The organism is Streptomyces sp. NPDC001480 (genome assembly GCF_042894725.1).
Lineage (GTDB): Bacteria > Actinomycetota > Actinomycetes > Streptomycetales > Streptomycetaceae > Streptomyces.
This window is the reverse complement of sequence record NZ_JBIAVX010000007.1, coordinates 114,918-172,588: the sequence shown is the minus strand read 5'-3', so window position 1 is coordinate 172,588 and position 57,671 is coordinate 114,918. Positions and strand designations below refer to the sequence as shown.

The following is a 57,671-nucleotide window of genomic DNA, read 5'->3' as shown; positions in this document are numbered from 1 at the left end:
TTCCAGACTTCCCGCACGGAAAGGACAGTCCGACTCTCATGTCTCCCATCCCCCGCAGATCCCTCCTCAAGGCCGCCGCGGCCGCCGGAGCCGCCGCCCAGTTCAGCTGGGCGCTGGGCGCGAACGACGCGCAGGCCGCGCCCGCAGCGGCAGCCGACGGCGCGGACCCGGTGACCCTCGACTGGCTGGAGGACGGCGGCCTCGGGGCCGCACCGGGCTCCACGGTCGGTGTGCCCTGGCCGATGGGTGCCTACCAGGAGGACCAGACCTTCGCGATCACGGACGCCGACGGCAAGGACGTCCCCGTACAGTCCTGGCCGCTCGCCCACTGGCCCGACGGCTCCCTCAAGTGGACCGCGCACGCGGTGAGTTCCGGCTCAGGCAAGCTGACCCTCAAGGCCGGTACGCCCGAGGCCCCCGCCAAGAGGATCACCGTGGACAAGAGCGGCGGCACCATCGACGTGTCGACCGGCGTCATCACCGCGAAGATCGGCAAGAACGGCTCCACGATCGTCAAGTCCGTCACCCGGGGTTCGACGGAGATCGCGAGGAACGGGCGGCTGGTGCTCATCCGCCAGCCCGAGATCGAGGACGAGGACCAGGGCAGCGTCAGGACCGAGCGCTTCGACGGCGCCATCTCGTCGGTCACCGTCGAGCAGGAGGGCCCGGTCCGCGCCGTCGTCCGCATCGACGGCAAGCACCGCAAGGGCGACCGCGGCTGGCTGCCCTTCTCCCTCCGCCTCTACTTCTACGCGGGCGCCGACTCCTTCCGCATGGTGCACACCATCACCTACGACGGCACCCTGGAGCCCGGCAAGGCGAGCGGCGACTTCATCCGCGGCCTCGGCGTCCGCTTCTCCGTGCCCATGCGGGACGCCGCCTACGACCGGCACATCCGCATCGGCGGCGAGGACACCGGCCTGCTGCGCGAGGCCGTCCAGGGCATCACCGGACTGCGCCGCGACCCGGGCGCCGCCGTGCAGGCCGCCCAGTACGAGGGGAAGAAGCTTCCCGACCCCTCCACCTGGGACCAGCGGGTCACCACCCGCCTGAAGTACATCCCGCACTGGGGCGACTACACCCTCTCCCAGCTGTCCGCCGACGGCTTCACCCTGCGCAAGCGCACCAAGAAGGGCTACGGCTGGATCGGCGCCGGCGGTGGCAAGCGGGCCTCCGGCTTCGGCTACGTCGGCGGCGCGAGCGGCGGACTCTCCTTCGGGCTGCGCGACTTCTGGGAGAAGTTCCCCGCCCAGCTCGACATCCGCGACGCCCACACCGACGAGGCCACCGTCACCCTCTGGCTCTGGTCACCCGAGGCCCAGCCCATGGACCTGCGCTTCTACCACGACGGCATGGGCCAGGACACCTACGCCGAACAGCTCGAAGGCCTCAACATCACCTACGAGGACTACGAGCCGAAGTTCGGCACCCCGTACGGCATCGCCCGCACCTCCGAGCTCCTCTTCTGGGCCAACGACTCCACCCCGAGCGCCGACACCCTCGCCGAGCAGGTGAACGCCGTACGCGTGCTGCCGCAGCTGGCCGCCCCGCCCAAGCAGCTCATCAAGGCCAAGGTCTTCGGCCCCGGCCTGTACTCCGAGCCCGACCGCTCCACCGCCGCCAAGGCGAAGATCGAGGACCACCTCGACTTCCTCTTCACCTACTACAAGGACCAGGTGGAGCAGCGCCGCTGGTACGGCTTCTGGGACTACGGCGACTTCATGCACACCTACGACGCCGCGCGGCACGTGTGGCGCTACGACATCGGCGGCTACGCCTGGGACAACTCCGAGCTCTCACCGGACCTGTGGCTCTGGTACGCGTACATCAGAAGCGGGCGCTCCGACCTCTTCCGATTCGCCGAGGCGCTCACCCGGCACACCGGCGAGGTCGACGTCTACCACCTCGGCGAATGGGCGGGCCTCGGCACCCGGCACGGTGTGCAGCACTTCGCCGACAGCGCCAAGCAGCAGCGCATCGCCAACACCACCTACCGCCGCTTCTACTACTTCCTCACCGCGGACGAACGCGTCGGCGACCTCATGCACGCCAACGTCGACTCCGACGAGACCTTCCTCGTCCTCGACCCGCAGCGCAAGGTGCGCACCGACCCCTACACGCCCGACCGGCACGCCCTGTCGATCGGCTTCGGCACCGACTGGAGCGGTCTGGTGTCGGCCTGGCTGACGGAGTGGGAGCGCAAGGGCCCCAAGTGGGAGAAGGCCAAGGCGCGCGTACTGTCCACGATGGAGGGCATCGCCGCCCAGCCCAACGGCTTCGTGCAGGGCAGCGGCCTGTACGACCTCGACACCGGCAAGTTCGCCGTGGCCGGCACACCGGTGGTCTCCGTCTCCCACCTGTCGGCCGTCTTCGGCCTGAACGAACTGTGCGCCGAGCTGATCCACCTGGTCGACATGCCGAAGTTCAAGGAGGTCTACCTCGACTACTGCCGCTACTTCAACGCCACCAAGGCCGAGCAGAAGGCCCGCTACGGCTCCGACTTCGGCTCCCTGCTGCTGTTCCAGGGCCACTCGCGCCTCGACGCGTACGCCGCCGTCCAGACCGGCGACGCGACACTCGCCCAGCGCGCCTGGACGAAGTTCTACGGCTCCGACGGCTACACCGAGTCCTCACCGTGGAAGACGGAGAAGCTGAGCGGCCCCGCCACCCTGGTGCCCGGCAGCGAGGCGAGCTGGGTGTCCAGCAACGACACCGCGCTCTACGGGCTCGCGGCCATCGAGAACCTGGCCCTGCTCGGCGACAGGATGCCGTCCTAGGGTGCGAGGGGGGAGCGCCGTCGCACGGGCGGCGGCGCTCGTTCCCCGAGTGTGGTCCGCGTCACGGTGGGCCGCATGAGTACGCGTACTCAGTTCGGCGCGCCCACCAGGGCAGACTCTGCCCATGGACTGGTCCCACTACCGCTTCCGCAGCCTGTGGCCCCTGCCCGCGCCGCCCTCCGCCGTGTACGAGGCACTGGAGCGGGCCGAGGAATACCCCCGCTGGTGGCCCCAGGTGCGGGCGGTGACCCGGCTCGACGACACCACCGGCGTCATCACCGTCCGCTCCGTCCTGCCGTACGACATGACCTTCACCGCGCGCGAGACGCGCCGCGACCCGGCGTCCGGGATCCTCGAGGTCACCCTTACCGGCGACATCGAGGGCCGGGCGTGCTGGACCGTCACCCCGCACGGCCCCGGATCCCTGGCCCGCTACGACCAGGTCGTCGACGTGCGCAAGCCGCTCCTCAGACGGCTGGCCGTGCCGGGACGGCCGCTCTTCCGCGCCAACCACCGGCTGATGATGCGGGCCGGACGGCGCGGACTGCTGCGGTACCTGGAAGCGGTTTGAAGGAAGCCCGTCCGGGCCTGTATTGTTCAGTGCGTTCCCGGGCGATTAGCTCAGTGGGAGAGCGCTTCGTTCACACCGAAGAGGTCACTGGTTCGAACCCAGTATCGCCCACCGGGAGAGGGCCGGTCCGCAACCGCGGACCGGCCTTCGTCATGCCGCCGTCGGCAGCTCCGGACGCAGCGGCCACGACGGGTCCACCACCTCCAAAGAGCCGCTGCGCACGAACCACGCCTGTAGCCCGCGCGCCTGTGCCGCGTGCCAGCCCACCTGGAGGGCGTGCAGCTCGGTCGGCGTCAGCCGCTCCAGCCGGGCCGCGAAACGGCGCCCCACGGCGCGTACGACCTCCAGCGCCGCCAGTGCGTCCGCCCCCGCGTCGTGCGCGCCGTCCAGCGCCACGCCGTAGTGCGCGCACAGGTCGGTCAGCGTGCGACGGCCCTTGCGGTAGCGGTCCAGGTGCTTGTCCAGCACCCGGGGATCCAGCACCCGCAGTGGCGGCGACGCCTCGAACCAGCGCTCCAGCGAGGACGCGCGATGGCGGCGCAACTCCCGGTCCAGCAGCGTGAGATCGAACGGCGCGTTCATCACCACCAGCGGACGGCCCAGCGACGCGTGCTCCGCCAGCTCCTCGGCTATCTCGTACATCACCGGCGCCGGCCAGCGGCCGTTGCGCTGAAGATGCTCGTCCGTCAGCCCGTGCACCGCCGTCGCCCCCTCGGGCACCGGGACACCCGGGTTCACCATCCAGCGCCGCACCCGGGGCCGGGTGCCCGGCGCGTCCTGGACGACGACGGCGGCCGACACGATCCGGTCGGTCTCGACGTCCACGCCCGTCGTCTCCGTGTCGAAGGCGGCCAGCGGCCCCTCGTACCAGCACGTCATACGACCACAACTCCTCGTTCACCCAGAGCAGCTGACGTACCGTCTTCTGCCTGTTTGGTGATACCCGGGCTGTTTGCGCCGTACGCCGGAAGGACACAACAGGAGTACGGGTCTTTGCAGTTCAGCGGCCCGGAACGGGGAAATCCTTGGCGTGGAAGGCTGTTCGTCATGGCGATAGCGCAGCCCGAGCGGGGCGGGCTGCTGCCCGAACGCACGGGCCCTCTTCGCGGCACACTCGCCACCACCGCCTGCATGGAGACACTGCAGGTCGGTTATCTGCACGCGGTCGCCGCGGCGGCGGGCTGCTCGCTGTCCCAGCCGTTCCCGGACAACGGCATCGACTGGCACGTCAGCCACAGCGCACCCGGGCACACCGTCGACGACGAGGTGACCATCAAGGTCCAGCTGAAGTGCACCTACCAGATCGCCCCCAACCCTCCGGGCCGCTTCTTCTCCTTCACGCTCGACAACGACCACCTGCGCAAACTCGCCCGCACACCCGTCTCGGTGCACAAGATCCTCGTGGTGATGCTCGTGCCGAGGTCCCAGGACGACTGGCTGCGCGCCAGCCACGACCGCCTCGACCTCAGGCACTGCTGCTACTGGATCAACCTCGCCGGCCACCCCGTCACCGGACGGCACCGGACCACCGTGCGGATACCGACCTCACGCATCTTCGACGACCGGGCGCTGTGCGAGATCATGACGCGGGTCGGGACGGGAGGCAGACCGTGACGCACCGCCCCCTCGACGAGCCCCCGCGGCAGCTCAGGCCGCACCCCGACGGCCCCGCCGCCGCCCCCTGGGACCGTCCCCCCGACCCGGCCGACGTCGACCCGGCCGTACTGAGCGCCCTGCTGCGCCGGCACGGCTGGCAGCGGCGCGGCGGAGCCGCCGGACGCTACGGCCGCTGGACCCCGCCGGGCCCGGGCGCGGGCGGCACCAGCCTGCTCGTGCCCGAGAGCCGCGCCTTCCCCGACAGCGACGACCTGCTCGGCGAGGCGCTCCTCGCCCTCACCCGCAGCGGCACGCCCTCCGCCCGCGAGGTGCTCGTCTCCCTCACCGTCCCCAGCGACGAGATCCGCTGGTGGCGGGACACGCCGAGCGGCCCCGTGGGCGCCGCCCCCTGGACCGTCGAGGAGCAGCTGCGCACCGCGGCCCGCCAGACCCTCCTCGCCGCCGCGCTCGCCACGCGCGCGCGTGCCGGCTACCACGGCGCCCGGCACCGCCGGCCGGCCGCCGCGCTGCTGGAGCACGTCCTCGTCGGCCCGGCCGCCTCGGGCCGCCCCCTCACCGCCTTCGTCCCCGTGGGCGCCGCACGCCCCCTCGCCGTACGCCTCCACCAGGCCCTGTACGCCGTCCGTGAGGCGATCGACTACCAGCGGGCCACCGGCGGCATGGACGCCTTCGACGGCGCCGTCGAGGCGGGCGTCAGCCGCGAGCTGACCGACGCCCTCATCGCCCTCGTGCGCGGGACGGAGGGCGCCCGGATCGCCGTCGAGTGGGCGCCGGCCGCCGGAGTTCCCGAGGGCTGCGCGGCCTCGGCGGAACCCGTCGAGTTCTCGCCCGGCGACCTGCCCGCCCTGCGCGAGGCCGGGGCCCGCTATCTGCGCGAGGAACCCGCGGTACCGGTGCGGATCACCGGCACGGTGGTGCGGATGCGCAGGCCGGGACCGCGCGGCGAGGGCACCGTACGGCTGCGGGTGATCGCCGGCGTCGAGGTGCCGCACGTCCGCGTCACCCTGGGTGAGGAGGACTACCGGATCGCCGGCCACGCCCACCTCGTCGGACTCCCGGTGCGGGTGCGGGGACGGCTGGAGAGCCGGGGCGGCTTCCGCAGGCTCACCGGCGCCTGCGAGGTCGTACCGGTACAGGTGGACGACGCCGAGCGGGACCAGCTGCTCAAGTCACTGCACGAGAACCTCGACTTCTTCGGGGAGGCGGGCGGGGCGGAGGACCGAGGGTGACCGTTTCGCGGTCGGCGGCCCGGGGTCGGTACGATCGCAGTCATGCGCGCGCCCCTGGTATGGCGCCGCATCCCACCTTCAGTCAGGAGAGACCGGTGTCAGACGTCCGTGTGATCATCCAACGCGATTCCGAGCGGGAAGAACGCGTGGTGACGACGGGCACTACGGCCGCCGAGCTCTTCGCCGGCGAGCGCTCGATCATCGCCGCGCGTGTCGGGACCGAGCTGCGGGACCTCGCCTACGTGGTCCGGGACGGCGAGACCGTCGAGGGCGTCGAGATCTCCTCCGAGGACGGCCTGAACATCCTGCGCCACTCCACCGCGCACGTCATGGCGCAGGCCGTGCAGGAGCTGTTCCCCGAGGCCAAGCTGGGCATCGGCCCGCCCGTCAAGGACGGCTTCTACTACGACTTCGACGTCGAGAAGCCGTTCACGCCCGAGGATCTCAAGGCCATCGAGAAGAAGATGCAGGAGATCCAGAAGCGCGGGCAGCGCTTCTCCCGCCGTGTCGTCACCGACGACGCCGCCCGCGAGGAGCTGGCGGACGAGCCGTACAAGCTGGAGCTGATCGGCCTGAAGGGCTCCGCCTCCGCCGACGACGGCGCGGACGTCGAGGTCGGCGCCGGCGAGCTGACGATCTACGACAACCTGGACGCCAAGACCGGCGACCTGTGCTGGAAGGACCTCTGCCGCGGTCCCCACCTGCCCACCACCCGGAACATCCCGGCGTTCAAGCTGATGCGCAACGCGGCCGCCTACTGGCGCGGCAGCGAGAAGAACCCCATGCTCCAGCGCATCTACGGCACCGCCTGGCCGTCCAAGGACGAGCTCAAGGCCCACCTCGACTTCCTCGCCGAGGCCGAGAAGCGCGACCACCGCAAGCTCGGCAGCGAGCTCGACCTCTTCTCGGTCCCCGAGCAGATCGGCTCCGGCCTCGCCGTCTTCCACCCCAAGGGCGGCATCGTCCGCCGCGTGATGGAGGACTACTCGCGCCGCCGTCACGAGGAGGAGGGCTACGAGTTCGTCTACACCCCGCACGCGACGAAGGGGAAGCTCTTCGAGACGTCCGGGCACCTGGACTGGTACGCCGACGGCATGTACCCGCCCATGCAGCTCGACGAGGGCGTGGACTACTACCTCAAGCCCATGAACTGCCCGATGCACAACCTGATCTTCGACGCGCGCGGCCGCTCCTACCGCGAACTGCCGCTGCGCCTCTTCGAGTTCGGCACCGTGTACCGGTACGAGAAGTCGGGCGTCGTGCACGGCCTCACCCGCGCCCGGGGCTTCACGCAGGACGACGCGCACATCTACTGCACCCGTGAGCAGATGTCCGACGAGCTCGACAAGACGCTCACCTTCGTCCTCGGCCTGCTGCGCGACTACGGCCTGACCGACTTCTACCTCGAACTGTCCACCAAGGACCCGGAGAAGTTCGTCGGCTCCGACGAGGTCTGGGAGGAGGCCACGGAGACCCTCCGCCAGGTCGCCGAGAAGCAGGGCCTGCCCCTGGTCCCGGACCCGGGTGGCGCCGCCTTCTACGGTCCGAAGATCTCCGTCCAGACCAAGGACGCCATCGGCCGCACCTGGCAGATGTCGACGATCCAGCTCGACTTCAACCTGCCGGAGCGCTTCGACCTGGAGTACACGGGCCCCGACGGCTCCAAGCAGCGCCCGGTCATGATCCACCGCGCGCTGTTCGGCTCCATCGAGCGATTCTTCGCGGTGCTCCTGGAGCACTACGCGGGCGCCTTCCCGGCGTGGCTCGCCCCGGTCCAGGCGGTCGGCATCCCGATCGGGGACGCGCACGTCGAGTACCTGGAGAAGTTCGCCGCCGAGGCCAAGAAGAAGGGGCTGCGGGTCGAGGTGGACTCCTCCTCCGACCGTATGCAGAAGAAGATCAGGACGGCCCAGAAGCAGAAGGTGCCGTTCATGATCATCGTCGGTGACGAGGACATGAACGCGGGCACGGTGTCGTTCCGCTACCGTGACGGCTCGCAGGAGAACGGCATCCCGAGTGACCAGGCGCTGGCGAAGCTCGTTGACGTGGTCGAGCGTCGCGTGCAGGTGTGATCGCTCCCCGCCGACGCGGGGGTGTTCCGATTCGCAGCGCGCAGATGCACAAGGTGTCCTGCTGCCCGCTCATGCGGGGTTTTGAAGGCCCCCGGGTTTCCCGGGGGCCTTGTCCTGCTCCCCGGCGGGACGCCATATGCTGCGTTGCATGACGAGTGAGCCGGAGCAGCAGATCGGAGTGGGGACGCAGGACGCGTTCCAGCGCCTGTGGACGCCCCACCGGATGGCCTACATCCAGGGCGAGAACAAGCCGAGCGGCCCGGGCGCCGGCGACGGCTGCCCCTTCTGCTCGATCCCGGCCAAGTCCGACGAGGACGGGCTGGTCGTCCGGCGCGGTGAGCACGTGTACGCGGTGCTCAACCTCTACCCGTACAACGGCGGTCACCTGATGACCGTGCCCTACCGGCACGTCGCGGACTACACCGAACTCACCGGTCCGGAGACCGCCGAACTGGCCGAGCTGACCAAGCAGGCGATGACGGCCCTGCGCACCGCCTCCGGCGCGCACGGGTTCAACATCGGCATGAACCAGGGCACCGTGGCGGGCGCCGGTATCGCCGCCCACCTCCACCAGCACATCGTGCCCCGCTGGGGCGGCGACACGAACTTCATGCCGGTGGTCGGCCACACGCGCGTGCTGCCGCAGCTGCTGGCCGACACCCGCAAGATGCTGGCGGAGGCCTGGCCGACGGTGTGAATGGCTGAGGGGGATCAGCCCGTCCGGCGCTTGAGGACGAGGCCGTTCAGGCCGAAGCGGGGGCCTGGGGGCGGCAGCCCCCGGAAGCCGTCACTCCCACCCACCCGCACCCGTAGGCCGCCGAACCGCCGGAGGCCTACGCCTCGTAGAGATCGGCCTTCTTGGGGGTCGGGTCCTGCACCTGTCCGCTGAGGAACGCCGACCGCGCGCCGAACTTCTCCACGTCCACGCCGTTCTCCCGCAGCACCTTGATCGCCGACGAGTGCACCACCCGCAGCACCGGCGTGGCGGCGCGCAGCGCGTCGTCGGCCATGAACCGGTGCCGCCACGGCTTGTCCGCCCAGACGTGCCGGAGTCCGAACGGCTCGGGCAGCGCGAGCGTGCCGCCGAGCCAGTTCAGCAGCGGCGGGTACCAGGTCAGCGGTGCCCGCGCGGCCAGTCGTACCACCTCGTCGGCGTCGACCAGCGGCAGCTTGATCGTGCGGGACTCCCAGGGCTTGAAGGACTTGGCGACCGATTTCGTCGGCGCCTCGGGCTTCGAGGTGAACAGCGAGTGCACCGGTCCCAGCGCGTGCCCGGTCACCTCGATGCGCAGCGTCTCGTGCAGCACGGTCACGGTGATCAGCATGGTGATGATCAACTGCCCGTCCCACAGCGTCCACTGCACCCCGAGGTAGTGCCGGTCGCCGCTGCCGAACTGCTGCTTGTTGCAGATGTCCTGTATGGCGTGCGACTTGACCTGGTACGCCTCGACGTCGGTGCCCTCCGGCCGGGAGACCGCCTTGGCGTTCTCCCCGGTCGGCGTCACGATCCAGTGCCGGATCGAGGGCTTGGGGAAGCCGCCGGTGTTCAGGGGGCCGCGCTCCAGCATGCGCAGCTGGTCGTGGATCGCGCGGATGACGTCCCAGCTGCGGAAGGGGTGGATCTCCCGGGCGGCATCGGCCGGGACCAGGTCCTCGGCGAGCTGCCAGGCACCCCAGCGGGTGCCCATGCCGAGTATGCCCTTGGGCCCGGCGTAGAAGACGGAGTTGGACTGCTGCTCGGCGCTGAGCTTGGCCAGGGACTGGCGCAGCTGCTCGGCGGCGGTCTGGGCGGGGCTGCTGGGCACCGACTCGGGGATCTTGGCGCCGACGCTGCTGCCGGCGAGCAGACCGTCCCAGCGCCCGCGCAGGTCGTGCGCGGTGCGTTCGCAGATGCGCTTGGCCCAGAACCAGCCCAGCACCGGAGCGACCACGGCCGCGCGCGCGTACCAGGCCCAGAACCCGTGGAACGGCATGCGCACCAGGAACAGCGCGGCGAGCGCGCCGAAGGCGACGAGCAGGGTGGTGCCGAGGGCGCCGGCCCGCCTGTTGGTGAGTTTGGCGATGGTGGAGCGGATCTGGAAGACGAGCAGCCACACCAGGAGCCCGGGCAGGAAGATCAGGCCGCACACCACCATGACGGCGGACAGCCGGTTGTCGCGGTCCCGGCGGATGGCGTTGGCCGCGAGGCAGTGCTCGACGACGACCTGGGGCTCGGTCCCGAAGGACTGGATGAGCGCGCCTCGGCCTGGGGCGAGCATGCGGTCGACCACGGCCCGCGAGAAGGCCTCGCCCAGATTCGGCCTGAACAGGGAGAACCTGCCGTCGTTGACGGTCGACTCGTGCCATTCGTTGTTGGCCTTGAGGATCTCCGTGACGCCGCTGTCCCGGTAGGCCGCCGAGGCCAGGGCGAAGGTCGCCGCCTGGCTCTCGTCCCCCGAGATGGGCACCTGCGGCCCGTCCCATTCCGTTCCCACCGACATTCCCGCCCCCGATCGCCGCGGCCCCGCTCCTGCGGCCTTCCCGACTTCCTTGCTCCGCACACCTCTTGATCAGGACACCTGGTGATCAGGCGCATCCGTGTTGATCACGTCATCAGCGTATCCGCAGGCACCGACATTCGTCGGCGGACGGCCGAAGCCGCCCGCCGACGGGGGAACGGCACCCGCCTACGAGCCGTCCTTGGCCTCCTGACGGATGCGTTCGGCGATCTGCGGCGGCATCGGTTCGTGCCGGGCGTACGCCCGGCTGAAGCGGGCGGTGCCGTGCGACAGGGACCGCAGGTCGACCGCGTACCGGCCGATCTCGATCTCCGGCACCTCGGCCCGTACGAGGGTGCGTCCGGTGCCCACCTGTTCGGTGCCGACCACCCGGCCGCGCCGCCCGGACAGGTCGCTCATCACGGCGCCCACGTAGTCGTCGCCGACCAGCACGGTGACCTCGGCGACCGGCTCCAGCAGGTGGATCTTCGCGTCGGCGGCGGCCTCACGCAGGGCGAGCGCGCCCGCCGTCTGGAAGGCGGCGTCGGAGGAGTCCACCGAGTGCGCCTTGCCGTCCAGCAGCGTGACCCGCACGTCGATCAGCGGATACCCGGCGGCCACCCCCTTGGCGGCCTGCGCCCGTACGCCCTTCTCGACCGACGGGATGAACTGCCGGGGCACGGCACCACCGACCACCTTGTCCACGAACTCGATGCCCGAGCCACCGGGCAGCGGCTCCACCTCGATCTCGCAGATGGCGAACTGCCCGTGCCCGCCGGACTGCTTCACGTGCCGTCCGCGTCCGGCGGCCCTGGTGCCGAAGGTCTCACGCAGGGACACCTTGTGCGGTACGACGTCGACCTGGACGCCGTACCTGCTGCGCAGCCGCTCCAGGGCCACGTCCGCGTGGGCCTCGCCCAGGCACCACAGCACCACCTGGTGGGTGTTCTGGTTCTGTTCGAGCCGCATGGTCGGGTCCTCGGCGACCAGCCGGGACAGGCCCTGGCTGAGCTTGTCCTCGTCCGGTTTGCTGTGCGCCTGGATGGCCAGCGGAAGCAGCGGGTCCGGCATCTCCCACGGCTCCATCAGCAGCGGGTCGTCCTTGGCGGACAGGGTGTCCCCGGTCTCGGCGCGGTTCAGCTTGGCCACGCACGCGAGATCGCCCGCGACGGCGTGGCTGACCGGGCGCTGCTGTTTGCCGAACGGCGTGGACAGGGCGCCGATGCGCTCGTCGACGTCGTGGTCCTCGTGGCCGCGGTCGGCCAGCCCGTGCCCGGAGACGTGCACCGTCTCGTCGGGGCGCAGGGTGCCGGAGAAGACGCGGACCAGGGAGATGCGGCCGACGTAGGGGTCGGAGGACGTCTTGACGACCTCGGCGACCAGCGGTCCACCGGGATCGCACGGCTTGAGTTCGCGCGGTGTGCCGTCGGGCGTGGTGACCCGGGGCTGCTCGCGCTCCAGCGGGGTCGGGAAGCCGCCCGTGATCAGCTCGAGCAGTTCGACCGTGCCGAGACCCTGCCGGGCGCCGTCGGCCGCGGGGGCGGCGGCCAGGACGGGGAAGAACACGCCGCGCGCGACGGCCCGCTCCAGGTCCTGGATCAGCGTCTTGACGTCGACCTGCTCACCGCCGAGGTAGCGGTCCATGAGGGTCTCGTCCTCGCTCTCGGAGATGATCCCCTCGATGAGCCGGTTGCGGGCCTCGTCGATCCGCGGCAACTGGTCCTCGCCCGGCTCGGACTCCTTGCGCGCCCCGGTGGAGTAGTCGAACAGCTTCTGCGACAGCAGTCCGGTAAGGCCGGTCACGGGCGCGTGCCCGTCGGGGCCCTCCGGGCCGTGCAGCGGCAGGTACAGCGGGAGCACGGCGTCCGGGTCGTCGGCGCCGAACGCCTCCGCGCAGACCCGGGTCATCTCCGAGAAATCCGCGCGCGCCGCCTCCAGGTGGGTGATGACGATGGCGCGCGGCATGCCGACGGCCGCGCACTCCTCCCACACCATCCGGGTCGAGCCGTCCACCCCGTCCGAGGCCGAGACGACGAAGAGGGCCGCGTCCGCCGCGCGCAGACCGGCCCTGAGCTCCCCGACGAAGTCGGCGTATCCGGGGGTGTCGAGAAGGTTGATCTTGAACCCGTCCCATTCGACGGGCACCAGGGAGAGCTGTACCGAGCGTTGCTGCCGGTGCTCGATGTCGTCGTAGTCGGAGACGGAGCCGCCGTCCTCCACGCGGCCCGCCCGGTTCACCGCTCCCGCGGTCAGCGCGAGAGCCTCCACCAGAGTCGTCTTGCCCGAACCGGAGTGGCCGACCAACACCACATTCCGTACGGACGCGGGGTGGTCGGCCGCCGTAGCCCTGCCGGCGGCCCCGGGGTGTGTGTGCGCCTTGTCGCCCATGGTCCTGCCTCCCGTGCACGGTGAGGTCACTGTGGGCGCGGACACGCGGCACCGCGTGCACTGGCGGCTCCGGCGACGCCCGCGGTCCTTCGAGCTTTCCACTCCCGTCACGTCGCGTCCATACGAGGAACTCGCGAGGTGTACCGATCGCGTCACCGGACAGCGGTTGCGAGCCATGCGCACGATCCGGTCGGCGGGTGCGGGTGCCCGGCCGTCGCCCACGCGCGCGCGTGGCTACGATGGGCCAGCCGGAGGCCAGCAGGGGCCGCGGCGCCACCGACCGTCGGGAAGGCCATGCTGAACAAGTACGCGCGTGCATTCTTCACGCGTGTCCTCACACCGTTCGCCGCGTTTCTCATCCGGCGGGGGGTCAGCCCCGACACGGTCACCCTGATCGGCACCGCCGGAGTGGTCGCGGGCGCGCTGGTCTTCTACCCCCGGGGCGAGTTCTTCTGGGGCACGGTCGTGATCACACTGTTCGTCTTCTCGGACCTGGTCGACGGCAACATGGCCCGCCAGCTGGGCCGCTCCAGCCGCTGGGGCGCCTTCCTGGACTCCACCCTCGACCGGGTCGCCGACGGCGCCATCTTCGGCGGCTTCGCCCTGTGGTACGCGGGCCAGGGCAACGACAACGTGCTGTGCGCGGTGTCGATCTTCTGCCTGGCCAGCGGCCAGGTGGTGTCGTACACCAAGGCCCGCGGCGAGTCGATCGGGCTGCCGGTCGCCGTCAACGGGCTCGTGGAGCGCGCCGAGCGGCTGGTGGTCTCGCTGGTGGCGGCCGGTTTCGCGGGCCTGCACAAGTTCGGCGTCCCGGGCATCCAGTACCTGCTGCCCGTGGCCCTGTGGATCGTCGCCGTCGGCAGCCTCGTCACGCTGATCCAGCGGGTCGTCACGGTCCGCCGGGAGTCCGCCGAGGCGGAAGCGGCGGCCGGGCCGGACAGCGCGAGCGCCTCCCAGGGGAGCGGGGCGACGCAGTGACCGCCGCGGACCGGCTGACCGACACGCTGTACGGACTCGGCTGGAGCACCGTCAAGAAGCTCCCCGAGCCGGCCGCGGTACGCCTCGGCCGCACCATCGCCGACCTCGCCTGGAAACAGCGCGGCAAGGGCGTGCGGCGGCTGGAGAGCAACTACGCGCGCGTGCTGCCGGGCGCGTCCCCGGAGCGCCTGGCCGAGCTGTCCCGGGCGGGCATGCGCTCGTACCTGCGCTACTGGATGGAGTCCTTCCGGCTGCCCGCCTGGAGCGCCGAGCGGGTCAAGGCGGGCTTCGACCCCAAGGACCTGCACTTCCTGACCGACGGCCTCGCCGCCGGGCGGGGTGTCGTCCTCGCGCTGCCCCACCTGGCGAACTGGGACCTGGCCGGGGCCTGGGTCACCACCAAGCTGGAGACCCCGTTCACCACGGTCGCCGAGCGCCTCAAGCCGGAGAGCCTGTACGACCGGTTCGTCGCCTACCGCGAGGGCCTCGGCATGGAGGTGCTGCCGCACAGCGGCGGCTCCGCGTTCGGCACGCTGGCCCGGCGGCTGCGGGACGGCGGCCTGGTGTGCCTGGTCGCCGACCGTGACCTGTCCGCGTCCGGTGTGGAGGTGACGTTCTTCGGCGAGACCGCGCGGATGCCCGCCGGTCCATCCCTCCTCGCCCAGCAGACCGGGGCGCTGCTGCTGCCGGTCACGCTCTGGTACGACGATTCGCCCGTGATGCGGGGCCGTGTCCATGCCCCCATCGAGGTACCCGCGTCAGGTACGCGGGTTGAGAAGACGTCTGTCATGACACAGGCGCTGGCCGACGCCTTCGCCACGGGGATCGCCGACCATCCGGAGGACTGGCACATGCTGCAACGGCTGTGGCTCAAGGACCTCGATCCCGCGCGTCCTCCCGCCGGGGGGACCGCGTGAGGATCGGCATCGTCTGCCCGTACTCCTGGGACGTGCCGGGCGGCGTCCAGTTCCACATCCGTGATCTGGCCGAGTACTTCATCCGGCTCGGCCACGAGGTCTCCGTGCTCGCCCCCGCCGACGACGACACCCCGCTCCCGCCGTACGTCGTCTCGGCCGGCCGCGCGGTGCCGGTGCCGTACAACGGTTCGGTGGCCCGGCTGAACTTCGGCTTCCTCTCCGCGGCCCGGGTACGGCGCTGGCTGCACGAGGGCGCCTTCGACGTGATCCACATCCACGAGCCGACGTCACCGTCGCTGGGCCTGCTGACCTGCTGGGCGGCGTCCGGCCCGATCGTGGCCACCTTCCACACCTCCAACCCCCGCTCGCGCGCGATGATCGCCGCGTACGCGATCCTCCAGGCCGCACTGGAGAAGATCAGCGCGCGGATCGCGGTCAGCGAGTACGCCCGCCGCACGCTGGTCGAGCACCTCGGCGGGGACGCGGTGGTCATCCCCAACGGCGTCGACGTCGACTTCTTCGCCCGGGCCGAGCCCAGACCCGAGTGGCAGGGCGACACGATCGGCTTCATCGGGCGCATCGACGAGCCCCGCAAGGGCCTGCCGGTGCTGATGAGGGCCCTGCCGAAGATCCTCGCCGCCCGGCCGCAGACCCGGCTGCTGGTGGCCGGCCGCGGGGACGAGGAGGAAGCCGTGGAGTCGCTGCCGGCCCAGCTGCGCGAGCGCGTGGAGTTCCTCGGCATGGTCAGCGACGAGGACAAGGCCCGCTTCCTGCGCAGCATCGACCTGTACATCGCGCCCAACACCGGAGGCGAGAGCTTCGGCATCATCCTCGTCGAGGCCATGTCGGCGGGCGCGCCCGTCCTCGCCTCCGACCTGGACGCCTTCGCCCAGGTCCTCGACCAGGGCGCGGCCGGCGAACTGTTCGCCAACGAGGACGCCGACGCCCTCGCCGAGGCGGCCGTGCGGCTGCTGAAGGACCCGAAGCGCCTGGCGGAGCTGCGCGAGCGCGGGAGCGCCCACGTGCGGCGCTTCGACTGGTCCACGGTCGGCGCGGACATCCTCTCGGTGTACGAGACGGTGACGACCGGCGCGGCGGCGGTGGCCGCGGACGAACGCACTTCGGGCCTACGGGCACGGCTGGGACTGGCGCGGGACTGATCGGCCGAAGCGGGTTAGCCTTGCCGCCCGTGACCGCAACATTGATCTGGATCCTCGTAGCGCTCGTCGCGATCGGCCTGTACCTGAGCTGGACCGCGGGCCGGCTGGACCGGCTGCACGCGCGCATCGACGCCGCGCGCGCCGCGCTCGACGCCCAGTTGCTCCGGCGGGCCTCCGTGACCCAGGAACTGGCCACCTCCGGGGTGCTGGACCCCGCCGCCTCGATAGTGCTGTACGAGGCCGCGCACGCCGCCCGGCAGGCCGAGGAGGAGCAGCGGGAGGTCGCCGAGAGCGAGCTGAGCCAGGCGCTGCGGGCGGTGTTCGCGGATCCGCAGCAGGTCGAGGCCGTCCGGGAGGCGCCTGGCGGAGAAGAGGCGGCACGCGAGCTCGCCGAGGCCGTGCGCCGGGTGCCGATGGCCCGCCGCTTCCACAACGACGCGGTCGGCGGGGCCCGCAGACTGCGGGAGCACCGCAAGGTCCGCTGGTTCCGGCTGGCCGGGCACGCCCCTTTCCCGATGGCCTTCGAGATGGACGACGAGCCGCCGGCGGCACTGGTGGAACGGGTCTCCTGAAGCTCAGGGGACCAAAAGGATCCACCGGCTTGCCATTGGCCCTTGCTGTGGCCTGGTCCACTCCCGTTTCCTCTGGGAAGCAGTAATCCTCTTCCCATCAGTGAGGTCACCCGTGTCCATCATCGAGAACCAGGCTCCCGAGACCGGCACCGCCCGTGTGAAGCGCGGCATGGCCGAGCAGCTCAAGGGCGGCGTGATCATGGACGTCGTCACGCCGGAGCAGGCGAAGATCGCGGAAGACGCGGGCGCCGTCGCCGTCATGGCACTGGAGCGGGTCCCGGCCGACATCCGCAAGGACGGCGGCGTGGCCCGCATGTCCGACCCGGACATGATCGAGGGCATCATCGAAGCGGTCTCGATCCCGGTCATGGCCAAGTCCCGCATCGGCCACTTCGTCGAGGCCCAGGTGCTCCAGTCGCTCGGTGTGGACTACATCGACGAGTCCGAGGTCCTCACCCCGGCCGACGAGGTCAACCACTCCGACAAGTGGGCCTTCACCACCCCCTTCGTCTGTGGCGCCACCAACCTGGGCGAGGCCCTGCGCCGCATCGCCGAGGGCGCCGCGATGATCCGCTCCAAGGGCGAGGCCGGCACCGGCAACGTCGTCGAGGCGGTCCGCCACCTGCGCCAGATCAAGAACGAGATCGCCAAGCTGCGCGGCTTCGACAACCACGAGCTGTACGCCGCCGCCAAGGAGCTGCGCGCCCCGTACGAGCTGGTCAAGGAGGTCGCCGAACTCGGCAAGCTCCCCGTGGTGCTGTTCTCCGCCGGTGGCGTGGCCACCCCGGCCGACGCCGCCCTGATGCGCCAGCTCGGCGCCGAGGGCGTCTTCGTCGGCTCCGGCATCTTCAAGTCCGGCGACCCGGCCAAGCGCGCCGCCGCCATCGTCAAGGCCACCACCTTCTACGACGACCCGAAGATCATCGCGGACGCTTCCCGCAACCTCGGCGAGGCCATGGTCGGCATCAACTGCGACACCCTCCCCGAGACCGAGCGCTACGCCAACCGCGGCTGGTAAGCCACCTCCCTAGGACTGCACGTACATGACTGACGCACCCGTCATAGGCGTCCTGGCCCTCCAGGGCGACGTACGGGAGCACCTCATCGCCCTGGCCGCGGCCGACGCCGTGGCCAGGCCGGTGCGGCGCCCCGAAGAACTCGCCGAGGTGGACGGCCTGGTCCTCCCCGGCGGCGAGTCCACGACCATCTCCAAGCTGGCCATCCTCTTCGGGGTGATGGACCCCCTCCGCGCGCGCGTGCGGGACGGCATGCCCGTCTACGGCACCTGCGCGGGCATGATCATGCTCGCCGACAAGATCCTCGACCCGCGCTCGGGCCAGGAGACCGTCGGCGGCATCGACATGATCGTGCGCCGTAACGCCTTCGGACGGCAGAACGAGTCCTTCGAGGCGGCGGTCGGCGTCAAGGGCGTCGAGGGCGATCCCGTGGAGGGCGTCTTCATCCGCGCCCCCTGGGTCGAGTCCGTCGGCGCCGGGGCCGAGGTGCTCGCCGAGCACGAGGGCCACATCGTCGCGGTCCGCCAGGGCAACGCGCTGGCCACGTCGTTCCACCCGGAACTGACGGGCGACCACCGCGTGCACGCGCTCTTCGTCGACATGGTGCGCGCGAACCGGACGCCGGAGTCCTAGTAGGATCTCTGGGGTTCGTAGGTAGACGGGTTACGCGAAGGAGACAGGCAGATGTCCGGCCACTCTAAATGGGCCACGACGAAGCACAAGAAGGCCGTGATCGACGCCAAGCGCGGCAAGCTCTTCGCGAAGCTCATCAAGAACATCGAGGTCGCGGCGCGGATGGGCGGCGTCGACCTCGAGGGCAACCCGACGCTCTACGACGCCGTCCAGAAGGCCAAGAAGCAGTCGGTGCCCAACAAGAACATCGACTCCGCCATCAAGCGCGGCGGCGGTCTCGAGGCCGGCGGCGCCGAGTACGAGACGATCATGTACGAGGGTTACGGCCCGAACGGCGTCGCCGTGCTCATCGAGTGCCTCACGGACAACCGCAACCGCGCCGCCTCCGAGGTCCGCGTCGCCATGACCCGCAACGGCGGCTCCATGGCCGACCCGGGCTCGGTGTCGTACCTGTTCAACCGCAAGGGCGTCGTCATCGTCCCCAAGGGCGAGCTGTCCGAGGACGACGTGCTCGGCGCCGTCCTGGACGCGGGCGCCGAGGAGGTCAACGACCTCGGTGAGAACTTCGAGGTGATCAGCGAGGCCACCGACCTGGTCGCGGTCCGCACCGCGCTCCAGGACGCCGGCATCGACTACGACTCCGCCGAGGCCAACTTCGTCCCGACCATGCAGGTCGAGCTGGACGAGGAGGGCGCCAAGAAGATCTTCAAGCTGATCGACGCCCTCGAGGACAGCGACGACGTGCAGAACGTCTTCGCCAACTTCGACGTCAGCGACGAGGTCATGGAGAAGGTCGACGCGTAACGCTGCCGCGAGCTGAGCGCTTCTCGGCGGGCCGGGGGACACATCCCACCGGCCCGCCGCTGTTGTCAGTGGCAGCGACTAACCTGGCGCCATCCGTAGATCACCGTCCGCGGACCGCAACCATCAATTGAGGCACCACGACGGTGCTCAGCCAGGTCCGCGAGAGCGGCGGCGGCTCAGCCGCGAAGAGGGGAGGGGGCGCGGTGCGCGTACTCGGGGTGGACCCCGGGCTGACCCGCTGCGGTGTCGGCGTCGTCGAGGGGGTCGCGGGGCGCCCGCTCACCATGCTCGGCGTGGGTGTCGTACGGACGCCCGCGGACGCCGAGCTGGGGCACCGCCTCGTCGCCGTCGAGCAGGGCATCGAGCAGTGGCTGGACGAGCACCGGCCCGAATACATGGCCGTGGAGCGGGTGTTCAGCCAGCACAACGTCCGGACCGTGATGGGCACCGCCCAGGCCAGCGCCGTCGCCATGCTGTGCGCCGCCCGCCGGGGCATCCCCGTCGCCCTGCACACCCCCAGCGAGGTCAAGGCCGCCGTCACCGGCAGCGGGCGCGCCGACAAGGCGCAGGTCGGTGCCATGGTCACCCGCCTGCTCCGGCTCGACGCGCCGCCCAAGCCGGCCGACGCCGCCGACGCCCTCGCACTCGCCATCTGCCACATCTGGCGCGCCCCCGCGCAGAACCGGCTCCAGCAGGCGGTCGCCCTGCACGCGGCCAAAGCACCGACACTGAAAGGCCGTACGGGATGATCGCCTTCGTGAGCGGACCGGTCGCCGCCCTCGCCCCGGACTCCGCGGTGGTCGAGGTGGGCGGCATCGGCATCGCCGTCCAGTGCACCCCGAACACCCTCTCGGGACTGCGGACGGGCCAGCAGGCCAGACTGGCCACCTCCCTGGTCGTCCGCGAGGACTCCCTGACGCTGTACGGCTTCGCCGACGACGACGAGCGCCAGGTCTTCGAGCTGCTCCAGACCGCCAGCGGAGTGGGTCCGAGACTCGCCCAGGCGATGCTCGCCGTGCACACGCCGGACGCGCTGCGCCGGGCCGTCGCCACCGCTGACGAGAAGGCCCTCGTCGCCGTCCCCGGCATCGGCAAGAAGGGCGCCCAGAAACTGCTGCTGGAGCTGAAGGACCGGCTCGGGGAGCCGATCGGCGCCGCCGCGGTGGGCACGCCCGTCACCCAGGGCTGGCGCGACCAGCTGCACGCGGCCCTCATCGGCCTCGGGTACGCCACCCGCGAGGCCGACGAGGCGGTGGCCGCCGTGGCCCCGCAGGCCGAGGCCGCGGACGGCACGCCCCAGGTGGGCCAGCTGCTGAAGGCCGCCCTCCAGACCCTCAACCGCGCCCGCTGACCGACCCCCACCACCCCGAGGCACACCACATGAACTGGGACGACACGACCGACCCCGCCGCCCCCGAGCGGCTGGTGGGCTCTGTCGCCGACCGTGAGGACCAGGCCGTCGAGGCGGCCCTGCGTCCCAAGGACCTCGGCGAGTTCATCGGTCAGGAGAAGGTCCGCGAGCAGCTCGACCTCGTGCTGCGCGCCGCACGCGCGCGCGGGGCGACCGCCGACCACGTGCTGCTCTCCGGCGCCCCCGGCCTCGGCAAGACCACCCTCTCGATGATCATCGCCGCCGAGATGGGCGCTCCGATCCGCATCACGTCCGGACCCGCCATCCAGCACGCCGGCGATCTCGCGGCGATCCTCTCCTCCCTCCAGGAGGGCGAGGTCCTCTTCCTCGACGAGATCCACCGCATGTCCCGGCCCGCCGAGGAGATGCTCTACATGGCCATGGAGGACTTCCGGGTCGACGTCATCGTCGGCAAGGGGCCCGGTGCCACCGCCATCCCGCTCGAACTGCCCCCCTTCACGCTGGTCGGCGCCACCACCCGCGCGGGCCTGCTGCCGCCCCCGCTGCGCGACCGCTTCGGCTTCACCGCGCACATGGAGTTCTACGAACCGGCCGAACTCGAGCGCGTGGTGCACCGTTCCGCGAGCCTTCTCGACGTCGAGATCGACGCCGACGGAGCGGCCGAGATCGCCGGCCGCTCCCGCGGCACCCCCCGCATCGCCAACCGCCTGCTGCGCCGGGTGCGGGACTACGCGCAGGTCAAGGCCGACGGGCGGATCGTCCGCGAGATCGCCGCGGCGGCCCTCGCCGTGTACGAGGTCGACGCGCGCGGCCTGGACCGGCTCGACCGTGCGGTCCTCCAGGCCCTCCTCAAGCTGTTCGGCGGCGGCCCGGTCGGCCTGTCCACGCTCGCCGTCGCGGTGGGGGAGGAGCGGGAGACCGTGGAAGAGGTCGCCGAGCCCTTCCTCGTACGCGAGGGTCTGCTCGCCCGCACCCCGCGCGGGCGGGTCGCCACGCCCGCCGCATGGGCGCATCTCGGCCTCACCCCGCCCGGCTCGGCAGCGGGTGGCACATCTGGTGGAACCGGACAACAGGACCTGTTCGGGGCGTGACCGCGCGGTCATCGGCGGGGGCATTGGCCGGGGGAGGAACCCAGGTGCCATGCTGAACGTTGTTGCATGTGCGCGGACTCGCTTAGACTCCGCCGATGCCGCCCTCACAGGCGGCGCCAACCACACCCCCAAAGACCAGGCCGCTCTCCGTCGCGGTCGCGCGAAGGAAATCCCGTCCCGTGAATACCTTGACCCTTCTCCCGTTCATCGTGCTCATCGCGGCCATGTTCCTGATGACGCGCTCGGCCAAGAAGAAGCAGCAGCAGGCCGCCAGCATGCGGAACGAGATGCAGCCCGGCTCCGGCGTCCGCACGATCGGGGGCATGTACGCGACGGTCAAGGAGGTCAACGACGACACGGTCCTCCTCGACGCCGGCCCGGGTGTTGAGCTCCTCTTCGCCAAGAACGCGATCGGCGCCGTCCTGACCGACGACGAGTACAACCGCATCGTCCACGGCATCGAGCACGACCTGAAGTCCGACACCGACGTCGTCCCGGACGACGCCTCCTCCCTCACCGACACCGAGACCGACGACGCCGCCGACGCTGCCGCCGCCTCCGACGACAAGGCCGTCGACCTCGGCAAGAAGGACGTGTCCGAGGAGAAGGCCGACGGGGCCGAGGCCGCCGAGGCCCGGACCGCCGAGGCACGGGACGCCGAGGCGAAGGCGGACGAAGAGCCGAAGAAGACCGACGGCGACTCCGACGCGAAGTAGTCACGTCCCGGGGAGCCCGGCGCGATAGGTTCGCGGCCGGCGCACCCCGGGCGCGTCTGTTTTCCGCACGGAATCCCGACACCATGTCATGGCCGACCGCGTCCCGAGCGGGCGCGGGGCGGCCCGAGAGGGAGTACGAGAAGGTGGCAGCACCTAAGAGGGGCCGGAGCGCGAGTGCCCAGAGCAAGCCAGGGCGCTCGCTGGCCCTCATCCTGATCGCCATCGTGGCGCTCACCGGAGGCATGTTCGCCTCCGGAAACACCACTCCGCGTCTCGGCATCGACCTCGCCGGCGGCACGAGCATCACGCTCAAGGCGAAGGCCGACCAGGGATCCGCGATCAACCAGGCCAACATGAACACCGCGGTCGACATCATGAACCGCCGTGTCAACGGTCTGGGCGTCTCCGAGGCGGAGGTGCAGACCCAGGGGAAAGACCACATCATCGTCAACATCCCCAAGGGCACCAACTCCAAGGAGGCACAGCAGCAGGTAGGCACCACCGCCAAGCTGTACTTCCGTCCGGTCCTGGCCACCGAGCCCAGCGGCGCCGCCGCCTCGCAGAGCCCGTCGCCGAGCGCGTCCCCCAGCGGCAGCGGTTCGCCGAGCCCCTCGAGCAGCGCCTCCGCCAAGGCGACGGCGTCCTCGTCCTCCTCCGCGTCCCCGACCGCCACCGCCACCTCGCAGGGCCGCGCGGTCAGCGACGCCCTGAAGGCCGACGCCACGCCGTCGTCCTCGGCCTCCGCGAAGTCCGCGGCCTCCCCGAGCCCCTCCGCCTCGTCGAGCTCCACGGGCAGCGCCACCGACAAGACGGCCGCCAAGCTCCAGGCCCAGTACACCGCCCTGGACTGCACCAAGCCCGCCGACCGGGCCAAGGCCGGCACGAGCGCCAAGCCCGGTGAGTCGACCGTGGCCTGCGGCAAGATCGACAAGGTCTGGTACAAGTACCTGCTCGGCCCGGCCGCCGTGGACGGCACCGACGTGAAGAAGGCCCAGGCGGTCTTCGACACCCAGAACGGCTCCGGCTGGCAGGTCCAGATGACGTTCACCGGCGGCGGCTCGAAGAAGTTCGCGGACGTCACCTCCCAGCTGGCCAAGAACCAGGACGTGCAGAAGGAGTTCGCCATCGTCCTCGACGGCGATGTCGTCTCCAGCCCGCGTGTGGATCAGGCCATCACCGGCGGCCAGGCGGAGATCACCGGCAGCTTCACCCAGCAGGAGGCGCAGAGCCTCGGGAACATGCTGTCGTACGGCGCCCTGCCGCTCTCCTTCAAGGAGGACACCGTCACCACGGTGACCGCCGCGCTCGGCGGTCAGCAGCTGCACGCCGGTCTGCTCGCGGGCGCCATCGGCCTCGCCCTGGTCGTGATCTACCTGGTCGCCTACTACCGCGGGCTGTCGCTCGTGGCCATGGCCTCGCTGCTGGTCTCCGCGGCCCTCACCTACGTGATCATGTCGCTGCTCGGCCCGGCCATCAACTTCGCGCTGAACCTGCCCGCCGTCTGCGGTGCCATCGTCGCCATCGGTATCACCGCGGACTCGTTCATCGTGTACTTCGAACGCATCCGCGACGAGATCCGGGAGGGCCGCAGCCTGCGTCCCGCCGTCGAGCGGGCCTGGCCGCGCGCCCGGCGCACCATCCTGGTCTCCGACTTCGTGTCGTTCCTCGCCGCCGCGGTGCTGTTCATCGTCACCGTCGGCAAGGTCCAGGGCTTCGCGTTCACACTCGGCCTGACCACCGTGCTCGACGTCGTCGTCGTCTTCTTCTTCACCAAGCCGCTGATGACACTGCTCGCCCGCCGCAAGTTCTTCGCGAACGGCCACAAGTGGTCCGGCCTCGACCCGAAGAGCCTGGGTGCCAAGCCGCCGCTGCGCCGCACCCGCCGTCCCGCCGGTCCCGCCGCCGGCTCCGTCGACCCGAAGGAGGCGTGAGCGATGTCGAAACTCGGCACCATCGGCGCGCGACTGCACCGCGGCGAGATCAGCTACGACTTCGTCGGCAAGCGCAAGATCTGGTACGGCATCTCCATCCTGATCACCATCACGGCCATCGTCGGCCTGGCGGTGCGCGGCCTGAACATGGGCATCGAGTTCAAGGGCGGCGCGGTCTTCACGACCCCGACGCACATGAGCACCTCGGTGGCCAAGACGGAGGAGTACGCGCAGAACGCCGCCGGCCACGAGGCGGTCGTGCAGAAGCTCGGCAACGGCAGCCTGCGCATCCAGATCGCCGGTATCGACACCGACAAGTCCAACCAGATCAAGCAGACGCTGGCCAAGGACCTGGGCCTCAGTCCCGACAAGCTCGCCGCCGACCTGGTCGGGCCGAGCTGGGGTGAGCAGATCGCCAACAAGGCCTGGGAAGGCCTGGGGATCTTCATGGTCCTCGTGGTGATCTACCTGGCGATCGCCTTCGAGTGGCGGATGGCGATCGCGGCCCTGGTCGCGCTGATCCACGACATCACCATCACGACCGGTATCTACGCCCTGGTCGGCTTCGAGGTCACGCCCGGTACGGTCATCGGTCTGCTGACGATCCTCGGTTACTCGCTCTACGACACGGTCGTCGTCTTCGACAGCCTCAAGGAGCAGACGAAGGACATCACCAAGCAGACCCGCTTCACCTACAGCGACATCGCCAACCAGTCGATCAACGGCACCCTGGTGCGTTCTATCAACACCACGGTGGTCGCGCTGCTGCCGGTCGCGGGCCTGCTGTTCATCGGCGGCGGCTTCCTCGGCGCGGGCACGCTCAACGACATCTCGCTGTCGCTGTTCGTGGGTCTCGCCGCCGGTGCCTACTCGTCGATCTTCATCGCCACGCCGCTCGTCGCCGACCTCAAGGAGGCGGAGCCGCAGATGAAGGCCCTCAAGAAGCGCGTCCTCGCCAAGCGGGCACAGGCCGCCACCGACGAGGAGCTCGCCGGGAACCGGGCCGCCGACGTCGACGAGCCCGACGACGACGCCGCCGCGGCCGTCGTGGGCCCGCGCAACCAGCCCGCGTCCCGCAGCCGGGGCCGGGGCCGACCCTCGGGGAAGCGCCGATGACCGACATCGAGGAACTGCTGCTCAGCCGCATCCGGGACGTCGAGGACTACCCGGAGCAGGGGGTGATGTTCAAGGACATCACCCCGCTCCTGGCGGACCCGGCGGCGTTCACCGCGCTCACCGACGCGCTGGCGGAGACCGCCGAGCGCACCGGCGCCACCAAGATCGTCGGGCTGGAGGCCCGCGGCTTCATCCTGGGCGCCCCGGTGGCCGTCCGGGCGGGGCTCGGCTTCATCCCCGTACGCAAGGCGGGAAAGCTGCCCGGGGCCACGCTCCGGCAGTCGTACGACCTCGAGTACGGGTCGGCCGAGATCGAGGTGCACGCGGAGGACCTGGTCTCCGGTGACCGCGTCCTCATCGTGGACGACGTCCTCGCCACGGGCGGTACCGCCGAGGCCGCCATCCAGCTCATCCACCGCGCGGGCGCCGAGGTCGTGGGCGTGGCGGTGCTGATGGAGCTGTGCTTCCTCGAGGGGCGTCCGCGGCTGGAGGCGGCGCTGCGGGGGGCTCCGCTGGAGGCGCTGCTGCGGGTCTGAGTCACGCCCGTCACCGAGGCCGCCCCGGAGGTTCCGGGGCGGCCTCGGCTGCGCCTTCGGCCGGTTCCGTTTCCACCCGCACCACCCGGGCGGGTAGTGGGCGGGTGCGGGTGGCCCTCGTGGTCCGTTCTCGCCGTCGGCGGCTTGCGGGTGGGCATTACGTGGCGCCCGTGGTACATCCTCGCCGTTGGCTGCTGCCGGCGGGCGGGCGGCTGGGGGACGGGGGACACTTGTGAGACACCCTGGGGCCCGAGGGACACTCCTGTGACACCCGGCCGCCGTCCAGGCGGAATCCCGTGGGGGCGGTCCGTGTTTCATCGGTAGACCGTCCTCACATCGGTCTGAAGGCGAAGCCGGAGCGCAGGATCGCTACCATGGGGGCTCCGGAGCCTGACCGGGGGACCCGGATCGCGCACGAGGAGCCCTCTTGCCAGACGAGGCCCAGCCACTGACCGCCGCCAAGCCCGAGTCCGCCTCGGCGTCCGCGGCCAAGCCCGCGCCGAACGCGCCCCACGCGAAGAACGACACCCGCGGGCCGGTCGAGCACGCCCAGTCCGCGCCCGTGGAGAAGTCGGCCGACACCGTGCGTCCCAAGCCGGCCCCGCCCGAGCGTGCCGCGCACTCCCCGGCGGCCCGTCAGCCCACCGGCCAGCCCGCGCGCTCCGGCTCCTCCAACCGCGTCCGCGCCCGCCTCGCCCGGCTGGGCGTCCAGCGCGCCAACCCCTACAACCCGGTCCTGGAACCCTTGCTGCGCATAGTCCGCAGCAACGACCCCAAGATCGAGAACGCCACCCTGCGCCAGATCGAGCGCGCCTACCAGGTCGCCGAGCGCTGGCACCGCGGCCAGAAGCGCAAGAGCGGCGACCCGTACATCACGCACCCGCTGGCGGTCACCACCATCCTGGCCGAGCTGGGCATGGACCCGGCCACCCTGATGGCCGGCCTGCTGCACGACACCGTCGAGGACACCGAGTACGGCCTCGACCAGCTGCGCCGCGACTTCGGCGACACCGTCGCGCTCCTCGTCGACGGCGTCACCAAGCTGGACAAGGTCAAGTTCGGCGAGGCCGCGCAGGCCGAGACCGTGCGCAAGATGGTCGTCGCCATGGCCAAGGACCCGCGCGTCCTGGTCATCAAGCTCGCCGACCGCCTGCACAACATGCGCACCATGCGCTACCTCAAGCGCGAGAAGCAGGAGAAGAAGGCGCGCGAGACGCTGGAGATCTACGCGCCGCTCGCCCACCGGCTGGGCATGAACACCATCAAGTGGGAGCTGGAGGACCTCGCGTTCGCGATCCTCTACCCCAAGATGTACGACGAGATCGTGCGGCTGGTGGCCGAGCGGGCGCCCAAGCGCGACGAGTACCTGGCGATAGTGACCGACGAGGTCCAGGCGGACCTGCGCGCCGCCCGGATCAAGGCGACCGTCACCGGCCGCCCGAAGCACTACTACAGCGTCTACCAGAAGATGATCGTGCGAGGCCGCGACTTCGCCGAGATCTACGACCTGGTGGGCATCCGTGTCCTCGTCGACACCGTGCGCGACTGCTACGCGGCCCTGGGCACGGTGCACGCGCGGTGGAACCCGGTCCCCGGCCGGTTCAAGGACTACATCGCGATGCCCAAGTTCAACATGTACCAGTCGCTGCACACGACGGTCATCGGGCCCAACGGCAAGCCGGTCGAACTCCAGATCCGGACGTTCGACATGCACCGCCGCGCCGAGTACGGCATCGCCGCGCACTGGAAGTACAAGCAGGAGGCCGTCGCCGGTGCCTCCAAGGTCCGCACCGACGTGCCCAAGGCCGGCAAGAAGGACGACCACCTCAACGACATGGCGTGGCTGCGCCAGCTGCTGGACTGGCAGAAGGAGACGGAGGACCCGGGCGAGTTCCTGGAGTCGCTGCGCTTCGACCTGTCCCGCAACGAGGTCTTCGTCTTCACCCCCAAGGGCGACGTCATCGCGCTCCCGGCCGGGGCCACCCCGGTCGACTTCGCGTACGCGGTGCACACCGAGGTCGGCCACCGCACCATAGGGGCGCGGGTCAACGGCCGCCTCGTACCGCTGGAGTCCACCCTGGACAACGGCGACCTGGTCGAGGTCTTCACCTCCAAGGCACCCGGCGCGGGCCCCTCCCGCGACTGGCTCGGCTTCGTGAAGTCGCCGCGCGCCCGCAACAAGATCCGGGCCTGGTTCTCCAAGGAGCGGCGCGACGAGGCGATCGAGCAGGGCAAGGACGCCATCGTCCGCGCCATGCGCAAGCAGAACCTGCCGATCCAGCGCATCCTCACCGGTGACTCGCTGGTCACCCTCGCGCACGAGATGCGTTACCCGGACATCTCCGCGCTGTACGCGGCGATCGGCGAGGGCCATGTCTCCGCGCAGAACGTGGTGCAGAAGCTCGTCTCCGCCCTCGGCGGCGAGGAGGCGGCCACCGAGGAGATCGACGAGGCGGTCCCGCCGTCCCGCGGACGCGGCCGCAAGCGGCGCTCCAGTGCCGACCCGGGCGTCGTCGTCAAGGGCGTCGAGGACGTGTGGGTCAAGCTGGCCCGCTGTTGTACGCCGGTCCCCGGCGACCCGATCATCGGCTTCGTGACGCGCGGTAGCGGCGTATCGGTTCACCGCAGCGACTGCGTCAACGTGGAGTCACTGTCCCGGGAGCCGGAGCGCATCCTCGACGTCGAGTGGGCGCCCACCCAGTCCTCGGTGTTCCTGGTCGCCATCCAGGTCGAGGCCCTGGACCGCTCCCGCCTGCTGTCGGACGTCACCCGCGTCCTGTCCGACCAGCACGTCAACATCCTCTCCGCGGCCGTCCAGACCTCCCGCGACCGTGTGGCCACCTCCCGCTTCACCTTCGAGATGGGCGACCCCAAGCACCTCGGGCACGTGCTGAAGGCGGTACGGGGCGTGGAGGGCGTGTACGACGTGTACCGCGTGACCTCGGCACGCAACCGGTCCTGACGCGCGGACAGCCTCCGGGCAGGACGAGAGGGCCCCGTACATCGTCGTACGGGGCCCTCACACGCGCGTGGGAGGCTCGTCAGCCGCCGAACTCCTGAAGACCCTTCAGCGCCTGGTCCAGGAGCGCCTGGCGGCCCTCCAGCTCCTTCTCGAGCTTGTCCGCCTTGGCGGTGTTGCCCTGGGCGCGGGCCTGCTCGATCTGGCCCCTCAGCTTGTCCACGGCGGCCTGGAGCTGGCCGGTGAGACCCTCGGCACGCGCGCGTGCCTCCGGGTTCGTCCGGCGCCACTCGGCCTCCTCGGCCTCCTGGATCGCCCGGTCGACGGCGTGCATCCGGCCCTCGACCTTGGGCCGCGCGTCGCGCGGCACATGGCCGATGGCCTCCCAGCGCTCGTTGACCGAGCGGAAGGCGGCCCGGGCGGCCTTGAGGTCCGTGATCGGCAGGAGCTTCTCGGCCTCCTCGGCCAGCTCCTCCTTCAGCTTCAGGTTCTCCGACTGCTCCGCGTCCCGCTCGGCGAACACCGAGCTGCGGGCGGCGAAGAACACGTCCTGGGCACCGCGGAAGCGGTTCCACAGGTCGTCCTCGTGCTCGCGCTGGGCGCGGCCCGCGGCCTTCCAGTCCGCCATCAGCTCGCGGTAGCGGGCCGCCGTCGGCCCCCAGTCCGTCGAACCGGACAGCGCCTCGGCCTCGGCGACCAGCTTCTCCTTGGTCTTGCGGGCCTCCTCGCGCTGCGCGTCCAGCTGCGCGAAGTGCGCCTTGCGCCGCTTGGAGAACGCCGAGCGGGCGTGCGAGAAGCGGTGCCACAGGTCGTCGTCCGACTTGCGGTCCAGACGCGGCAGACCCTTCCAGGTGTCCACCAGGGCACGCAGCCGCTCGCCGGCCGCCCGCCACTGGTCGGACTGCGCGAGCTGCTCCGCCTCGGCGACCAGGTCCTCCTTGGCCTTGCGGGCCTCGTCGGACTGCTTGGCCCGCTGCGCCTTGCGCTCCTCGCGCCGCGCCTCGACCGTCTCCACGAGCTTGTCGAGGCGGCCCCGCAGAGCATCCAGGTCGCCGACCGCGTGGTGTGCCTCGACCTGCTCCCGGAGGTGGTCGATGGCGGTCTGCGCGTCCTTCGCCGACAGGTCGGTGGTCTGCACTCGCTTCTCGAGGAGGCCGATCTCGACAACCAGGCCCTCGTACTTGCGCTCGAAGTAGGCAAGCGCCTCCTCGGGGGAGCCGGCCGCCCAGGAACCGACGACCTGCTCGCCGTCGGCCGTACGCACGTACACGGTCCCCGTCTCGTCGACGCGGCCCCACGGGTCGCTGCTCACAGCGCCTCCTCCACATGATGCCTGCGGGGGGCCTCAGCTCCCCCGGGCATCGTCCACAGTTTCGTCACGGCCAACATAGGCGACCAGCGGGTGGCCTGTCCGCATCCAGCGCGACCGAAATTCCGCTGGCCGCCGCCCTGGCCGTCAGGACTTCGTGACCGTCGCCTTGTTGATCACGACCGTCGCGTTCGGAGCGCCGTCGCCCTGGCCCGTGCTCTCACCCGCGGCGGCGATCTTCTTCAGCACCTTCATGCCCGCGGCGTCGACGGTACCGAACGGTGTGTAGCTGGGCGGCAACTGGCTGTCCTGGTAGACCAGGAAGAACTGGCTGCCACCGGTGTGCTTCTGCCCGGTGTTCGCCATCGCGATCGTGCCCGCCGGGTACACGTTGCCCTTCAGGCTTTTGTCCTTGAGGTTCTCGTCGGGAATCGTGTACCCGGGACCGCCGCTGCCCGTGCCCGTCGGGTCGCCGCACTGGAGCACGTAGATGCCGTTGGTGGTGAGCCGGTGGCACTTGGTGTGGTCGAAGTAGCCCTTGCCCGCGAGGAAGTCGAACGAGTTCACGGTGTGCGGGGCCGCCGACGTCTTGAGCGCGACGTCGATGTCGCCGCACGTCGTCGCCAGCTTCATCGTGTACTTGGCCGACGTGTCGATGGTCATCGCCGGCTCCTTCTTCCAGCTCAGCTTCTGCACGGAACCCTTGGCGGCCTTCTCGCACGGGTCCGGAGCCTTGCTGGGGGCGGCCGAGGCACTGGGCGTGACGTCCGAACTGGCGTTGCTCGCCTTGTCGTCGTCGCCCTTCATCACCCCGGTCGTGTACAGCGCGACACTGCCGATCACGATCACGCCGAGCACCGACGCGATCACGGAGTTGCGCATGCGTGCCTTGCGCCGCGCGCTGGTGCGCCGCTGCTGCTGCCGCAAGAACTTCTCCCGGGCGAGCTGACGCCGCCGCTGCTCCTGGCTGACCACCGGGTTCTCTCCTCATGCGTGTCGTGTTGTCGACCGGTACGCGTGCGTCCTGCGAGCCGACGGGTGCGTGTAGCCCCGTACCGTATATGGGTTCGCTGAGGAAACGGCAGCGCCGGTAGGCTTCGACAGCAGCTGTAGCCGCCTGTAGCCGACACAACGAAGGACGATCGTGCTCATTGCCGGGTTCCCCGCCGGGGCCTGGGGGACGAACTGTTATCTCGTCGCCCCCGCCGCCGGTGAGGAGTGCGTGATCATCGACCCGGGCCACCAGGCCGCCGCCGGAGTCGAGGAAGCGCTGAAGAAGCATCGACTCAAGCCCGTCGCCGTCGTCCTCACCCACGGCCACATCGACCACGTGGCCTCGGTGGTCCCCGTGTGCGGCGCGCACGACGTACCGGCATGGATCCACCCCGAGGACCGGTTCATGATGAGCGACCCGGAGAAGGCGCTCGGCCGTACCATCGGCATGCCGCTCATGGGCGAGCTGACGGTGGGGGAGCCGGACGACGTCAAGGAGCTGGCCGACGGCGTGAAGCTGGAACTGGCGGGTCTGGAGCTCTCCGTGGCGCACGCGCCGGGCCATACCAAGGGGTCGGTGACCTTCGGCCTGCCCGAGGCGGCGGACATCCCGCCCATCTTCTTCTCGGGCGACCTGCTGTTCGCCGGCTCCATCGGACGCACCGACTTCCCCGGTGGCTCCATGGACGACATGCTCGAGTCCCTGGCCCGCGTGGTCCTGCCGCTCGACGACTCCACCGTGGTGCTCCCCGGTCACAACGACTACACGACCATCGGCCAGGAGCGCGCCACCAATCCGTATCTGCGGCAGGTGGCCGCCGGCCCGGGAGCGGTCCAAGGACCCTCCGCTCCCCGACGAGGAATGTGACGAGAGACTTCCCGTGAGCACCTTCAAGGCCCCCAAGGGCACGTACGACCTCATTCCGCCGGACTCCGCGAAGTACCTGGCGGTCCGCGAGGCCATCGCCGCGCCGCTGCGCAACTCCGGCTACGGCTACATCGAGACGCCCGGCTTCGAGAACGTCGAACTCTTCGCGCGCGGTGTCGGTGAGTCGACCGACATCGTGACCAAGGAGATGTACGCCTTCGAGACCAAGGGCGGCGACCGGCTGGCCCTGCGTCCCGAGGGCACGGCCTCCGTACTGCGGGCGGCGCTGGAAGCCAACCTGCACAAGGCGGGCAACCTGCCGGTCAAGCTGTGGTACTCCGGCTCCTACTACCGCTACGAGCGCCCGCAGAAGGGCCGCTACAGGCACTTCTCGCAGGTCGGCGCGGAGGCCATCGGGGCCGAGGACCCGGCCCTGGACGCCGAACTGATCATCCTGGCCGACCAGGCGTACCGCTCGCTGGGGCTCAGGAACTTCCGGATCCTGCTGAACTCGCTCGGCGACAAGGAGTGCCGGCCGGTGTACCGGGCCGCGCTCCAGGAGTTCCTGCGCGGCCTGGACCTCGACGAGGACACCCTGCGCCGCTCCGAGATCAACCCGCTGCGCGTCCTGGACGACAAGCGGGAGTCGGTCCAGAAGCAGCTCGGGGACGCGCCGCTGCTGCGTGACTACCTGTGCGACGCGTGCAAGGCGTACCACGAGGAGGTGCGCGAGCTGATCAGCGCGGCGGGCGTCGCCTTCGAGGACGACCCGAAGCTGGTGCGCGGCCTGGACTACTACACCCGCACCACCTTCGAGTTCGTGCACGACGGTCTGGGCTCCCAGTCCGCGGTGGGCGGCGGCGGCCGCTACGACGGGCTGTCCGAGATGATCGGCGGGCCCGCGCTGCCGTCGGTGGGCTGGGCCCTCGGCGTCGACCGTACGGTGCTGGCCCTCGAGGCGGAGGGCGTCGAGCTCGACCTTCCCTCGGCGACCAGCGTCTTCGCGGTGCCGCTCGGGGAGGAGGCCCGGCGGGTGCTGTTCGCCAAGGTCACCGAGCTGCGCAAGGTCGGTATCGCGGCGGACTTCTCCTACGGCGCGAAGGGGCTGAAGGGGGCCATGAAGAACGCCAACCGCAGCGGGGCGCGGTACACGATCGTGGCCGGTGAGCGTGACCTCGCCGACGGTGTCGTCCAGCTCAAGGACATGGAGTCCGGCGAGCAGACGGCGATCGGCGTCAACGAGATCGTGGCCGAACTGGAGTCACGGCTGAGCTGAGCCCACGGGGGCGGCGGGGACTTTTCCTCGCCCCCGCCGCCCCTACCCTTCCCGTCCCCAGGGGCTCCGCCCCTTCAACCCCACCGGGGCTCCGCCCCCTGGGCCCCTGCCTCAACCCGCTTGGCGCTCGGCGGTGTTGTTCCTGCGGGAGTTCCGGCCCTCGGGTTTCCTGGCTTGCGCCGTCTTGGGACTCCGCCCTGTTGATCCTGCCGAGGCATTGGCCCGGGTGTTCTGGTCGTTCGCCTGCCTTGGGGCTCCGCCGTGTTGTTCCTGCAGAGGTGTTGGCCCCGGGTTTTCTGGTGTTCGCCTGCCTTGGAGCTCCGCCGTGTTGTTCCCGCTGAGGCTCTGCCCCCGGGACTCCTGACGTTCGTTCATGCCGGGGCTCCGCCCTCGCAACTCCGCCGGGGGCTCTGCCTCTTGGGCCCGGCGTTCGTCGGCCCTGGGGCTCCGGCCTTTCGGCCCCGCCCGGGGTCTCCTGGCTTTCGCTGTCTTGGGGCTCGGTCCTGTTGATCCTGCTGGGGTCTGCCCCCTGAACCTCTGACGTTCGTGCACCCTGGGGCTCCCCCCCGCAACTCTGCCGAGGCCTCTGCCGCTTGGGCACCGGCACTCGTTCGCCTCGGGATCCGTCGTTTCGGCCCTGCCTGGGCCCCCGGCCATTGCACACGACCCTGGGGGGCGGGTCGGTGGGGCTCAGGCCCCCTTGCCTGTCGTGCGGGGCCGCCACCGTGGGTCCCGGGCGCTTTGCCGGCCTGGGCGTTGGCCGGCCCCCAGCGTTGTGTCGCCTCGGCAGTGGCAGTGGCGGAGCCACCGGTGGGGTCACTCGAGCAGGCCGTGGCGCATGGCCGAGGTGACCGCTGCGGTTCGGTCGTCCACGCCCAGCTTGCCGAAGACGCGCAGCAGGTGGGTCTTGACCGTGGACTCGCCGATGAACAGCCGGCGGCCTATCTCGGCGTTGGTGCAGCCCTCGGCCACCAGGCGCAGTACCGCCGTCTCCCGGGAGGACAGGTGCGGGCGCTCCGGCTTGGCGCGGAGCTGGTCCACGAGGCGGGCCGCCACCGATGGGGCCAGCACCGTTTCGCCGCGGGCGGCGGCCCGTACCGCGTCGGCCAGTTGTCCCCGGGGCAGGTCCTTGAGGAGATAGCCCGCGGCCCCGGCCTCGACCGCGCGCAGGATGTCGCGGTCCGTCTCGTACGTCGTCAGGACGATCACCCGGCAGGGCAGCCCGGCCGCGCTCATCCGCTCGATCGAGTCGACCCCGTCGCCGCCCGGCATCCGCAGGTCCATCAGCACGATGTCGGGCCGCAGCTCGGCCGCCAGCGCCTCCGCCTGCGGCCCGCTGGTGGCGTCGGCGACGACCTCCAGGTCGGGCTCGGCACTGAGCATCGCGCGCAGGCCCTCCCGGACGACGGGGTGGTCGTCGGCCAGAACGATCCGGATCACGGGGTGTCACTCCTCACGGGGGCGGGGGCGGGGGCGGGGGCGGGGGCGGGGACGGGCAGGCGTACGGTCACCGTCGTGCCTTCACCGGGCGCGCTGTGGACCGAGGCGGTCCCGCCCGCCTCGGCGGCCCGGGCCCGCAGCCCCGCCAGCCCGTATCCGGCGCGGACGGCGGCCGGATCGAAGCCGAGTCCGTCGTCGTGGACGCAGACGGTGAGCGCCACGTCCGCGTATGTCAGTGCGATGGTGACCGCCGCCGACGCTCCCGCATGCCGGCGGGCGTTCGTCAGGGCCTCCTGGCAGGAGCGCAGGGCGACCACCTCGGGGCCGGCGGGGAGCGGTCGTACCGGACCGGTCACCTCCACCCCCGCCCCGTGCCGGGCCGCCAGCCGGCGCAGCGCGTCGGGCAGCGAGGCGCCGTCCAGGTCGGCCGGTGCGCCCCCGGCCACGAGGGCCCGGGCCTCGGCGAGGTTCTGGCGGGCGGTGGCGTCCATCAGGGCCAGATGGCGCCGCGCCTGCGGGAGGTCGTCGTCCAGCTCGGCCTCGACCGCCTGGACGAGCATCAGCAGGCTGGTGAAGCCCTGCGCGAGGGTGTCGTGGATCTCCCGTGCCATCCGCTCCCGCTCGGCCAGCGCGCCGTGCGCCGCCGACAGCCGGGCGATCTCGTGCCGGCTGGCGTCCAGCTCGGCGATCAGCTCGGCCCGCTCCCCGCTCTGCTCGATGATCCGGATGATCCAGCCGCCGATCACCACGGAGAACACGAGGGTGACCCCGGCGAACACCGCGTTGGCGAACAGGTCCTGGCCGTCCGGCCGCCACAGCAGCGCCCAGCCCGCCACCGGCACCAGGTTGATGACGGTCACCGCCACCAGCGCCCGCCGCGTCCTGAGCGTCATGAAGCACTGGGGGACGAGCGCGAACGCCATCAGCCGCGTCTCGCCGACCAGGACCGCGGACGGCAGGAACAGGGCGATGGCCACCCCGAGGTAGCGCACGGTCCGCCGTTCCTCCGGCGGATCCTCCTGGACCAGCGCGCGGCCCACCGCGGCGTACCAGGGCACCAGCGGGACGAGCAGTCCGGCGGCGACCGCGCGGACGGGCCACCCGGGATGTCTCGCGGCGAGCACGAAGGCGAGGGTGGCCATCCAGGCGACGGCGAAGTACAGGTCCCAGACCCGGATCGAGCGGTCCCAGGCGTGCGCGTCCCGGGCCGAGCCCGGATCCGTCATCCCGTGCGCCGGTCCCGCCAGCGGAAGGTCAGCAGACACAGCGCCAATCCTGCGGCGCACCAGGCGGCGAGCACCAGGGCGATCCGCCCGAACTCCCAGCTGCCCGCCTGCTCCAGGACCCGCGCGGAGTCCGGCAGGAACACCCCGCGCAGCCCCTGGCACAGCCACTTCAGCGGGAACAGGGCGCCGACGTCCAGCATCCAGCCGGGGATCGTGGCGACGGAGATGTACACCCCGGAGACGAACTGGAGCACCAGGAACGGCAGCACGACGACCGAGCCGGCGCTCTGCGCGGACCGGGGCACCGAGCTGATCGCGATGCCGAGCAGCGCGCACGCGGTCAGCCCGAGCACGAAGATCCACCCGAAGTCGAACCAGCGGCCCGGGTCCGACGGGAGGTCGACGCCGTACAGGGTGGTGCCGACGAGCAGCAGGATCACCGTCTCCACCACGCCGGTGAACAGAACGAGCCAGATCTTCCCCAGGAAGTACGCCGCCGGCGGCATCGGCGTGCCGCGCAGCCGGCGCAGCGCCTTCTGGTCCCGCTCCACCGCGATCGAGATACCCAGTGACTGGAAGCTCGTCGACATGATCCCGGAGGCCATCATCGCGGGGACGTACAGCTGGGAGGCGGTGACGCCGCTGCCGCGCACGTCGTCGTGGAAGATCGACGCGAAGAGGAACAGGAAGACGACCGGGAAGGCGAAGGTGAACACCACCTGGTCGCGCTGACGGAAGAACTGCTTGATCTCCAGTGCGCCGCGGCTGAGGCCGAGGGTCCAGGCCGTCATCGGGTGGCCTCCTGCCCGGTCAGCCGGAGGTAGACGTCCTCCAGCGTGGGACGGCTCACCGCCAGGCCCGGGATCTCGCCGTCGAAGCGCTCCATGAGCGCCGCGACCGTCTTCGTGGGCGTGTCGGTGTGCTCCGCGCGCGCGGAGCCGTCGGGATCCGTCCAGGTCACCGTGGCGCCGGTGCCGTACCGACCGCGCAGCTCGCCGGGCTCGCCCTCGGCGACGACCCGGCCCCGGGCGACCACCGCGAGCCGGTCCGCGAGGGCCTCGGCCTCCTCCAGGTAGTGCGTGGTGAGCACGATCGTCGTGCCCTCGTCGGCCAGCAGCCGGATCAGGTCCCAGAACTGGCGGCGGGCCGCCGGGTCGAAGCCGGTCGTCGGCTCGTCCAGGAGCAGCAGCTCGGGGCCGCCGATCACGCCGAGCGCCACGTCGAGGCGGCGGCGCTGACCGCCCGAGAGGCCCTTGATCCGGCTGTCGGCCTTGGCCGCCAGCCCGACCATGTCGATGACCTGCTCCGGGTCGCGCGGGCGGGGGTAGTAGCGGGCGAAGTGCCGTACCGTCTCGCGGACCGTCAACTCGGCGGGTGCGGATTCGTCCTGCCAGACGATTCCTACACGGGATCGCCACGCGCGCGTGGCGGTCGCCGGATCCGCTCCCAGGACGGAGACCTCGCCCGCGTCCCGGGTGCGGTTGCCCTGGAGGATCTCCACCGTGGTGCTCTTGCCGGCGCCGTTCGGCCCGAGCAGGCCGAACACCTCCCCGCGCCGGATGCCCAGATCGATGCCGTCCACCGCGGTCACGTCCCTGTACTGCTTGCGCAGCCCCCGTACGTGCACCGCGAATTCGTTCGCGTGTGCTGTCATGCCCTCGAGCTTCGGCCGGAACCGAACGCTCCGGGACGACCGTGCGTACCTCCTTATGTCCACCGAACGGTGGACACAGGCCTGCGTGCGGCACAATGACCGTGCCCGAAGAAGGTCCCACCCCTTAGTGACGGATCGGCGTGATGAGCAAGACGACAGTCAAGGACGTCTCCACGGAGCCCGGGCCGGACGAGGCCGACGCCGTGCCGCGCACGGTGGGCGGCAGCCGCGCCTTCGCCCTGCTGCTGGTGATCACCGGCGCGGCCGGACTGCTCGCCGCGTGGGTCATCACGATCGACAAGTTCAAGATCCTCGAAGCCAAGGTCGCGGGCAAGACCTTCACCCCCGGGTGCAGCCTCAACCCGGTCGTCTCCTGCGGCAGCGTCATGGAGAGCAAGCAGGCCGCCGCCTTCGGTTTCCCCAACCCGATGCTCGGCCTGGTCTGCTACGGCATCGTCATCTGCGTCGGCATGAGCCTGCTCGCCCGGGCCCGCTTCCCGCGCTGGTACTGGCTCACCTTCAACTTCGGCACGCTCTTCGGCGTGGCCTTCTGCACCTGGCTCCAGTTCCAGTCGCTGTACCGGATCAACGCGCTGTGCCTGTGGTGCTCGCTGGCCTGGGTCGCCACGATCACGATGTTCTGGTACGTCACGTCGTTCAACATCCGCAACGACTTCCTGCCCGCGCCGCGCTGGCTGAAGGGCTTCTTCGACGAGTTCACCTGGGTGATGCCGGTGCTGCACGTCGGCATCATCGGCATGCTGGTCCTGACCCGCTGGTGGGACTTCTGGACCAGCTGACAGCCCTGCGGGGATTGTCAGTGGGGTGACTTAGGGTTTCTTGCGTGGAACCCGACCTGTTCACCGCCGCAGCAGAAGAACGCCAGGAGAAGGACCCCGCCGCGAGTCCCCTGGCGGTGCGCATGCGCCCGCGCACCCTCGACGAGGTGGTGGGCCAGCAGCACCTGCTCAAGCCCGGCTCGCCCCTGCGCCGCCTGGTCGGCGAGGGCGCGGGCGGCCCCGCCGGGCCGTCCTCGGTGATCCTCTGGGGGCCGCCCGGCACCGGCAAGACGACCCTGGCGTACGTCGTCTCCAAGGCCACCGACAAGCGCTTCGTGGAGCTGTCGGCCATCACCGCGGGCGTCAAGGAGGTCCGCGCGGTCATCGACGGCGCGCGCCGGGCCACCGGCGGGTTCGGCAAGGAGACCGTCCTCTTCCTGGACGAGATCCACCGCTTCAGCAAGGCCCAGCAGGACTCCCTGCTCCCCGCGGTCGAGAACCGCTGGGTGACCCTGATCGCGGCCACCACCGAGAACCCGTACTTCTCGGTGATCTCCCCGCTGCTGTCCCGCTCCCTGCTGCTCACCCTCGAACCCCTCACCGACGACGACCTGCGCGGTCTCCTCCAGCGGGCCCTGACCGACGAGCGCGGCCTGGGGGGCGCCGTCACCCTCCCCGAGGACACCGAGGACCACCTGCTGCGCATCGCCGGCGGCGACGCCCGGCGCGCCCTGACCGCCCTGGAGGCCGCCGCGGGGGCCGCGCTCGACAAGGGCGAGACGGAGATCGCCCTGGCGACGCTGGAGGAGACGGTCGACCGGGCGGCGGTGAAGTACGACCGGGACGGCGACCAGCACTACGACGTCGCCAGCGCGCTCATCAAGTCCATCCGGGGATCGGACGTCGACGCCGCGCTGCACTACCTGGCCCGGATGATCGAGGCCGGCGAGGACCCCCGCTTCATCGCCCGCCGCCTGATGATCTCCGCCAGCGAGGACATCGGCCTGGCCGATCCGAACGCCCTGCCGATCGCGGTCGCCGCCGCCCAGGCCGTCGCCATGATCGGCTTCCCCGAGGCCGCCCTCACCCTCAGCCACGCCACCATCGCCCTCGCCCTGGCCCCCAAGTCCAACGCCGCGACCACCGCGATAGGCGCCGCCCTGGACGACGTACGGGGGGGCCTGGCCGGCCCGGTGCCGGCGCACCTGCGGGACGGGCACTACAAGGGCGCGGCCAAGCTCGGGCACGCGCAGGGGTACGTGTACCCGCACGACCTGCCCGAGGGCATCGCCCAGCAGCAGTACGCGCCGGACGCCATCAAGGAACGCGAGTACTACACGCCGAGCAGGCACGGAGCCGAGGCGAGGTACGCCGACGCCGTGGAGTGGACCCGCAAGCACCTCGGTCGCAAGCGGTCCTGAGCGCCCTGTAGACTGCCTCGAAGTGCTTCAGTCCCGTGCCGTCAGAGCGGGACAGCCAGCCGGAGACCCGGTCCCTCGCGGACCGGCTCCAGGAGCGTCGCGCACCGTCGAACGGTGTCGCGGGCAGCCCACCACCATCCGGAATCCCGGGAACGGTCGGTGGGCCACTCGCGTGCTGCACGTATGTGCCCAGACCAGGGGAGCGGCTGCCCACCCCGTCCGTGAGGACGAGGAGGGTTTCCCCGGCTGCGGATGCGACCTCCCTCGACACTGACAAGCCGGAAATTCAGAAAAGAGACAGAGACAGTGGCGAACCAGTCCCGCCCCAAGGTCAAGAAGTCGCGTGCGCTCGGCATCGCGCTGACCCCGAAGGCCGTCAAGTACTTCGAGGCCCGCCCCTACCCGCCGGGTGAGCACGGCCGTGGCCGCAAGCAGAACTCGGACTACAAGGTCCGTCTGCTCGAGAAGCAGCGTCTGCGCGCTCAGTACGACATCTCCGAGCGCCAGCTGGTCCGCGCCTACGAGCGTGCCTCCAAGGTTCAGGGCAAGACCGGTGAGGCCCTGATCGTCGAGCTCGAGCGCCGTCTCGACGCGCTGGTCCTGCGTTCGGGCATCGCCCGCACCATCTACCAGGCCCGTCAGATGGTCGTCCACGGCCACATCCAGGTCAACGGCCAGAAGGTCGACAAGCCGTCCTTCCGCGTGCGCCCGGACGACGTCATCCAGGTCCGCGACCGCTCCAAGGACAAGACGCTCTTCCAGATCGCCCGTGAGGGTGGCTTCGCCCCCGACGGCGAGACCCCCCGCTACCTCCAGGTGAACCTCCGCGCCCTGGCCTTCCGCCTGGACCGCGAGCCGAACCGCAAGGAAGTCCCGGTCATCTGCGACGAGCAGCTCGTCGTCGAGTACTACGCCCGCTGATCACCAGCCGGGTGTAGCACCTCAGCGTCAGCCCGCCGTCTCCCCGCCCTTCCGGGCGGGCGAGGCGGCGGGCTTTCGTGATTGCCCCGCTCCCGGGAGGTAATCCGGTACGGAGCGCCACCCTCGGCGCGATAGGCTCGGTGCACGACTTTCTCGATGTCCAGAGCATGTTTCAGGGAGCGGGTGCGCACAGTGTCCGGTGGAGAAGTGGCCGGAATCCTGGTGGCCGTCTTCTGGGCGATCCTGGTCTCCTTCCTCGCCGTCGCGCTGGCGAGGCTGGCCCAGACGCTCAAGGCGACCACCAAGCTCGTGGCGGACGTGACCGACCAGGCCGTCCCGCTGCTGGCCGACGCCTCCGCGGCGGTGCGTTCCGCGCAGACCCAGATCGACCGGGTCGACGCGATCGCCTCCGACGTCCAGGAGGTCACGTCGAACGCCTCCGCGCTCTCGACCACCGTCGCCTCCACCTTCGGCGGCCCCCTGGTGAAGGTCGCGGCCTTCGGCTACGGCGTGCGCCGGGCCCTGGGCGGCCGCAAGGAGGACGTGCCCGCGAAGTCGCCCCGGCGTACCGTGATCGTGGGCCGCACGGTTCCCGCCGCACGACGCAAGCGGAAGTAAGGACTGAGACCGAGCGATGTTCCGCCGTACGTTCTGGTTCAGCACGGGTGTCGCCGCCGGTGTGTGGGCCACCACCAAGGTCAATCGCAAGCTGAGGCAGCTGACCCCGGAGAGCCTCGCCGCCACCGCGGCGAACAAGGCCCTCGAGACCGGCCAGCGTCTGAAGGACCGCGCGGTCGGCTTCGCGCTCGACGTCCGCGACAACATGGCGCAGCGGGAGGCCGAGCTGGGAGACGCGCTGGGCATCGGCGCGGATCCCGAACTCCCCGCGCCCCGGCGGCACACCGCCATCGAGAACAACCGCAGCAACCCGAAGTACATCGAGAACCCGAAGTACATCGAGAACACGACGTACTCGTACAACCGGAATGAGGACCACTGATGGAGTCGGCTGAGATTCGCCGCCGCTGGTTGAGCTTCTTCGAGGAGCGCGGTCACACCGTCGTCCCTTCGGCGTCGCTCATCGCGGACGACCCGACTCTGCTCCTCGTCCCGGCCGGCATGGTGCCCTTCAAGCCCTACTTCCTCGGCGAGGTCAAGCCGCCCTTCGCCCGCGCCACCAGCGTGCAGAAGTGCGTGCGCACCCCCGACATCGAAGAGGTCGGCAAGACCACCCGCCACGGCACGTTCTTCCAGATGTGCGGCAACTTCTCCTTCGGCGACTACTTCAAGGAAGGCGCCATCAAGTACGCCTGGGAGCTGCTCACCAGCCCCCAGGACAAGGGCGGTTACGGCCTGGAGCCGGAGAAGCTCTGGATCACCGTCTACAAGGACGACGACGAGGCCGAGCGCATCTGGCACGACGTCGTCGGCGTGCCCAAGGAGCGCATCCAGCGCCTGGGTATGAAGGACAACTACTGGTCCATGGGCGTCCCGGGCCCCTGCGGCCCCTGCTCCGAGATCAACTACGACCGCGGCCCCGAGTTCGGCGTCGAGGGCGGCCCCGCCGTCAACGACGAGCGGTACGTGGAGATCTGGAACCTCGTCTTCATGCAGTACGAGCGCGGCGAGGGCATCGGCAAGGACAACTTCGAGATCCTCGGCGAGCTGCCGAGCAAGAACATCGACACCGGCCTCGGCCTGGAGCGCCTCGCCATGATTCTGCAGGGCGTGCAGAACATGTACGAGATCGACACCTCCATGGCCGTCATCAAGAAGGCCACCGAGCTGACCGGCGTGGCCTACGGCGACGCCCACCACTCGGACGTCTCCCTGCGCGTGGTCACCGACCACATGCGCACCTCCGTGATGCTCATCGGCGACGGCGTCACCCCCGGCAACGAGGGCCGCGGTTACGTCCTGCGCCGCATCATGCGCCGCGCCATCCGCAACATGCGGCTGCTCGGCGCCACCGGTCCGGTCGTCAAGGACCTGATCGACACCGTGATCGGCATGATGGGCCAGCAGTACCCCGAGCTCGTCACCGACCGCGAGCGCATCGAGAAGGTCGCCCTCGCCGAGGAGAACGCCTTCCTCAAGACGCTCAAGGCCGGCACCAACATCCTCGACACCGCCGTCACCGAGACCAAGGCCTCCGGTGGCACGGTCCTGGCCGGCGACAAGGCCTTCCTGCTCCACGACACCTGGGGCTTCCCGATCGACCTCACCCTCGAGATGGCCGCCGAACAGGGCCTCTCGGTGGACGAGGAGGGCTTCCGCCGCCTGATGAAGGAGCAGCGGGAGCGCGCCAAGGCCGACGCCCAGGCCAAGAAGACCGGCCATGCCGGTGCCGGTGCCTACCGCGAGATCGCCGACAAGACCGGCGAGACCGACTTCATCGGCTACACGGACACCGAGGGCGAGACCACCATCGTCGGCATCCTCGTCGACGGCGTCTCCTCCCCGGCCGCGGCCGAGGGCGACGAGGTCGAGATCGTCCTGGACCGCACCCCGTTCTACGCCGAGGGCGGCGGCCAGATCGGCGACACCGGCCGGATCAAGGTGGACTCCGGTGCCGTCATCGAGATCCGCGACTGCCAGAAGCCGGTCCCGGGCGTCTACGTCCACAAGGGCGTCGTCCAGGTCGGCGAGATCACCGTCGGCGCCAAGGCCCACGCCTCGATCGACGCCCGCCGCCGCACGGCCATCGCCCGTGCCCACTCGGCCACGCACCTCACCCACCAGGCGCTGCGCGACGCCCTCGGCCCGACGGCCGCCCAGGCCGGTTCCGAGAACCAGCCCGGCCGCTTCCGCTTCGACTTCGGCTCGCCGTCCGCCGTACCGACGGCCGTGATGACCGACGTCGAGCAGAAGATCAACGAGGTGCTCGCCCGCGACCTCGACGTCCGCGCCGACGTCATGGGCATCGACGAGGCCAAGAAGCAGGGGGCCATCGCCGAGTTCGGCGAGAAGTACGGCGAGCGCGTCCGCGTGGTGACCATCGGCGACTTCTCCAAGGAGCTGTGCGGCGGCACGCACGTGCACAACACCGCCCAGCTGGGCCTGGTGAAGCTGCTCGGCGAGTCCTCGATCGGCTCCGGTGTGCGCCGTATCGAGGCCCTGGTCGGCGTGGACGCCTACAACTTCCTCGCCCGTGAGCACACGGTCGTCGCCCAGCTCCAGGAGCTGATCAAGGGCCGTCCGGAGGAGCTGCCGGAAAAGGTCTCCGCCATGCTCGGCAAGCTGAAGGACGCCGAGAAGGAGATCGAGAAGTTCCGCGCCGAGAAGGTGCTCCAGGCCGCGGCCGGTCTGGTCGACTCCGCCAAGGACATCCGCGGCGTCGCCGTCGTCACCGGGCAGGTCCCGGACGGCACGACCCCCGACGACCTGCGCAAGCTGGTCCTCGACGTGCGCGGCCGCATCCAGGGCGGGCGGGCCGCCGTGGTCGCCCTGTTCACCGTGAACAACGGCAAGCCGCTCACGGTCATCGCCACCAACGAGGCCGCCCGCGAACGCGGCCTCAAGGCCGGTGACCTGGTCCGTACGGCCGCCAAGACCCTCGGCGGCGGCGGTGGCGGCAAGCCGGACGTCGCCCAGGGCGGCGGTCAGAACCCGGCCGCCGTCGGCGAGGCCGTCGACGCCGTCGAGCGGCTCGTGGCGGAAACGGCCAAGTGATGCGCCGAGGACGCCGACTCGCGATCGACGTCGGGGACGCCCGCATCGGGGTCGCCTCGTGCGACCCCGACGGGATCCTCGCCACACCGGTGGAGACCGTCCCCGGGCGGGACATCCCGGCCGCTCACCGACGGCTGAGGCAGCTGGTCGAGGAGTACGAGCCGATCGAGGTCGTCGTCGGTCTCCCTCGCTCCCTCAAGGGGGGCGAGGGCCCGGCCGCCGCCAAGGTCCGCCGCTTCGCCCAGGAACTGGCGCGCATGATTCAGCCGGTCGGGGTGAGACTCGTCGACGAGCGGATGACGACCGTGACGGCCACTCAGGGGCTGCGCGCCTCCGGCGTGACGTCCAAGAAGGGCCGTTCCGTCATCGATCAGGCGGCCGCCGTGATCATCTTGCAACAGGCCTTGGAATCCGAACGGGTGTCAGGTAATGCACCCGGCGAGGGCGTCGAAGTGGTCATCTGATCGCGATACGGTAACGTTCCGCGCGATGCGACGGTTTTCGAACAGCCGCCGCACAAGAAGAGGCGGAACGTCAGCGTGCCCCACGAGCCGCGTGACCGCCCGCCTCGCGGCTCTAGGGGATCGATGACTGAGTATGGCCGGGGCCAAGGCTCCGAACCGTGGCATCCGGAGGACCCGTTGTTCGGGGACGGCGGATGGGAAGGGCAGCAGGCCCATGTGGGCCAGCAGTCTGCCTACGGCGGCCAGCCGCAGCAGCACCCGCAGGAGCCGCAGTACGGCGACTGGGGCCAGCAGCACGGCGGGTACGACCAACAGCAGTACCACTACCACGACGGACAGGGGCAGCAGCAGTACGGCGCGCAGGGACAGCAGCAGTACGACCAGCAGTATGCCGGTCATGCCCAGGAGCAGTACCACCAGGGCGGCTGGGACGCCACCGGCACCCACGGACACGTGCCCTACGCCGCGGATCCGGGCGACCCCTACGGCCAGCAGCCGGTGGCGTACGGCGCGGAGCAGCCCGACTTCTACGGCACGCAGGACGCCTACCCCCCGCCGGAGCCCCCCGGCCAGCGGCGCCCCGCACCGGAACCGGAACCGGAATCCGAGGCGGAGACCGGCTGGGACCCCGGTCCCGACCAGGGTGAACACGCCTTCTTCGCGGGCGACGAGCAGGACGACGAGGAAGACGACGCCTCCCAGAGCCGCCGCTCGCGCGACGCGGGCGGAAAGGGCCCCAAGAAGAAGAAGGGGCGCAACGGCTTCGCCTGCCTGGTGGTGTGCCTGGTGTTCGGCGGTGGCCTGGCCGGTGTCGGCTACTTCGGCTATCACTTCTACAAGGATCGTTTCGGCGCGGCGCCGGACTACGCGGGCGACGGGAACGGCGAGCAGGTCACGGTCGTCATCCCCAAGGGCGCCGGCGGCTACACGATCGGGCAGAAGCTGAAGGAGGCAGGCGTCGTCGAGAGCGTCGACGCGCTCGTCTCCGCGCTGGGCGCGAACCCCGACGGCAAGGGCATCCAGGACGGCGTCTACACGCTTCAGAAGCACATGTCGGCCGCGAGCGCGGTCGAACTCATGCTGAGCCCGAAGAGCCGCAGCAACCTGATCATCGCCGAGGGCTCGCGCAACGTGGCGGTCTACGCGATGATCGACAAGCGCCTCGAGGTGCCGAAGGGCACCACCGCGAAGGTGGCGAAGAACGACTACCGCAAACTGGGCCTCCCCGACTGGGCGCTGAGCCACTCCAACCTCAAGGACCCGCTGGAAGGATTCCTCTATCCGTCCAGCTACGCGGCCGCGAAGGGGCAGAAGCCCGAAGCCGTCCTCAAGAGCATGGTCTCCCAGGCCAACCAGACGTACCAGGAGCTCGGCCTCGTGAAGAAGGCCAAGTCCCTGGGACTCGACACCCCCTGGCAGTTGCTGACGGTGGCGAGCCTCGTCCAGGCCGAGGGCACCAGCCATGACGACTTCCGCAAGATGGCCGAGGTCGTCTACAACCGCCTCGAACCCGGCAACCCCCAGACCAACGGCAGACTCGAGTTCGACTCCACGTACAACTACGTGAAGAACCAGAGCAAGATCGACCTGTCGATCGCGGAGTTGCGCAACTACAACAATCCCTACAACACGTACTTCGTCAGGGGCCTGCCACCGGGCCCCATCGACAACCCGGGCGAGGAAGCGCTCAGGGGCGCGCTCGACCCGACGCACGACGGCTGGTACTACTTCATCTCGATGGACGGCAAGACCAGCGAATTCACCAAGACGCTCGCGGAACACCAGAAGCTGGTCGACCAGTGGAACGCGTCGAGGAAGAAGGGTTGACGGGACGTCCCGCCGATCATGATGCACAACGTTGACGCCCGCCGGGCCGCCGTGCTCGGCAAGCCCATCGCCCACTCGCTCTCCCCGGTGCTGCACCGGGCCGCGTACGACGAACTCGGCCTGGCCGACTGGTCGTACGACCGGTTCGAGGTCGACGAGGCCGGGCTGCCCGGGTTCTTCGACGGGCTCGGGCCCGAGTGGGCGGGGCTGTCGCTGACCATGCCGCTGAAGCGGGCGGTCATCCCGCTGCTCGACGAGATCAGCGAGACGGCGGCCTCCGTGGACGCGGTCAACACCGTCGTCCTCACCCAGGACGGCCGCCGCCTCGGCGACAACACCGACATCCCGGGCATGGTCGCCGCCCTGCGCGAACACGGCATCGAACAGGTCGACTCCGCGGCCGTCCTCGGCGCCGGAGCCACCGCCTCCTCCGCCCTGGCCGCCCTGTCCCGGGTCTGCACCGGCGAGGTCGTCGCCTACGTCCGCAGCGAGGCCCGCGCCGCCGAGATGCGCCACTGGGGCGAGCGGCTCGACGTCGAGGTCCGCACCGCCGACTGGGCGGACGCGGCCGAGGCGCTGCACGCCCCGCTGGTGATCGCCACCACCCCCGCGGGCACCACCGACGCGCTCGCCGCCGCCGTACCGGAGCGGCCCACGACCCTGTTCGACGTGCTCTACGACCCCTGGCCCACCGAGCTCGCGGCACGCTGGTCCATGTTCGGCGGCGCCGTCGTCAGCGGCCTCGACCTGCTGGTGCACCAGGCGGTGCTCCAGGTGGAGCAGATGACCGGCCGCGCCCCGGCCCCGCTGGAGGCCATGCGCCGGGCCGGTGAGAAGGCGCTCGCCGCGCACTGACGTCCACCGTCACGTCCGCCTTCTGGACCGGGAGCCGGGTACGGCCCCGGACGTGGGAGGATCGGACGTGGCGGGCCGGCGCCGCGCACCCGGCCGCGCCGCCCCGTACGAGAGGACGCGCGTACGCGCGTACGCGCGTACGCAGGGCAGTACCCGGGCGCGAGCACTGAGGAGCACCGTTGAGCAGGTTGCGCTGGCTGACCGCGGGGGAGTCCCACGGTCCCGCACTAGTCGCCACGCTGGAGGGCCTTCCCGCCGGCGTGCCGGTCACCACGGAGATGGTGGCGGACCACCTCGCGCGGCGGCGCCTCGGCTATGGACGCGGTGCGCGCATGAAGTTCGAGCGGGACGAGGTCACCTTCCTGGGCGGCGTCCGGCACGGCCTCACCCTCGGCTCGCCGGTCGCGATCATGGTGGGCAACACCGAGTGGCCCAAGTGGGAGCAGGTCATGGCGGCCGACCCGGTCGACCCCGAGGTGCTTGCGGGCCTGGCCCGCAACGCTCCGCTGACCCGCCCCCGGCCCGGCCACGCCGACCTCGCCGGCATGCAGAAGTACGGCTTCGACGAGGCCCGCCCGATCCTGGAGCGTGCCTCGGCCCGTGAGACGGCGGCCCGGGTGGCGCTGGGCGCGGTGGCCCGGTCGTACCTGAAGGAGACGGCCGGCATCGAGATCGTCTCCCACGTCGTCGAGCTGTGCTCCGTGAAGGCTCCGCAGGGCGTGTACCCCACCCCGGCCGACGTCGAGAAGCTGGACGCCGACCCGCTGCGCTGCCTCGACGCGGACACCTCGAAGGCGATGGTCGCGGAGGTCGACCAGGCCCACAAGGACGGCGACACCCTCGGCGGTGTGGTCGAGGTGCTCGCCTACGGCGTCCCGGTCGGACTGGGCTCGCACGTGCACTGGGACCGCAAGCTGGACGCCCGGCTGGCCGGCGCCCTCATGGGCATCCAGGCGATCAAGGGCGTCGAGATCGGCGACGGCTTCGAGCTGGCCCGGGTGCCCGGCTCCAAGGCGCACGACGAGATCGTGGGCACGCCCGAGGGCATCCGGCGCGTCTCCGGCCGGGCCGGCGGCACGGAGGGCGGCCTGAGCACCGGCGAGCTGCTGCGCGTGCGGGCCGCGATGAAGCCGATCGCGACCGTGCCGCGCGCTCTGCGGACCGTGGACGTCACCACCGGCGAGGCGACCCAGGCGCATCACCAGCGGTCCGACGTGTCCGCGGTCCCGGCGGCCGGCATCGTCGCCGAGGCGATGGTCGCGCTCGTCCTCGCGGACGCGGTGGCGGAGAAGTTCGGCGGCGACAGCGTGGCCGAGACCCGCCGCAACGTGCGGTCGTACCTCGACAACCTCGCGATCCGATGACCGGACCGTCGATCGTGCTGGTCGGTCCGATGGGCGTCGGCAAGTCCACGGTCGGACTGCTGCTGGCCGAGCGGCTGGGCGTCGCCTACCGGGACACCGACGACGACATCGTGGCCGCCGAGGGCCGGACCATCGCCGAGATCTTCGTGGACGAGGGCGAGCCGGTCTTCCGCGCCGTCGAGAAGCGGGCCGTGCGCACGGCACTCGCCGAGCACGAGGGCGTCCTCGCGCTCGGCGGCGGCGCGATCCTCGACGAGGACACCCGTGGCCTGCTCGCCGGGCACCGCGTGGTCTACCTCTCGATGGACGTCGAGGAGGCGGTCAAGCGCACCGGTCTCAACGCGGCCCGTCCGCTGCTCGCCGTCAACCCGCGCAAGCAGTGGCGCGAGCTGATGGAGGCGCGGCGGCACCTGTACGAGGAGGTCGCCACCGCCGTCGTACCGACGGACGGCCGTACGCCCGAAGAGGTCACCCAAGCCACCCTGGACGCTTTGGAGTTGAAGGAAGCATGAGTGAGGCAGTGACGCGGATCCAGGTCGCCGGCACCGCGGGCACCGACCCCTACGAGGTGCTGGTGGGCCGTCAGCTCCTCGGGGAGCTGGCCGGGTTGATCGGCGACCGGGTCAAGCGTGTCGCGGTGATCCACCCCGAGGCCCTCGCCGAGACCGGTGACGCACTGCGCGCCGACCTCGCCGAGCAGGGCTACGAGGCCGTCGCGATCCAGGTGCCGAACGCCGAGGAGGCCAAGACCGCCGAGGTCGCCGCCTACTGCTGGAAGGCGCTCGGCCAGTCCGGGTTCACCCGCTCCGACGTCGTCGTGGGCGTCGGCGGCGGTGCGACCACCGACCTGGCCGGGTTCGTGGCCGCGACCTGGCTGCGCGGCGTGCGCTGGATCGCCGTCCCGACGACCGTGCTGGCCATGGTGGACGCGGCGGTCGGCGGCAAGACCGGCATCAACACGGCCGAGGGCAAGAACCTGGTGGGTGCCTTCCACCCGTCGGCCGGTGTGCTGTGCGACCTGGCCGCGCTGGACTCGCTGCCCGTCAACGACTACGTCTCCGGGCTCGCCGAGATCATCAAGGCCGGCTTCATCGCCGACCCGGCGATCCTGGATCTCATCGAGTCCGACCCCGAGGCCGCGCGCTCCCCGGCCGGGCCGCACACGGCCGAGCTGATCGAGCGGTCGATCCGGGTGAAGGCGGAGGTCGTCTCCTCCGACCTGAAGGAGTCCGGCCTGAGGGAGATCCTCAACTACGGCCACACGCTCGCCCACGCCATCGAGAAGAACGAGCGCTACAAGTGGCGGCACGGCGCCGCGGTCTCGGTCGGCATGCACTTCGCCGCCGAACTCGGCCGTCTCGCGGGCCGGTTGGACGACGCGACCGCCGACCGCCACCGCACGGTCCTGGAGTCGGTCGGGCTGCCGCTGCACTACCGCTACGACCAGTGGCCCAAGCTGCTGGAGACGATGAAGGTCGACAAGAAGTCCCGAGGCGACCTGCTGCGCTTCATCGTGCTCGACGGCCTCGGCAAGCCGACCGTCCTGGAGGGACCGGACCCGGCGGTGCTGCTGGCCGCCTACGGCGAAGTGGGGCAGTGAGCGAGGGCGCGGTACGTCCTCACCTGCTCCTTCCGCCCGATTCACCTCGCGGGACGGGCACTTCGCGGCGTCCCCGGCCGTTTCACCGAACGACGGCCGGGGACGGTACCGTTCGGTAGGGAGCGGGGACGGCCCCGCTGCCGGCGTCAATTGCCTGTACGGACGAGACGGAGTGGCACCGGATGCAGCACGCAGTGGGGTCCGAGCTGCCGCCGCCCCACCAGCCGGGGCAGGGACCGGCGGCCGGCTGGGCGCCGGCCGCACACCACCCGGGTGCACACCACCCGGGATCCCACCAGGGCCCCGCGCCCGTGCCCCCGCCGCCCCCGGCTCCGGGCTTCACCGGCACCTCCGTGGGACCGGTGCCGCCCGCGCCCGCCCAGCCCCCGGCTCCGCAGCCCCCGGCTCCGCAGCCCCCGGCCCCACAGCACCCGCCCGTGCCGCCGGTCCCCGACACCACCGGCCATGTGCCGCTGCCGCCCGGCGGCCCGGTCGCCGTGCCCAGCCCGCCACCCGCCGCGGCCCCGGACCCGTCCGCCACGACCCTGGCCGTGCTGCTGATCGGCCCCGCCGGTGCCGGGAAGACGAGCGTCGCCAAGTACTGGGCGGACCACCGCCGGGTCCCCACCGCCCACATCAGCCTCGACGACGTCCGCGAATGGGTCCGCTCGGGCTTCGCCGACCCGCAGTCCGGCTGGAACGACCACTCCGAGGCCCAGTACCGCCTGGCCCGCCGCACCTGCGGTTTCGCCGCGCGGAACTTCCTGGCCAACGGCATCTCCTGCGTCCTCGACGACGCGGTGTTCCCGGACCGGCCGGTCGTCGGTCTCGGCGGCTGGAAGCGGCACGTCGGTCCCGGTCTGCTGCCCGTGGTCCTCCTCCCGGGCCTGGACATCGTTCTGGAGCGCAACGCCGAACGCACGGGCAACCGCCGCCTCACCGACGAGGAGGTGGCCCGCATCCACGGCCGCATGGCCGGCTGGTACGGCTCGGGGCTGCCGATCATCGACAACTCCCAGCTGGACGTGCCGAGCACGGCCCGGGTCCTCGACGAGGTGCTCGCGCGGGCCATCACCAGCCCACCGAACTGGTGATCACGGGCTGAGGGAGCTCTGACGGAGCTCTGGCGGAGCCCCACTCGGCCCCCACAAACAGCGCGAATCGGGCAAAACTTCTACGCTCGTCTCATGTCAGAGGTGTACGCGACCCGCCGATCCCGGCTGAGGGAACGCTGCAACGCGGCCGGTACCGCGGCAGCGCTCATCTCCCGCCCCGCCAATGTGCGCTACCTGGCGGGCGCCGCCCCCCAGGACGCAGTTCTGATCCTCGGCAAGCGCGAGGACCTCCTCGTCTGCGCCGCCCCGCCCGACGACCGCCCCGGCGAGGGGCGGCCGGACGAGAACCTGCGGCTACAGATCCTGCCCTCACCCGGTGGCGACACCGCGGTCGCGGCGGCCGACCTCGCCGCGGCCCAGGGAGCCGAAGCCCTCGCCGTGGAGGAGCACCATCTGACCGTCACCCGGTACAGAGCCGTCTCCTCCGTCGCGCCCCGCCTCCGCCTCGCCGACCTCGGCGTGGCCGTGGAGCAGCTCAGGGTGGTGAAGGACGAGGAGGAGATCTCCTGCCTCCGTATCGGCGCCGAGATCGCCGACCAGGCCCTCGGTGAGCTGCTGGAGTCCATCCTGGTCGGCCGCACCGAACGGCACCTCGCCCTGGAACTGGAGCGGCGCCTGGTCGACCACGGCGCGGACGGGCCCGCCTTCGCGACCTCGGTCGCCACCGGCCCGAACGCCGGCCGGCGCGGGCACCGGCCCACCGACCGGCGGGTCGAGGAAGGCGACTTCCTGTCCGTCTGCCTCGGGGCCACCTATCGCGGATACCGCTGTGAGATCGGCCGGACGTTCGTCATCGGCACCTCGCCGGCCGACTGGCAGATCGAGCTCTACGACCTCGTCTTCGCAGCGCAGCGCGCCGGACGCGAGGCCCTGGCGCCCGGCGCGGCCTACCGCGACGTGGACCGCGCCGCACGCCAGGTGCTGGACTCCGCCGGGTACGCGCAGGGCCTGCCGCCGCTCGTCGGACACGGGGTGGGACTCGAAATCGACGAGGACCCGCAGTTGGCTCCCTCGGCCATGGGTAAACTGGACGCTTGCGTGCCGGTCACCGTCGAACCGGGGGTCCACCTCCCGGGCCGGGGCGGCGTCCGGATCGATGACACGCTCGTCGTACGCCCCGAGGCGGACGGCGGACCCGAGCTACTCACCATCACGACCAAGGAGCTGCTCGCGCTCTAGCCTCGCGCTGTGCGCCTGCCCCGGGGTCGTACGTCAGTCCAGGAGATTCCGCAACCGTGGCTTCCACGAACGACCTCAAGAACGGCATGGTGCTCAAGCTCGAAGGCGGCCAGCTCTGGTCCGTCGTCGAGTTCCAGCACGTCAAGCCCGGCAAGGGCCCGGCCTTCGTGCGCACCAAGCTCAAGAACGTGCTCTCCGGCAAGGTCGTCGACAAGACCTTCAACGCCGGCGTCAAGGTCGAGACGGCCACTGTCGACAAGCGCGACATGCAGTTCTCGTACATGGACGGCGACTACTTCGTCTTCATGGACATGGAGACCTACGACCAGCTCATGGTCGACCGCAAGGCCGTCGGCGACGCCGCCAACTTCCTCATCGAGGGCTTCACGGCCACCGTCGCGCAGCACGAGGGCGAGGTGCTCTTCGTCGAGCTGCCGGCCGCCGTCGAGCTCGTGATCCAGGAGACCGAGCCGGGCGTCCAGGGCGACCGCTCCACCGGCGGCACCAAGCCCGCGACCCTGGAGACCGGCCACCAGATCCAGGTCCCGCTCTTCATCACCACCGGTGAGAAGATCAAGGTCGACACCCGTACGAGCGACTACCTCGGCCGGGTGAACAGCTAACCGTGGCTGCCCGCAACACGGCCCGCAAGCGCGCCTTCCAGATCCTCTTCGAGGGCGACCAGCGAGGCGCCGACGTCCTGACGGTCCTCGCGGACTGGATCCGGCTCTCCCGGGACGACACCCGGCAGCCGCCGGTGAGCGAGTACACGATGCAGCTGGTCGAGGGCTACGCCGAGCAGGCGAAGCGCATCGACGAGCTGCTCGCCCAGTACTCGGTCGGCTGGACGCTCGACCGGATGCCGGTGGTCGACCGGAACATCCTGCGCCTGGGCGCCTACGAGCTGATCTGGGTGGACGAGACCCCGGACGCCGTCGTCCTGGACGAGATGGTGCAGCTCGCGAAGGAGTTCTCCACGGACGAGTCGCCCTCGTTCGTCAACGGCCTGCTCGGCCGGCTCAAGGAGCTGAAGTCCTCGTTGCGCCGCGACGAGGCCTGACGCGACGCGGCCCGAGAGGCACCGCGACACGAACGCCGGAGGGCCCGCAGCACTCGTGCTGCGGGCCCTCCGGCGTTCCGCCTTGTGGACGTGCGCACCTACGGGCGGCACGTTTCTGCTGAGGCGCTGAGAGGCTCAGCTCTCCTCGTGGGTCGCCACGGCACGGCGCGCGTCCGCGTCCAGCACGCCCCAGCTGATCAGCTGCTCGGTGAGGACCGAGGGCGACTGGTCGTAGATGACGGCGAGTGTGCGCAGGTCGTCCTGCCGGATCGACAGCACCTTGCCGTTGTAGTCGCCGCGCTGCGACTGGATGGTCGCGGCGTACCGCTGAAGGGGGCCCGCCTTCTCGGCCGGCACGGTGGCCAGCCGCTCAAGGTCCAGGACCAGCTTCGGCGGCGGCTCGGCGGCGCCGCCCGGCGTGGTGCCCGGCAGCAGCTCCTGCACAGGAACGCCATAGAAATCGGCCAGCTCGGCAAGACGCTGCACGGTCACGGCGCGGTCGCCGCGCTCGTACGAACCGACCACCACGGCCTTCCAGCGACCCTGGGACTTCTCCTCGACACCGTGGAGGGAAAGGCCCTGCTGGGTGCGGATGGCCCGGAGCTTGGCCCCGAGCTGTTTGGCGTATTCGCTGGACATATAGCTCCCCGGACACTGTGTCGACGCGGCCTGGCTTTGTTTCCGTGCCGCGCGGCTGGTAACTCACTGTGAGGTTACGCAGCGTTACTCTCTTGCGTCAAGCCGAATGGTCCGCAGCGACTCTTCCGTGGTAGCGGCGACGCATTGCGCCAAGGGGGTGATCAGGGGCGTACGAGGGACCTGCTACGGTGGATGGCGCAATTCCGACGTCCTTTAAGATCCGTCCCGTGAGGCGGAGAAGGGGGTCCGTTTCGTATGGACAAGCAAGACTCGCAAGACAGGCGTGACAAGCCGGACGCCCAGACGTCCGATGCGCGGCCCGTTCTCGAAGGCCCCGACATCGCGCGCGTCGTGACCCGCATCGCCCACGAGATCGTCGAGCGCGCCAAGGGCGCCGACGACGTGGTGCTCCTCGGCATCCCGACCCGGGGCGTCTTCCTCGCCCAGCGGCTGGCCGCCAAGCTCGAGCAGATCACCGACCGCAAGGTGCCCGTGGGGTCGCTCGACATCACCATGTACCGCGACGACCTGCGCATGCACCCCCCGCGCGCGCTGGCCCGCACCGAGATCCCCGGTGACGGCATCGACGGCCGTCTGGTCGTCCTGATCGACGACGTGCTCTTCTCCGGCCGCACCATCCGTGCCGCCCTGGACGCCCTGAACGACATCGGGCGCCCGCGCGCGGTGCAGCTCGCGGTCCTCGTCGACCGCGGTCACCGCGAACTGCCCATCCGCGCCGACTACGTCGGCAAGAACCTCCCCACGTCGCTGCGGGAGACGGTCAAGGTCCAGCTCGCCGAGGAGGACGGTCGCGACACCGTGCTGCTCGGTGTGAAGCCGACCGCCCAGCAGTAGCACGCGCGCGTGCGGCCTCCGGGCCGTGCGTCCCCTCGCCGTGCCCCTGTCTGCCCGGAATCTCCCGAATTCGAACTGCCTTACGGAGCCTGACAGATGCAGCGTCATCTCATCTCGGCCGCCGACCTCACCCGCGACGACGCCGTCCTGATCCTCGACACCGCCGAGGAGATGGCCCGGGTCGCCGACCGGCCCATCAAGAAACTGCCGACCCTGCGCGGCCGCACGATCGTCAACCTCTTCTTCGAGGACTCCACCCGGACCCGGATCTCCTTCGAGGCCGCGGAGAAGCGCCTCTCCGCGGACGTGATCAACTTCTCCGCCAAGGGGTCGTCGGTGTCGAAGGGCGAGTCCCTGAAGGACACCGCCCAGACCCTGGAGGCCATGGGCGTCGACGCCGTCGTCATCCGCCACGGCGCCTCCGGAGCCCCCTACCGCCTGGCCACCTCCGGCTGGATCGACGCCGCCGTCATCAACGCCGGCGACGGCACCCACCAGCACCCCACCCAGGCCCTGCTGGACGCCTTCACCATGCGCCGCCGGCTGGTCGGCCGGGACGCCGGGATCGGCCAGGACCTGTCCGGCAAGCGCATCACGATCGTCGGCGACGTCCTGCACAGCCGGGTCGCCCGCTCCAACGTCGACCTGCTGCACACCCTCGGCGCCGAGGTCACCCTGGTCGCGCCGCCCACGCTGGTGCCGGTCGGCGTCGAGACCTGGCCGTGCGAGGTGTCGTACGACCTCGACAGCACCCTGCCGAAGTCCGACGCGGTGATGATGCTCCGCGTCCAGCGTGAGCGCATGAACGCGGCCTTCTTCCCCACCGAGCGCGAGTACTCACGGCGCTACGGCCTCGACGGCGACCGCATGGCGCGGATGCCCGAGCACGCCATCGTGATGCACCCCGGCCCGATGGTCCGCGGTATGGAGATCACCGCCGAGGTCGCCGACTCCGAGCGCTGCACCGTCGTCGAGCAGGTCGCCAACGGCGTCTCCATCCGGATGGCCGTCATGTACCTGCTGCTCGGCGGCAACGAACCCGCCGTCACCCAAGCCCGCACCAACGAGGAGAAGTAAGTCCCATGAGCAAGATCCTGATCCGTGGTGCGAAGGTGCTCGGCGGCGAGCCGCAGGACGTGCTGATCGACGGCGAGCTCATCGAGGCGGTCGGTACCGGGCTGTCCGCCGAGGGGGCGGAGGTCGTCGAGGCCGGCGGCAAGGTGCTGCTGCCGGGCCTGGTCGACCTGCACACCCACCTGCGCGAGCCCGGCCGCGAGGACTCCGAGACCGTCCTCACCGGCACCCGCGCGGCCGCCTCCGGCGGCTACACTGCCGTGTTCGCCATGGCCAACACCTTCCCGGTCGCCGACACCGCCGGCGTGGTCGAGCAGGTCTACCGGCTGGGGCAGGAGCACGGCTACTGCGACGTGCAGCCCATCGGCGCCGTCACCGTCGGCCTGGAGGGCAAGAAGCTCGCCGAGCTGGGCGCGATGCACGAGTCGGCCGCCGGGGTCACCGTCTTCTCCGACGACGGCAAGTGCGTCGACGACGCCGTGATCATGCGCCGGGCGCTCGAGTACGTGAAGGCCTTCGGCGGCGTCGTCGCCCAGCACGCGCAGGAGCCGAGGCTCACCGAGGGCGCCCAGATGAACGAGGGCGTCGTCTCCGCCGAGCTGGGGCTCGGGGGCTGGCCGGCCGTCGCCGAGGAGTCGGTCATCGCCCGGGACGTGCTGCTCGCCGAGCACGTCGGCTCCCGCGTCCACATCTGCCACCTGTCGACCGCCGGAAGCGTCGAGATCGTCCGCTGGGCCAAGTCCCGCGGCATCCAGGTCACCGCCGAGGTCACCCCGCACCACCTGCTCCTCACCGACGAGCTGGTGCGCAGCTACAACCCCGTCTACAAGGTGAACCCGCCGCTGCGCACCGAGCGGGACGTGCACGCCCTGCGCGAGGCGCTCGCCGACGGCACGATCGACATCGTCGCCACCGACCACGCCCCGCACCCGCACGAGGACAAGGACTGCGAGTGGGCCGCGGCGGCCATGGGCATGGTCGGCCTGGAGACCGCGTTGTCGGTGGTGCAGGAGACCATGGTGGACACGGGCCTGCTGGACTGGGCCGGCGTCGCCGACCGGATGTCCGTCAAGCCCGCGCGGATCGGACGGGCCACGGGCCACGGCCGGCCCGTCTCGGCAGGTGAGCCCGCCAACCTCACCCTCGTC

52 protein-coding genes and 1 tRNA gene (1 of these 53 only partly in view) are annotated in these 57,671 nt (G+C 70.8%); 43 read left to right on the top strand and 10 right to left on the bottom strand.

The window, feature by feature from the left end:
• Window positions 1–38 precede the first annotated feature (38 nt).
• From ACFY01_RS18895 to ACFY01_RS18885, 3 genes are all read left to right on the top strand, one after another.
• On the top strand, window positions 39–2,777 hold the full coding sequence (locus tag ACFY01_RS18895) for a Tat pathway signal sequence domain protein (RefSeq protein ID WP_390736848.1): 2,739 nt from the start codon (window positions 39–41) through the stop codon (window positions 2,775–2,777).
• Window positions 2,778–2,901: 124 nt separating this feature from the next.
• Complete coding sequence (locus ACFY01_RS18890) at window positions 2,902–3,348, top strand: SRPBCC family protein (RefSeq protein WP_390736847.1); 447 nt, start codon at window positions 2,902–2,904, stop codon at window positions 3,346–3,348.
• 39 nt (window positions 3,349–3,387) lie between these two features.
• Window positions 3,388–3,459: transfer RNA gene (locus ACFY01_RS18885), tRNA-Val, on the top strand.
• Between the two features lie 39 nt (window positions 3,460–3,498).
• Here ACFY01_RS18885 and ACFY01_RS18880 read toward each other — a convergent pair.
• Entirely contained in the window at window positions 3,499–4,227 is a 729-nt protein-coding gene (locus ACFY01_RS18880; protein ID WP_390736846.1) for a 3'-5' exonuclease, read from the bottom strand.
• A 168-nt stretch (window positions 4,228–4,395) separates the two neighbouring features.
• On the opposite strand from ACFY01_RS18880, the gene ACFY01_RS18875 reads away from it, so the two are divergent.
• From ACFY01_RS18875 to ACFY01_RS18860, 4 genes are all read left to right on the top strand, one after another.
• Window positions 4,396–4,962, top strand: a complete 567-nt coding sequence (locus tag ACFY01_RS18875) for a DUF4365 domain-containing protein (protein WP_390736845.1) — start codon at window positions 4,396–4,398, stop codon at window positions 4,960–4,962.
• The gene (locus tag ACFY01_RS18870; RefSeq protein ID WP_390736844.1) at window positions 4,959–6,194 is read left to right on the top strand and encodes a hypothetical protein; all 1,236 of its coding nucleotides are present in this window, start codon (window positions 4,959–4,961) and stop codon (window positions 6,192–6,194) included. The genes ACFY01_RS18875 and ACFY01_RS18870 overlap by 4 nt, the downstream gene beginning before the upstream one ends.
• 95 nt (window positions 6,195–6,289) lie before the next feature.
• Window positions 6,290–8,266: a threonine--tRNA ligase gene (gene thrS, locus ACFY01_RS18865; RefSeq protein WP_390736843.1), complete on the top strand. Its 1,977-nt coding sequence runs from the start codon at window positions 6,290–6,292 to the stop codon at window positions 8,264–8,266.
• A 136-nt stretch (window positions 8,267–8,402) separates the two neighbouring features.
• Window positions 8,403–8,963: an HIT family protein gene (locus ACFY01_RS18860; protein ID WP_390736842.1), complete on the top strand. Its 561-nt coding sequence runs from the start codon at window positions 8,403–8,405 to the stop codon at window positions 8,961–8,963.
• Between the two features lie 136 nt (window positions 8,964–9,099).
• Here ACFY01_RS18860 and ACFY01_RS18855 read toward each other — a convergent pair whose 3' ends face one another.
• Window positions 9,100–10,746, bottom strand: coding sequence for a hypothetical protein (locus ACFY01_RS18855; protein ID WP_390736841.1), 1,647 nt, complete (start codon window positions 10,744–10,746; stop codon window positions 9,100–9,102).
• Window positions 10,747–10,932: 186 nt separating this feature from the next.
• Window positions 10,933–13,131 carry an elongation factor G-like protein EF-G2 gene (locus ACFY01_RS18850; RefSeq protein WP_390736840.1) on the bottom strand — a complete coding sequence of 733 codons (2,199 nt, stop codon included), beginning with the start codon at window positions 13,129–13,131 and terminating at the stop codon, window positions 10,933–10,935.
• 294 nt (window positions 13,132–13,425) lie between these two features.
• On the opposite strand from ACFY01_RS18850, the gene pgsA reads away from it, so the two are divergent.
• The 15 genes from pgsA to ACFY01_RS18775 all read left to right on the top strand — a co-directional run bounded on the left by pgsA (window position 13,426) and on the right by ACFY01_RS18775 (window position 28,935).
• The gene (gene pgsA / locus ACFY01_RS18845; protein ID WP_390736839.1) at window positions 13,426–14,109 is read left to right on the top strand and encodes a phosphatidylinositol phosphate synthase; all 684 of its coding nucleotides are present in this window, start codon (window positions 13,426–13,428) and stop codon (window positions 14,107–14,109) included.
• On the top strand, window positions 14,106–15,026 hold the full coding sequence (locus ACFY01_RS18840; RefSeq protein WP_390736838.1) for a phosphatidylinositol mannoside acyltransferase: 921 nt from the start codon (window positions 14,106–14,108) through the stop codon (window positions 15,024–15,026). The genes pgsA and ACFY01_RS18840 overlap by 4 nt, the downstream gene beginning before the upstream one ends.
• A complete protein-coding gene (locus ACFY01_RS18835; RefSeq protein WP_390736837.1) occupies window positions 15,023–16,186 on the top strand; it encodes a glycosyltransferase family 4 protein in 1,164 nt (387 codons plus the stop codon). Before ACFY01_RS18840 ends, ACFY01_RS18835 begins: the two co-directional genes overlap by 4 nt.
• A 29-nt stretch (window positions 16,187–16,215) precedes the next feature.
• Window positions 16,216–16,758, top strand: coding sequence for a hypothetical protein (locus ACFY01_RS18830; RefSeq protein WP_390736836.1), 543 nt, complete (start codon window positions 16,216–16,218; stop codon window positions 16,756–16,758).
• A 112-nt stretch (window positions 16,759–16,870) separates the two neighbouring features.
• A complete protein-coding gene (gene pdxS, locus ACFY01_RS18825) occupies window positions 16,871–17,776 on the top strand; it encodes a pyridoxal 5'-phosphate synthase lyase subunit PdxS (protein ID WP_390736835.1) in 906 nt (301 codons plus the stop codon).
• Between the two features lie 25 nt (window positions 17,777–17,801).
• Complete coding sequence (gene pdxT, locus ACFY01_RS18820) at window positions 17,802–18,407, top strand: pyridoxal 5'-phosphate synthase glutaminase subunit PdxT (protein WP_390736834.1); 606 nt, start codon at window positions 17,802–17,804, stop codon at window positions 18,405–18,407.
• A 51-nt stretch (window positions 18,408–18,458) separates the two neighbouring features.
• Window positions 18,459–19,211 carry a YebC/PmpR family DNA-binding transcriptional regulator gene (locus ACFY01_RS18815; protein ID WP_390736833.1) on the top strand — a complete coding sequence of 251 codons (753 nt, stop codon included), beginning with the start codon at window positions 18,459–18,461 and terminating at the stop codon, window positions 19,209–19,211.
• Between the two features lie 203 nt (window positions 19,212–19,414).
• On the top strand, window positions 19,415–19,960 hold the full coding sequence (ruvC, locus tag ACFY01_RS18810; protein ID WP_390736832.1) for a crossover junction endodeoxyribonuclease RuvC: 546 nt from the start codon (window positions 19,415–19,417) through the stop codon (window positions 19,958–19,960).
• On the top strand, window positions 19,957–20,562 hold the full coding sequence (gene ruvA / locus ACFY01_RS18805; protein ID WP_390736831.1) for a Holliday junction branch migration protein RuvA: 606 nt from the start codon (window positions 19,957–19,959) through the stop codon (window positions 20,560–20,562). Before ruvC ends, ruvA begins: the two co-directional genes overlap by 4 nt.
• A gap of 29 nt (window positions 20,563–20,591) precedes the next feature.
• Entirely contained in the window at window positions 20,592–21,674 is a 1,083-nt protein-coding gene (gene ruvB, locus ACFY01_RS18800) for a Holliday junction branch migration DNA helicase RuvB (RefSeq protein ID WP_390736830.1), read from the top strand.
• Window positions 21,675–21,853: 179 nt separating this feature from the next.
• Complete coding sequence (gene yajC, locus ACFY01_RS18795) at window positions 21,854–22,390, top strand: preprotein translocase subunit YajC (RefSeq protein WP_390736829.1); 537 nt, start codon at window positions 21,854–21,856, stop codon at window positions 22,388–22,390.
• A 143-nt stretch (window positions 22,391–22,533) separates the two neighbouring features.
• Window positions 22,534–24,321, top strand: coding sequence for a protein translocase subunit SecD (gene secD, locus ACFY01_RS18790; protein ID WP_390736828.1), 1,788 nt, complete (start codon window positions 22,534–22,536; stop codon window positions 24,319–24,321).
• Window positions 24,322–24,324: 3 nt separating this feature from the next.
• Window positions 24,325–25,437: a protein translocase subunit SecF gene (secF, locus tag ACFY01_RS18785; RefSeq protein WP_390736827.1), complete on the top strand. Its 1,113-nt coding sequence runs from the start codon at window positions 24,325–24,327 to the stop codon at window positions 25,435–25,437.
• Window positions 25,434–25,973: an adenine phosphoribosyltransferase gene (locus ACFY01_RS18780; RefSeq protein WP_390736826.1), complete on the top strand. Its 540-nt coding sequence runs from the start codon at window positions 25,434–25,436 to the stop codon at window positions 25,971–25,973. Before secF ends, ACFY01_RS18780 begins: the two co-directional genes overlap by 4 nt.
• Window positions 25,974–26,400: 427 nt before the next feature.
• Complete coding sequence (locus tag ACFY01_RS18775) at window positions 26,401–28,935, top strand: RelA/SpoT family protein (RefSeq protein ID WP_390736825.1); 2,535 nt, start codon at window positions 26,401–26,403, stop codon at window positions 28,933–28,935.
• A gap of 79 nt (window positions 28,936–29,014) precedes the next feature.
• Here ACFY01_RS18775 and ACFY01_RS18770 read toward each other — a convergent pair whose 3' ends face one another.
• Complete coding sequence (locus ACFY01_RS18770) at window positions 29,015–30,244, bottom strand: DUF349 domain-containing protein (RefSeq protein WP_390736824.1); 1,230 nt, start codon at window positions 30,242–30,244, stop codon at window positions 29,015–29,017.
• Window positions 30,245–30,388: 144 nt separating this feature from the next.
• Window positions 30,389–31,216 carry a peptidylprolyl isomerase gene (locus tag ACFY01_RS18765; RefSeq protein WP_390736823.1) on the bottom strand — a complete coding sequence of 276 codons (828 nt, stop codon included), beginning with the start codon at window positions 31,214–31,216 and terminating at the stop codon, window positions 30,389–30,391.
• Between the two features lie 169 nt (window positions 31,217–31,385).
• On the opposite strand from ACFY01_RS18765, the gene ACFY01_RS18760 reads away from it, so the two are divergent.
• Both ACFY01_RS18760 and hisS read left to right on the top strand, forming a co-directional pair.
• Window positions 31,386–32,102: an MBL fold metallo-hydrolase gene (locus ACFY01_RS18760; RefSeq protein WP_390736822.1), complete on the top strand. Its 717-nt coding sequence runs from the start codon at window positions 31,386–31,388 to the stop codon at window positions 32,100–32,102.
• Between the two features lie 13 nt (window positions 32,103–32,115).
• Window positions 32,116–33,378: a histidine--tRNA ligase gene (gene hisS, locus ACFY01_RS18755; protein WP_390736821.1), complete on the top strand. Its 1,263-nt coding sequence runs from the start codon at window positions 32,116–32,118 to the stop codon at window positions 33,376–33,378.
• Window positions 33,379–34,194: 816 nt separating this feature from the next.
• Here hisS and ACFY01_RS18750 read toward each other — a convergent pair.
• The 4 genes from ACFY01_RS18750 to ACFY01_RS18735 are packed head-to-tail and all read right to left on the bottom strand — an operon-like array spanning window position 34,195 to window position 37,698.
• Entirely contained in the window at window positions 34,195–34,818 is a 624-nt protein-coding gene (locus ACFY01_RS18750; protein WP_390736820.1) for a response regulator, read from the bottom strand.
• Window positions 34,815–36,044, bottom strand: coding sequence for a sensor histidine kinase (locus ACFY01_RS18745; RefSeq protein ID WP_390737101.1), 1,230 nt, complete (start codon window positions 36,042–36,044; stop codon window positions 34,815–34,817). The genes ACFY01_RS18750 and ACFY01_RS18745 overlap by 4 nt, the downstream gene beginning before the upstream one ends.
• Window positions 36,041–36,835 carry an ABC transporter permease gene (locus ACFY01_RS18740; protein ID WP_390736819.1) on the bottom strand — a complete coding sequence of 265 codons (795 nt, stop codon included), beginning with the start codon at window positions 36,833–36,835 and terminating at the stop codon, window positions 36,041–36,043. The genes ACFY01_RS18745 and ACFY01_RS18740 overlap by 4 nt, the downstream gene beginning before the upstream one ends.
• On the bottom strand, window positions 36,832–37,698 hold the full coding sequence (locus tag ACFY01_RS18735; protein WP_390736818.1) for an ABC transporter ATP-binding protein: 867 nt from the start codon (window positions 37,696–37,698) through the stop codon (window positions 36,832–36,834). Before ACFY01_RS18735 ends, ACFY01_RS18740 begins: the two co-directional genes overlap by 4 nt.
• Window positions 37,699–37,841: 143 nt before the next feature.
• On the opposite strand from ACFY01_RS18735, the gene ACFY01_RS18730 reads away from it, so the two are divergent.
• The 16 genes from ACFY01_RS18730 (at window position 37,842) to nusB (ending at window position 53,955) form a co-directional block, all read left to right on the top strand.
• Entirely contained in the window at window positions 37,842–38,498 is a 657-nt protein-coding gene (locus ACFY01_RS18730) for a vitamin K epoxide reductase family protein (protein WP_390736817.1), read from the top strand.
• A 44-nt stretch (window positions 38,499–38,542) separates the two neighbouring features.
• Window positions 38,543–39,898: a replication-associated recombination protein A gene (locus ACFY01_RS18725; RefSeq protein ID WP_390736816.1), complete on the top strand. Its 1,356-nt coding sequence runs from the start codon at window positions 38,543–38,545 to the stop codon at window positions 39,896–39,898.
• A 306-nt stretch (window positions 39,899–40,204) separates the two neighbouring features.
• On the top strand, window positions 40,205–40,819 hold the full coding sequence (rpsD, locus tag ACFY01_RS18720; RefSeq protein ID WP_390736815.1) for a 30S ribosomal protein S4: 615 nt from the start codon (window positions 40,205–40,207) through the stop codon (window positions 40,817–40,819).
• Window positions 40,820–41,002: 183 nt separating this feature from the next.
• Window positions 41,003–41,437: a DUF948 domain-containing protein gene (locus tag ACFY01_RS18715; protein ID WP_390736814.1), complete on the top strand. Its 435-nt coding sequence runs from the start codon at window positions 41,003–41,005 to the stop codon at window positions 41,435–41,437.
• A 16-nt stretch (window positions 41,438–41,453) separates the two neighbouring features.
• Complete coding sequence (locus tag ACFY01_RS18710; protein WP_390736813.1) at window positions 41,454–41,819, top strand: hypothetical protein; 366 nt, start codon at window positions 41,454–41,456, stop codon at window positions 41,817–41,819.
• Window positions 41,819–44,491 (top strand): alanine--tRNA ligase, encoded by a 2,673-nt coding sequence (gene alaS, locus ACFY01_RS18705; RefSeq protein ID WP_390736812.1) that lies wholly within the window; start codon window positions 41,819–41,821, stop codon window positions 44,489–44,491. Before ACFY01_RS18710 ends, alaS begins: the two co-directional genes overlap by 1 nt.
• A complete protein-coding gene (gene ruvX, locus ACFY01_RS18700; RefSeq protein WP_132853597.1) occupies window positions 44,491–44,955 on the top strand; it encodes a Holliday junction resolvase RuvX in 465 nt (154 codons plus the stop codon). Before alaS ends, ruvX begins: the two co-directional genes overlap by 1 nt.
• A 123-nt stretch (window positions 44,956–45,078) precedes the next feature.
• Window positions 45,079–46,782, top strand: coding sequence for an endolytic transglycosylase MltG (gene mltG / locus ACFY01_RS18695; protein ID WP_390736811.1), 1,704 nt, complete (start codon window positions 45,079–45,081; stop codon window positions 46,780–46,782).
• 18 nt (window positions 46,783–46,800) lie between these two features.
• Window positions 46,801–47,637 carry a shikimate dehydrogenase gene (locus ACFY01_RS18690; protein ID WP_390736810.1) on the top strand — a complete coding sequence of 279 codons (837 nt, stop codon included), beginning with the start codon at window positions 46,801–46,803 and terminating at the stop codon, window positions 47,635–47,637.
• A gap of 179 nt (window positions 47,638–47,816) precedes the next feature.
• On the top strand, window positions 47,817–49,001 hold the full coding sequence (gene aroC / locus ACFY01_RS18685; protein WP_390736809.1) for a chorismate synthase: 1,185 nt from the start codon (window positions 47,817–47,819) through the stop codon (window positions 48,999–49,001).
• Window positions 48,998–49,513 (top strand): shikimate kinase, encoded by a 516-nt coding sequence (locus tag ACFY01_RS18680; protein ID WP_390736808.1) that lies wholly within the window; start codon window positions 48,998–49,000, stop codon window positions 49,511–49,513. The genes aroC and ACFY01_RS18680 overlap by 4 nt, the downstream gene beginning before the upstream one ends.
• A complete protein-coding gene (gene aroB, locus ACFY01_RS18675) occupies window positions 49,510–50,601 on the top strand; it encodes a 3-dehydroquinate synthase (protein ID WP_390736807.1) in 1,092 nt (363 codons plus the stop codon). The genes ACFY01_RS18680 and aroB overlap by 4 nt, the downstream gene beginning before the upstream one ends.
• Window positions 50,602–50,783: 182 nt before the next feature.
• Complete coding sequence (locus tag ACFY01_RS18670) at window positions 50,784–51,695, top strand: Pro-rich N-terminal domain-containing protein (RefSeq protein WP_390736806.1); 912 nt, start codon at window positions 50,784–50,786, stop codon at window positions 51,693–51,695.
• A gap of 93 nt (window positions 51,696–51,788) precedes the next feature.
• On the top strand, window positions 51,789–52,895 hold the full coding sequence (locus ACFY01_RS18665; protein WP_390736805.1) for a M24 family metallopeptidase: 1,107 nt from the start codon (window positions 51,789–51,791) through the stop codon (window positions 52,893–52,895).
• A gap of 56 nt (window positions 52,896–52,951) precedes the next feature.
• The gene (efp, locus tag ACFY01_RS18660; RefSeq protein ID WP_030048852.1) at window positions 52,952–53,518 is read left to right on the top strand and encodes an elongation factor P; all 567 of its coding nucleotides are present in this window, start codon (window positions 52,952–52,954) and stop codon (window positions 53,516–53,518) included.
• A 2-nt stretch (window positions 53,519–53,520) separates the two neighbouring features.
• Window positions 53,521–53,955 (top strand): transcription antitermination factor NusB, encoded by a 435-nt coding sequence (gene nusB, locus ACFY01_RS18655; RefSeq protein WP_390736804.1) that lies wholly within the window; start codon window positions 53,521–53,523, stop codon window positions 53,953–53,955.
• Window positions 53,956–54,090: 135 nt separating this feature from the next.
• On the opposite strand, the gene bldD is transcribed toward nusB, so the two are convergent.
• Window positions 54,091–54,594: a transcriptional regulator BldD gene (gene bldD, locus ACFY01_RS18650; protein ID WP_086170636.1), complete on the bottom strand. Its 504-nt coding sequence runs from the start codon at window positions 54,592–54,594 to the stop codon at window positions 54,091–54,093.
• A gap of 255 nt (window positions 54,595–54,849) precedes the next feature.
• Between bldD and pyrR the strand changes: the two genes are divergently transcribed.
• The 3 genes from pyrR to ACFY01_RS18635 all read left to right on the top strand — a co-directional run.
• Window positions 54,850–55,449 (top strand): bifunctional pyr operon transcriptional regulator/uracil phosphoribosyltransferase PyrR, encoded by a 600-nt coding sequence (gene pyrR, locus ACFY01_RS18645; RefSeq protein WP_390736803.1) that lies wholly within the window; start codon window positions 54,850–54,852, stop codon window positions 55,447–55,449.
• A 96-nt stretch (window positions 55,450–55,545) separates the two neighbouring features.
• The gene (locus tag ACFY01_RS18640; protein ID WP_390736802.1) at window positions 55,546–56,526 is read left to right on the top strand and encodes an aspartate carbamoyltransferase catalytic subunit; all 981 of its coding nucleotides are present in this window, start codon (window positions 55,546–55,548) and stop codon (window positions 56,524–56,526) included.
• 5 nt (window positions 56,527–56,531) lie between these two features.
• A protein-coding gene (locus tag ACFY01_RS18635) for a dihydroorotase (protein WP_390736801.1) crosses the window boundary here: on the top strand, window positions 56,532–57,671 show its 5' portion. The gene runs 147 nt beyond the window's last position; only the first 1,140 of its 1,287 coding nucleotides appear in the window; its start codon is at window positions 56,532–56,534; its stop codon lies off the right edge, out of view.

What these genes read in the sequence shown, in the direction of transcription:
- ACFY01_RS18895 (WP_390736848.1), top strand. Translation starts at nt 39, where the DNA reads ATGTCTCCCATCCCCCGCAGATCCCTCCTCAAGGCCGCCGCGGCCGCC.
- ACFY01_RS18890 (WP_390736847.1), top strand. Translation starts at nt 2,902, where the DNA reads ATGGACTGGTCCCACTACCGCTTCCGCAGCCTGTGGCCCCTGCCCGCG.
- ACFY01_RS18880 (WP_390736846.1), bottom strand. Translation starts at nt 4,227, where the DNA reads ATGACGTGCTGGTACGAGGGGCCGCTGGCCGCCTTCGACACGGAGACG.
- ACFY01_RS18875 (WP_390736845.1), top strand. Translation starts at nt 4,396, where the DNA reads ATGGCGATAGCGCAGCCCGAGCGGGGCGGGCTGCTGCCCGAACGCACG.
- ACFY01_RS18860 (WP_390736842.1), top strand. Translation starts at nt 8,403, where the DNA reads ATGCTGCGTTGCATGACGAGTGAGCCGGAGCAGCAGATCGGAGTGGGG.
- ACFY01_RS18855 (WP_390736841.1), bottom strand. Translation starts at nt 10,746, where the DNA reads ATGTCGGTGGGAACGGAATGGGACGGGCCGCAGGTGCCCATCTCGGGG.
- ACFY01_RS18850 (WP_390736840.1), bottom strand. Translation starts at nt 13,131, where the DNA reads ATGGGCGACAAGGCGCACACACACCCCGGGGCCGCCGGCAGGGCTACG.
- pgsA (WP_390736839.1), top strand. Translation starts at nt 13,426, where the DNA reads ATGCTGAACAAGTACGCGCGTGCATTCTTCACGCGTGTCCTCACACCG.
- pdxT (WP_390736834.1), top strand. Translation starts at nt 17,802, where the DNA reads ATGACTGACGCACCCGTCATAGGCGTCCTGGCCCTCCAGGGCGACGTA.
- ACFY01_RS18815 (WP_390736833.1), top strand. Translation starts at nt 18,459, where the DNA reads ATGTCCGGCCACTCTAAATGGGCCACGACGAAGCACAAGAAGGCCGTG.
- ruvA (WP_390736831.1), top strand. Translation starts at nt 19,957, where the DNA reads ATGATCGCCTTCGTGAGCGGACCGGTCGCCGCCCTCGCCCCGGACTCC.
- ruvB (WP_390736830.1), top strand. Translation starts at nt 20,592, where the DNA reads ATGAACTGGGACGACACGACCGACCCCGCCGCCCCCGAGCGGCTGGTG.
- secF (WP_390736827.1), top strand. Translation starts at nt 24,325, where the DNA reads ATGTCGAAACTCGGCACCATCGGCGCGCGACTGCACCGCGGCGAGATC.
- ACFY01_RS18780 (WP_390736826.1), top strand. Translation starts at nt 25,434, where the DNA reads ATGACCGACATCGAGGAACTGCTGCTCAGCCGCATCCGGGACGTCGAG.
- ACFY01_RS18745 (WP_390737101.1), bottom strand. Translation starts at nt 36,044, where the DNA reads ATGACGGATCCGGGCTCGGCCCGGGACGCGCACGCCTGGGACCGCTCG.
- ACFY01_RS18740 (WP_390736819.1), bottom strand. Translation starts at nt 36,835, where the DNA reads ATGACGGCCTGGACCCTCGGCCTCAGCCGCGGCGCACTGGAGATCAAG.
- ACFY01_RS18735 (WP_390736818.1), bottom strand. Translation starts at nt 37,698, where the DNA reads ATGACAGCACACGCGAACGAATTCGCGGTGCACGTACGGGGGCTGCGC.
- ACFY01_RS18730 (WP_390736817.1), top strand. Translation starts at nt 37,842, where the DNA reads ATGAGCAAGACGACAGTCAAGGACGTCTCCACGGAGCCCGGGCCGGAC.
- ACFY01_RS18710 (WP_390736813.1), top strand. Translation starts at nt 41,454, where the DNA reads ATGTTCCGCCGTACGTTCTGGTTCAGCACGGGTGTCGCCGCCGGTGTG.
- alaS (WP_390736812.1), top strand. Translation starts at nt 41,819, where the DNA reads ATGGAGTCGGCTGAGATTCGCCGCCGCTGGTTGAGCTTCTTCGAGGAG.
- ruvX (WP_132853597.1), top strand. Translation starts at nt 44,491, where the DNA reads ATGCGCCGAGGACGCCGACTCGCGATCGACGTCGGGGACGCCCGCATC.
- mltG (WP_390736811.1), top strand. Translation starts at nt 45,079, where the DNA reads ATGACTGAGTATGGCCGGGGCCAAGGCTCCGAACCGTGGCATCCGGAG.
- ACFY01_RS18690 (WP_390736810.1), top strand. Translation starts at nt 46,801, where the DNA reads ATGATGCACAACGTTGACGCCCGCCGGGCCGCCGTGCTCGGCAAGCCC.
- ACFY01_RS18680 (WP_390736808.1), top strand. Translation starts at nt 48,998, where the DNA reads ATGACCGGACCGTCGATCGTGCTGGTCGGTCCGATGGGCGTCGGCAAG.
- aroB (WP_390736807.1), top strand. Translation starts at nt 49,510, where the DNA reads ATGAGTGAGGCAGTGACGCGGATCCAGGTCGCCGGCACCGCGGGCACC.
- ACFY01_RS18670 (WP_390736806.1), top strand. Translation starts at nt 50,784, where the DNA reads ATGCAGCACGCAGTGGGGTCCGAGCTGCCGCCGCCCCACCAGCCGGGG.
- ACFY01_RS18665 (WP_390736805.1), top strand. Translation starts at nt 51,789, where the DNA reads ATGTCAGAGGTGTACGCGACCCGCCGATCCCGGCTGAGGGAACGCTGC.
- bldD (WP_086170636.1), bottom strand. Translation starts at nt 54,594, where the DNA reads ATGTCCAGCGAATACGCCAAACAGCTCGGGGCCAAGCTCCGGGCCATC.
- pyrR (WP_390736803.1), top strand. Translation starts at nt 54,850, where the DNA reads ATGGACAAGCAAGACTCGCAAGACAGGCGTGACAAGCCGGACGCCCAG.
- ACFY01_RS18640 (WP_390736802.1), top strand. Translation starts at nt 55,546, where the DNA reads ATGCAGCGTCATCTCATCTCGGCCGCCGACCTCACCCGCGACGACGCC.